47 protein-coding genes and 3 pseudogenes (1 of these 50 only partly in view) are annotated in these 56859 nt (G+C 70.1%); 17 read left to right on the forward strand and 33 right to left on the reverse strand.

All coding sequences use genetic code 11. From position 1 onward, the window contains the following. Nucleotides 1-43 precede the first annotated feature (43 nt). Nucleotides 44-1066 carry an isopenicillin N synthase family dioxygenase gene (locus D7Y13_RS02865; RefSeq protein WP_120531403.1) on the forward strand — a complete coding sequence of 341 codons (1023 nt, stop codon included), beginning with the start codon at nt 44-46 and terminating at the stop codon, nt 1064-1066. 17 nt (nt 1067-1083) lie between these two features. Here the strand turns inward: D7Y13_RS02865 and D7Y13_RS02870 are convergent, their stop codons facing one another. The 6 genes from D7Y13_RS02870 to D7Y13_RS02895 form a co-directional block, all read right to left on the reverse strand. Continuing rightward, nucleotides 1084-2316 carry a methyltransferase domain-containing protein gene (locus D7Y13_RS02870; RefSeq protein WP_120583032.1) on the reverse strand — a complete coding sequence of 411 codons (1233 nt, stop codon included), beginning with the start codon at nt 2314-2316 and terminating at the stop codon, nt 1084-1086. 270 nt (nt 2317-2586) lie between these two features. Continuing rightward, nucleotides 2587-3840, reverse strand: coding sequence for a hydroxymethylglutaryl-CoA synthase family protein (locus D7Y13_RS02875; protein WP_120583033.1), 1254 nt, complete (start codon nt 3838-3840; stop codon nt 2587-2589). Between the two features lie 40 nt (nt 3841-3880). Beyond that, nucleotides 3881-4918, reverse strand: a complete 1038-nt coding sequence (locus D7Y13_RS02880) for a zinc-binding dehydrogenase (protein WP_120583034.1) — start codon at nt 4916-4918, stop codon at nt 3881-3883. Between the two features lie 42 nt (nt 4919-4960). Beyond that, nucleotides 4961-5707 (reverse strand): CoA-transferase subunit beta, encoded by a 747-nt coding sequence (locus D7Y13_RS02885; RefSeq protein WP_120531406.1) that lies wholly within the window; start codon nt 5705-5707, stop codon nt 4961-4963. After that, on the reverse strand, nt 5704-6504 hold the full coding sequence (locus D7Y13_RS02890; RefSeq protein WP_120531407.1) for a CoA transferase subunit A: 801 nt from the start codon (nt 6502-6504) through the stop codon (nt 5704-5706). The genes D7Y13_RS02885 and D7Y13_RS02890 overlap by 4 nt, the downstream gene beginning before the upstream one ends. Beyond that, complete coding sequence (locus D7Y13_RS02895; RefSeq protein WP_120531408.1) at nt 6501-7178, reverse strand: TetR/AcrR family transcriptional regulator; 678 nt, start codon at nt 7176-7178, stop codon at nt 6501-6503. The genes D7Y13_RS02890 and D7Y13_RS02895 overlap by 4 nt, the downstream gene beginning before the upstream one ends. Before the next feature lie 200 nt (nt 7179-7378). Between D7Y13_RS02895 and D7Y13_RS02900 the strand changes: the two genes are divergently transcribed. The 3 genes from D7Y13_RS02900 to D7Y13_RS46835 are packed head-to-tail and all read left to right on the forward strand — an operon-like array spanning nt 7379 to nt 11439. Next, nucleotides 7379-9511: a two-component system sensor histidine kinase NtrB gene (locus tag D7Y13_RS02900; protein WP_120531409.1), complete on the forward strand. Its 2133-nt coding sequence runs from the start codon at nt 7379-7381 to the stop codon at nt 9509-9511. Further along, complete coding sequence (locus D7Y13_RS02905; RefSeq protein ID WP_120583035.1) at nt 9489-10874, forward strand: sigma-54-dependent transcriptional regulator; 1386 nt, start codon at nt 9489-9491, stop codon at nt 10872-10874. Before D7Y13_RS02900 ends, D7Y13_RS02905 begins: the two co-directional genes overlap by 23 nt. Before the next feature lie 19 nt (nt 10875-10893). Next, complete coding sequence (locus D7Y13_RS46835) at nt 10894-11439, forward strand: hypothetical protein (RefSeq protein ID WP_167508722.1); 546 nt, start codon at nt 10894-10896, stop codon at nt 11437-11439. On the opposite strand, the gene D7Y13_RS49470 is transcribed toward D7Y13_RS46835, so the two are convergent. Further along, nucleotides 11371-11691, reverse strand: coding sequence for a transposase (locus D7Y13_RS49470; RefSeq protein WP_120583036.1), 321 nt, complete (start codon nt 11689-11691; stop codon nt 11371-11373). The two genes, D7Y13_RS46835 and D7Y13_RS49470, sit on opposite strands and share 69 nt — an antisense overlap. Here D7Y13_RS49470 and D7Y13_RS02915 point away from each other — a divergent pair. Both D7Y13_RS02915 and D7Y13_RS02920 read left to right on the forward strand, forming a co-directional pair. Then, on the forward strand, nt 11644-11997 hold the full coding sequence (locus D7Y13_RS02915; protein ID WP_233595414.1) for a DUF3293 domain-containing protein: 354 nt from the start codon (nt 11644-11646) through the stop codon (nt 11995-11997). The genes D7Y13_RS49470 and D7Y13_RS02915 overlap by 48 nt on opposite strands. Nucleotides 11998-12127: 130 nt before the next feature. Continuing rightward, nucleotides 12128-14032, forward strand: coding sequence for a bifunctional metallophosphatase/5'-nucleotidase (locus D7Y13_RS02920; RefSeq protein ID WP_120531412.1), 1905 nt, complete (start codon nt 12128-12130; stop codon nt 14030-14032). Between the two features lie 18 nt (nt 14033-14050). Here the strand turns inward: D7Y13_RS02920 and D7Y13_RS02925 are convergent. Further along, nucleotides 14051-14461, reverse strand: a pseudogene (locus D7Y13_RS02925) (transposase); the annotation flags it as partial. On the opposite strand from D7Y13_RS02925, the gene D7Y13_RS02930 reads away from it, so the two are divergent. Beyond that, nucleotides 14451-14978 (forward strand): HEAT repeat domain-containing protein, encoded by a 528-nt coding sequence (locus D7Y13_RS02930; protein ID WP_233595459.1) that lies wholly within the window; start codon nt 14451-14453, stop codon nt 14976-14978. The pseudogene D7Y13_RS02925 and the gene D7Y13_RS02930 sit on opposite strands and share 11 nt — an antisense overlap. Nucleotides 14979-15017: 39 nt before the next feature. Here D7Y13_RS02930 and D7Y13_RS02935 read toward each other — a convergent pair whose 3' ends face one another. Beyond that, nucleotides 15018-16817 carry an SLC13 family permease gene (locus tag D7Y13_RS02935; protein WP_120531414.1) on the reverse strand — a complete coding sequence of 600 codons (1800 nt, stop codon included), beginning with the start codon at nt 16815-16817 and terminating at the stop codon, nt 15018-15020. A 19-nt stretch (nt 16818-16836) separates the two neighbouring features. Continuing rightward, on the reverse strand, nt 16837-17790 hold the full coding sequence (locus D7Y13_RS02940; protein WP_158620339.1) for a M48 family metallopeptidase: 954 nt from the start codon (nt 17788-17790) through the stop codon (nt 16837-16839). A gap of 188 nt (nt 17791-17978) precedes the next feature. Here D7Y13_RS02940 and D7Y13_RS02945 point away from each other — a divergent pair, with 188 nt between their 5' ends. The 3 genes from D7Y13_RS02945 (at nt 17979) to D7Y13_RS02955 (ending at nt 20386) form a co-directional block, all read left to right on the forward strand. Continuing rightward, on the forward strand, nt 17979-19370 hold the full coding sequence (locus D7Y13_RS02945) for a sensor histidine kinase (protein WP_120583196.1): 1392 nt from the start codon (nt 17979-17981) through the stop codon (nt 19368-19370). A 142-nt stretch (nt 19371-19512) separates the two neighbouring features. Next, the gene (locus D7Y13_RS02950; RefSeq protein WP_120531417.1) at nt 19513-19878 is read left to right on the forward strand and encodes a DNA-binding response regulator; all 366 of its coding nucleotides are present in this window, start codon (nt 19513-19515) and stop codon (nt 19876-19878) included. After that, nucleotides 19871-20386, forward strand: coding sequence for a DUF6232 family protein (locus tag D7Y13_RS02955; RefSeq protein ID WP_147444268.1), 516 nt, complete (start codon nt 19871-19873; stop codon nt 20384-20386). The genes D7Y13_RS02950 and D7Y13_RS02955 overlap by 8 nt, the downstream gene beginning before the upstream one ends. Here D7Y13_RS02955 and D7Y13_RS02960 read toward each other — a convergent pair. The 12 genes from D7Y13_RS02960 to D7Y13_RS03015 form a co-directional block, all read right to left on the reverse strand. Continuing rightward, nucleotides 20337-21371, reverse strand: coding sequence for an LLM class flavin-dependent oxidoreductase (locus D7Y13_RS02960; RefSeq protein ID WP_120531419.1), 1035 nt, complete (start codon nt 21369-21371; stop codon nt 20337-20339). The genes D7Y13_RS02955 and D7Y13_RS02960 overlap by 50 nt on opposite strands. Nucleotides 21372-21486: 115 nt before the next feature. Then, nucleotides 21487-22107 (reverse strand): hypothetical protein, encoded by a 621-nt coding sequence (locus tag D7Y13_RS02965; protein WP_120583198.1) that lies wholly within the window; start codon nt 22105-22107, stop codon nt 21487-21489. A gap of 164 nt (nt 22108-22271) precedes the next feature. Continuing rightward, a complete protein-coding gene (locus D7Y13_RS02970) occupies nt 22272-24068 on the reverse strand; it encodes a GGDEF domain-containing response regulator (RefSeq protein WP_120583199.1) in 1797 nt (598 codons plus the stop codon). A 132-nt stretch (nt 24069-24200) separates the two neighbouring features. After that, the gene (locus D7Y13_RS02975) at nt 24201-25655 is read right to left on the reverse strand and encodes a CHASE2 domain-containing protein (protein ID WP_120583200.1); all 1455 of its coding nucleotides are present in this window, start codon (nt 25653-25655) and stop codon (nt 24201-24203) included. 1 nt (nt 25656) lies between these two features. After that, a complete protein-coding gene (locus D7Y13_RS02980; protein ID WP_233595461.1) occupies nt 25657-26835 on the reverse strand; it encodes a FecR family protein in 1179 nt (392 codons plus the stop codon). Continuing rightward, nucleotides 26832-28622 (reverse strand): OmpA family protein, encoded by a 1791-nt coding sequence (locus D7Y13_RS02985; RefSeq protein WP_120583209.1) that lies wholly within the window; start codon nt 28620-28622, stop codon nt 26832-26834. The genes D7Y13_RS02980 and D7Y13_RS02985 overlap by 4 nt, the downstream gene beginning before the upstream one ends. A 142-nt stretch (nt 28623-28764) precedes the next feature. Further along, nucleotides 28765-29151: a response regulator gene (locus D7Y13_RS02990; RefSeq protein WP_120531424.1), complete on the reverse strand. Its 387-nt coding sequence runs from the start codon at nt 29149-29151 to the stop codon at nt 28765-28767. A 149-nt stretch (nt 29152-29300) separates the two neighbouring features. Then, nucleotides 29301-29714: a response regulator transcription factor gene (locus D7Y13_RS02995; RefSeq protein WP_120531425.1), complete on the reverse strand. Its 414-nt coding sequence runs from the start codon at nt 29712-29714 to the stop codon at nt 29301-29303. 163 nt (nt 29715-29877) lie between these two features. After that, complete coding sequence (locus tag D7Y13_RS03000; protein ID WP_120531426.1) at nt 29878-31218, reverse strand: sigma-54-dependent transcriptional regulator; 1341 nt, start codon at nt 31216-31218, stop codon at nt 29878-29880. Further along, entirely contained in the window at nt 31215-33341 is a 2127-nt protein-coding gene (locus D7Y13_RS03005; RefSeq protein WP_120583202.1) for a PAS domain-containing sensor histidine kinase, read from the reverse strand. Before D7Y13_RS03005 ends, D7Y13_RS03000 begins: the two co-directional genes overlap by 4 nt. Before the next feature lie 83 nt (nt 33342-33424). Beyond that, nucleotides 33425-33673, reverse strand: a complete 249-nt coding sequence (locus tag D7Y13_RS03010) for a hypothetical protein (protein WP_120531447.1) — start codon at nt 33671-33673, stop codon at nt 33425-33427. An 87-nt stretch (nt 33674-33760) separates the two neighbouring features. After that, a complete protein-coding gene (locus D7Y13_RS03015) occupies nt 33761-34300 on the reverse strand; it encodes an OsmC family protein (protein WP_233595463.1) in 540 nt (179 codons plus the stop codon). A 474-nt stretch (nt 34301-34774) separates the two neighbouring features. Here D7Y13_RS03015 and D7Y13_RS03020 point away from each other — a divergent pair, with 474 nt between their 5' ends. Continuing rightward, the gene (locus D7Y13_RS03020) at nt 34775-35281 is read left to right on the forward strand and encodes an SRPBCC family protein (protein ID WP_120531428.1); all 507 of its coding nucleotides are present in this window, start codon (nt 34775-34777) and stop codon (nt 35279-35281) included. A gap of 4 nt (nt 35282-35285) precedes the next feature. On the opposite strand, the gene D7Y13_RS03025 is transcribed toward D7Y13_RS03020, so the two are convergent. The 7 genes from D7Y13_RS03025 to D7Y13_RS03060 all read right to left on the reverse strand — a co-directional run bounded on the left by D7Y13_RS03025 (nt 35286) and on the right by D7Y13_RS03060 (nt 48028). Further along, the gene (locus D7Y13_RS03025) at nt 35286-36719 is read right to left on the reverse strand and encodes a cytochrome-c peroxidase (RefSeq protein WP_120583203.1); all 1434 of its coding nucleotides are present in this window, start codon (nt 36717-36719) and stop codon (nt 35286-35288) included. Nucleotides 36720-36857: 138 nt separating this feature from the next. Beyond that, nucleotides 36858-38201, reverse strand: a complete 1344-nt coding sequence (locus D7Y13_RS03030; protein WP_233595465.1) for a Kelch repeat-containing protein — start codon at nt 38199-38201, stop codon at nt 36858-36860. Then, nucleotides 38198-39049, reverse strand: coding sequence for a hypothetical protein (locus D7Y13_RS03035; protein ID WP_233595467.1), 852 nt, complete (start codon nt 39047-39049; stop codon nt 38198-38200). Before D7Y13_RS03035 ends, D7Y13_RS03030 begins: the two co-directional genes overlap by 4 nt. A 67-nt stretch (nt 39050-39116) precedes the next feature. Next, the gene (locus tag D7Y13_RS03040) at nt 39117-39935 is read right to left on the reverse strand and encodes a hypothetical protein (RefSeq protein WP_233595468.1); all 819 of its coding nucleotides are present in this window, start codon (nt 39933-39935) and stop codon (nt 39117-39119) included. A 175-nt stretch (nt 39936-40110) separates the two neighbouring features. Further along, nucleotides 40111-41004 (reverse strand): RNA polymerase subunit sigma-70, encoded by an 894-nt coding sequence (locus tag D7Y13_RS03045; protein ID WP_120583206.1) that lies wholly within the window; start codon nt 41002-41004, stop codon nt 40111-40113. After that, complete coding sequence (locus D7Y13_RS03050) at nt 41001-44144, reverse strand: serine/threonine-protein kinase (RefSeq protein ID WP_120531433.1); 3144 nt, start codon at nt 44142-44144, stop codon at nt 41001-41003. The genes D7Y13_RS03045 and D7Y13_RS03050 overlap by 4 nt, the downstream gene beginning before the upstream one ends. A 707-nt stretch (nt 44145-44851) precedes the next feature. Next, nucleotides 44852-48028, reverse strand: a complete 3177-nt coding sequence (locus D7Y13_RS03060; RefSeq protein WP_439329225.1) for a protein kinase domain-containing protein — start codon at nt 48026-48028, stop codon at nt 44852-44854. Between the two features lie 424 nt (nt 48029-48452). On the opposite strand from D7Y13_RS03060, the pseudogene tnpA reads away from it, so the two are divergent. The 3 genes and pseudogenes from tnpA to D7Y13_RS47690 all read left to right on the forward strand — a co-directional run. Continuing rightward, a pseudogene (tnpA, locus tag D7Y13_RS49475) lies at nt 48453-48635 on the forward strand (IS66 family insertion sequence element accessory protein TnpA); the annotation flags it as partial. Between the two features lie 52 nt (nt 48636-48687). Further along, nucleotides 48688-48983, forward strand: a pseudogene (locus tag D7Y13_RS03070) (integrase core domain-containing protein); the annotation flags it as partial. 493 nt (nt 48984-49476) lie between these two features. Continuing rightward, nucleotides 49477-51063, forward strand: coding sequence for a hypothetical protein (locus D7Y13_RS47690; RefSeq protein ID WP_233595469.1), 1587 nt, complete (start codon nt 49477-49479; stop codon nt 51061-51063). 297 nt (nt 51064-51360) lie between these two features. Here D7Y13_RS47690 and D7Y13_RS49480 read toward each other — a convergent pair whose 3' ends face one another. Together D7Y13_RS49480 and D7Y13_RS03090 are read right to left on the reverse strand one after the other, a co-directional pair. Next, nucleotides 51361-52590, reverse strand: coding sequence for an integrase core domain-containing protein (locus D7Y13_RS49480; RefSeq protein WP_370450705.1), 1230 nt, complete (start codon nt 52588-52590; stop codon nt 51361-51363). Next, entirely contained in the window at nt 52563-53123 is a 561-nt protein-coding gene (locus D7Y13_RS03090; RefSeq protein ID WP_120583207.1) for a transposase, read from the reverse strand. Before D7Y13_RS03090 ends, D7Y13_RS49480 begins: the two co-directional genes overlap by 28 nt. A gap of 149 nt (nt 53124-53272) precedes the next feature. Here D7Y13_RS03090 and D7Y13_RS45630 point away from each other — a divergent pair, with 149 nt between their 5' ends. The 3 genes from D7Y13_RS45630 (at nt 53273) to D7Y13_RS03100 (ending at nt 55644) form a co-directional block, all read left to right on the forward strand. After that, nucleotides 53273-53434 (forward strand): hypothetical protein, encoded by a 162-nt coding sequence (locus D7Y13_RS45630; RefSeq protein ID WP_158620341.1) that lies wholly within the window; start codon nt 53273-53275, stop codon nt 53432-53434. Between the two features lie 194 nt (nt 53435-53628). Then, nucleotides 53629-54456, forward strand: coding sequence for a polyphosphate kinase 2 family protein (locus D7Y13_RS03095; RefSeq protein WP_120531440.1), 828 nt, complete (start codon nt 53629-53631; stop codon nt 54454-54456). Between the two features lie 186 nt (nt 54457-54642). Continuing rightward, the gene (locus D7Y13_RS03100) at nt 54643-55644 is read left to right on the forward strand and encodes a fatty acid desaturase family protein (RefSeq protein ID WP_120531441.1); all 1002 of its coding nucleotides are present in this window, start codon (nt 54643-54645) and stop codon (nt 55642-55644) included. 4 nt (nt 55645-55648) lie between these two features. Here the strand turns inward: D7Y13_RS03100 and aac(3) are convergent, their stop codons facing one another. Continuing rightward, nucleotides 55649-56458 carry an aminoglycoside 3-N-acetyltransferase gene (aac(3), locus tag D7Y13_RS03105; protein WP_120531442.1) on the reverse strand — a complete coding sequence of 270 codons (810 nt, stop codon included), beginning with the start codon at nt 56456-56458 and terminating at the stop codon, nt 55649-55651. A 19-nt stretch (nt 56459-56477) separates the two neighbouring features. Continuing rightward, nucleotides 56478-56859, reverse strand: partial view of a hypothetical protein gene (locus D7Y13_RS03110; protein ID WP_120583208.1) — the end only. Its footprint extends 584 nt past the window's final position; the window shows 382 of its 966 coding nt (coding positions 585-966); its start codon lies beyond the right edge, outside the window — the gene reads right to left on this strand; the stop codon is at nt 56478-56480.

Below are 56859 nucleotides of genomic sequence, written 5' to 3' on the forward strand. Positions count from 1 at the left end.
AGAGTCGGCGGCGTCGTCCGCCCCCCGGAGGAGCAAGCCCCCCATGGACACCGTGCCCGTCATCGACGTCCGAGCCCTCGTCGACGCCACGTCGAGCCTCGCGGCCCGCCGCGAAGTCGCCGCGAGGATGGGCGTCGCGTGTCGGCACAACGGGTTCTTCTACGTCACCGGGCACGGCGTGGACGTGGGGCTCCAGGCGCGGCTGGAGTCCCTGGCGCGGGAGTTCTTCGCGCGGTCGGAGGCGGAGAAACAGTCCGTGCGCATGGCCTTGGGAGGCCGGGCGTGGCGGGGCTTCTTCCCGGTGGGCGGCGAGCTCACGTCGGGCCGTCCCGACCGCAAGGAGGGCTTGTACTTCGGCACGGAGCTGTCGCCGGAGGATCCGCGAGTCCTCGCCGGCACGCCGCTGCACGGCCCGAACCTGTTCCCCCGGGAGCCGGCGGGCCTGGGCGGCGCGGTGCTTGAGTACATGGAGGCGCTGACGTCGCTGGGGCACGCGCTGATGTCTGGCATCGCGCTCAGCCTGGAGCTGGAGGAGGACTTCTTCGCCGCGCGTTACATGAAGGACCCCACGGTGCTGTTCCGCATCTTCAACTACCCGCCGGGCCCGGAGGTGGACGGGGAGGGGCTGCCGGTGTGGGGCGTGGGCGAACACACCGATTACGGCGTGCTCACCATCCTGAAGCAGGACGACGCGGGCGGGCTCCAGGTGAAGTCGCGCAAGGACGGGCAGGTGCGGTGGATGGACGCGCCGCCGGTGGAGGGCACGTTCGTTTGCAACATCGGGGACATGCTCGACCGGATGACCCGGGGCGTGTATCGCTCCACGCCGCACCGGGTGCTCAACCGCGCGGGCCGCGACCGTCTGTCATTGCCATTCTTCTTCGACCCCGGCTGGACGGCGGAGATCCACGCCATCGACTCACCGGTGCTGCGCGACGGCGGCGCGGATGACCACGCGGAGCGGTGGGACCGCCAGAGTGTGCATGCGTTCCGGGGCACGTATGGGGACTACCTGCTCGGAAAGGTGGGCAAGGTGTTCCCGGACCTGCGCGCGGAGGTGTTGTAGTCCCGTGCCTTCCCGGCTCACTCGCGTCGCCGCGCCCGGATGACCAGTGACGGGCTGTCCAGCGAGAAGGGGTGGCCCTCCAGGTCTCCCCAGAGGCCGTCCTCCCGCAGGCCCGCCTGTTCGAGCAGGCCGAGCAGCTCATGCGCGGAGAACAGGCGGTAGTGGATGCGCTGCTCGTAGGCCTTGCCCGTCCGTGGGTCCCGTCCCTTGTAGTGGCGGTGGTTGCGGCTGGTGCGCGGCTCGAAGCGGTTCTCCTCCCACCAGAGCAGGGTTTCGGACTCTCCCCACTGGCGCGGAGGCTGGCGGAGGGCGTGGTCGCGGTTGTCGACCTCGATGAGGAGCTGGCCGCCGGGGACCAGCGTCTCCCGGATGGAGCGCAGCGCCTCCAACTGGGCCGCGTCGTTCTCCAGGAAGCTGAAGGACGTGTAGAGCAGGATGGCGGCGTCCTGGCCCCGGCTGGGGATGGTCCGCATGTCCGCCTGCACCCAGGTGATGTCCACGCCGGCCCGCTGGGCGCGCTCGCGGGCCATGCCCAGACGTTCGGAGGACAGGTCCAGGCCGGTGACGCTCAGGCCACGCCGGGCCAGCTCAATCGCATGGCGTCCGTGTCCACAGCACACGTCGAGGATGTTCGCGCCGGGCTTCAACTCCAGCAGGCGCAAGGCCTGCTCCACCTCCGTGGCCGCGGTGGCGTCGAGCGGCAGATACCAGACGTCATCGGTGATGGAGAAGGCGTCGTGGTACCAGGGTGGAGCGTCGGGACGCGGCTGGAGTTGCTGCCGGATGTGGGGCAGCAGTGCCGGGCCCAATGCGTCGCGCTGGCCCGCGGTGAGGTAGCGGGCGCCGCGCACCCATCCGACGCAGGTGGCCGCGCCGCATCCGCAGGGGAAGGGTGCCGCCAGGTTCCACTCGGAGGTCAGGTAGTTGAAGGTGACTTCCTGCCCGGCCGCCAACGCCGTGCGCGCCGTGAACCGGGGCGACTCCGTGTCCGAGCCGGGGTGGAACAGGGCCGTCGGTTCGCACGCGTGGTTGATGAAGCGCCAGGGGGCATCCGGCGTCGCCAGGTGCTGGTCCACGCCCACCTGGAGCGTGTCCCGGCCGGGAGCGCGGACCCGGCTGCCTTCGATGACGAGCAGCACCTCGCCCGCCGCCACCGCCCGCGTCGTCACCATGCAGGTGCCGAAGGGGCCGGACGAACGGGCGAGCAGCGCAGGCGTGGGGGAGTTCGAGGAGGCAGGGGGCGTGGACATGGATGGACGTACCTGGCGGCTTCTTCCCACTATTCCAGGATGGATTCTCCATGCAAAATGAAGGTTGCCCGCACCTGGAAACTCAGGCCCGGAGTTCCTGTTCGAGTGTAGCGAGCAGGGCCCGGGCGGAGGATGCCGTCGGGCTCTGGGATGGACTGAACGGGAGGTGAGCACCGTCTTCGTCCGGGTTCAAGCCGCGGGGAATGCAAGATGGGCGATGCACGCTCTCCGCGCGCATCGCCCGTCAAAGACAATCCAATCTGTCGCGAACTACGCGCCCGCGTACTTGCGGCGGTGCTCGACAATCTCCGCCAGCCGGAACGTGCCCGGCTCCGGCGCGATGGCTTCCGGCGCGTCGTACGGCAGGTTCATCAGCCGCTCGTACTCCTCCACCGACACGCGCTCACGCTTGGCCAGCACCGTGTCCAGGTCCGCGCGCGCCATCCGCTCCGCCGCCTTCTCACCCACCACGCCGGAGTAGAACTCCGCGCAGCAGCCGCTGCCGTAGGAGAGCAGGCCCACGCGCTGGTTCGCCAGCGCCGCGCCCTCCGCGTGCAACTGGCCCGCGAGCGCCAGGTACAGCGACGCCGTGTAGACGTTGCCCACGCGCGCGTTCAGGCCCAGCGACTTCGCCACCTGCGCGTCGTAGCTCGCCTGCGACTTCGCGGACTCATCGCGCGCCTCGGGCGTGGCCGGGCCGGGGCCCACCGCGTCCTCCAGGTCGCACAGCCGCACCTGCGCGTGCGCCTTGCGCGCCATCTTGCAGAAGGGCACGTGGTACAGGATGCGCGCCAGCTGCTCACTGGGCAGCTTGGAATCCCAGCGCACCAATCCCTGCTCCATCGCGCGCTGGCGCCAGCCCCGGTAGGCACCCGCCATCGCGTCCAGGTAGCAGGTGATGGAGTAGTGCCCGTCCACCAGCGCCTCCCGGCGACCCACCGGGCGCCAGAAGTCATACACGTCCGACGTGCACACGCCGTTGAGCCCCACGTCCAGCGCCAGCAGGTCCGGCGTCTCCGACACCAGCAGCGCCACCGCGCCGCCACCCTGGGTGGGCTCGCCCGCCGTCTTCAGGCCGTAGCGCGCGATGTCCGTGCACACCACCAGCGCCGTGCGTCCCGCGCCCGCGCCGGAGGCGATCCACTCCACCGCCGCCATCAGGCCCGCCGTGCCGCCGTAGCAGGCGTGCTGCGAGTCGAACGTGCGCATGGAGCGCGGCAGCTTGAGCAGGCCGTGCACGTGCGACGCGATGGGCTTCGAGTGGTCCACGCCCGTCTCGGTGCCCACCACCAGCATGCCGATCTTCGACGTGTCCACCGACTGCTGCTGGATGAGCCGAGCGGCCGCCGTGGCCGCCAGCGACACCGAGTCCTCACCCGGGTCGTTGATCGCCATCTCCTTCGCGCCCAGGCCGGCGGTGAACTTCGCGGGGTCCACGCCGCGCGCGCGCGCCAGGTCCTCGATGTCCACGTACCGCCGGGGCACCGCCACGGCCAGCGCTTCGATTCCAACCCGCTTCATCATGGGGAACTCCTCAAGTCCAGTTGCTGCGAATCCGAATGACTCACGCCTCGGGCGGCACCAGCACCAGCCGGCCCGCCACCTCGCGGTTCTCCAACCGGAAGTGCGCGCGTCCCGCATCCGCCAGCGCCACCTCCTCCGACACGAAGGGACGCACCTGCCCGGCCGCCGTCAGCCGCAGCGATTCGTCCAGCTCCTCGCGCGTCGTCGCGTATGCACCAAGAATCTCCAGCTCCTTCACGATGACCAGGCCCGGGTTCAGGTTCACCACCCCCGACTCCAGGTTGCCCACCACCACCACGCGGCCACCCGGCGCCATCGACTTGAGCGTCTGGTCGAAGGTCGCGCTGCCCACGATCTCCACCGCCACGTCCACGCCGTTGCCGAACGTGCGCTTGCGCGCCTCCGAACCGAAGTCCAGCCCGCGCGAGACGATCACCTCGTCCGCGCCGGCCTCCTTCAGCGCCGCCACCTTCGCCTCGCCGGAGGTGATGGCGATGACGCGCGCCCCGTCCACCTTCGCCAGCTGCACGGCCGCGAGTCCCACGCCGCCGCTCGCGCCTGTAATCAAGACCGTCTCACCGGCCCGCACCTTGGCCCGCGTGCGCAGGGTGTGCACCGCCGTCCCCAGCGTGCAGCACACCGTCGCGGCCACCGCCCAGGGCAGGCTTGCCGGCACGCGGCCCAGGCCTCGCACGGGCGCGACCATGAACTGCGCGTAGCCGCCCTGGAGTTCCTCACCGAAGAAGCGGTTGTCCGTCTTGCACAGGCTGTTGCGGCCCGCGAGGCACAGGGCGCACTCGCCGCAGGACATGCGCTGGAGGGTGGCCGCGCGGTCGCCGACCTTCCATCCCGGCGTGTCCGGACCCACCTCCACCACCTCGCCCGCGGCCTCGTGGCCCAGGATGGCGGGGACGTGCGTGCGGGGCAGGTTGCCGCGGCGGTTGATGACGTCGTGGTAGCAGACGCCGCACGCGTGCACGCGCAGCAACACCTCGCCCTTGCCCGGCCGGGGCACCGGCACGGTCTCCAGACGCAGGTTCTCGGCATTCCCGAACTGGCGAAGAACGACAGCCTCCATGCGGTGCCTCTTTCCGTGTTGCGACAAAGGGTGTGAAGGACTTCAGCTCCCGACGAGTGCGTCGCGGAGGTTGCGGGGATCCAACGCGCGGATGGCGCTCACCGTGCGCGCGTCGGGAAGGGAGGTGACAGGCAGGGCATCCGGCACCGCGAACTCGAAGCCGGTGCGCTCGGTGATGCCGTCCACCGACGCCCAGGGGTGACGCGACAGCAGGCGGGCGCCACGCGGACCGCCCAGCTCGAACGTCCCCAGGTCGGAGATGAGGCGCACCGGACGGCTGGGGTCTCGCGTCGTGGCCACCTGGACCTGTGGCACCAGGTTGCGGCGCGACTGACGCGGCACCAGCAGCACCGGGTTCTTCACCCACTGGCGCAGCGTGGCCGCGCCCGCGACCCCGGGGAACTTGGCGCGGGGCTTCTCCAGGCTGCCCGACGCCGTCATGTTGGTGCGGCCCGCCGGGTCCACCTCCGCCGCGCCGAAGAACACCGTGTCCACCCGGCCGCGCCGCGCGTGGTCGAACAGGTCCGCGATGCTGACCTCCGCCGACCGACCCTCCAGGTAGCGCAAATCCTCCGACGACGGGTACAGCTCCGGCAGGTCCGGATCCAACGAGCCCACGCACGCCAGATACGTCAGCCCCGGCGCATGCGTGGCCCGGGCTACCGCGATCGCCAGGATGACCAGCGGGGACGCCACGCCGGTGGCCACCACCGCGCCGTCTTCAATCTCCCGCGCGAGCAGGGACACCACCGTCTCCGCGGGCGTCGCGTCCATCGTCGTCGCCGTCATGCCGCGCTCCGCGTCGCGCGCAGCGACATGAGGAAGTCCCGCGCTTGCCCTGCCTCGGCCGCGGCCAGGTAGGCGGCCAGCATCGCGTCGTCGTGCGGGTACTTGCCCAGGCAGCCCGTGGGCAGCGCGCCGCCAGGGGCGAGCACCACGCGCTCCACCTGGAAGCCGGGGATGGTGACCCGCGACAGCTTCGGCACGCGCTCCTCCACCGTGGCCACCACGCGCTTCGCCGCGTTCGCGACGAGCAGGTCCGTGGTGGGGTCCTCGATGTAGAGGTTGCCCTTGTCGTCCGCCGCCTGAGCATGGATGACCGCCACGTCCGGGTAGAACGCGGGCTCCACCGGCACGCGGCGGCCGGTGAAGGGATCCTCCACCGTGCGGGGGGCGTCCACCTCCGCCAGCTCCGACACGTCCGCGTCCGGAGCGGGGATGAACGGCAGCCCCATGCCGGCCGCGCGCAGCCGCTGCACCACGCGATAGCCGTCGTGCTCACGCCAGGCGATGTCGCCCGCCTCGATGGCCCGCTTCAGGCAGGGCAGGGGACGCACCCGGTTCTCCAGCACCAGCGCGCCAAAGGGGAACTCCACCCGCTTGAGGCAGCCCCCCGCCACCAGGAACTCCGCCGGCAGCGGGTTGGGCAGCGAGATGAGCTGCAGGTCCCGCTTCTCCTGCGCGACCAGCTCCAGCACCAGCGCCATGGGCGCCCGGCCCAGCATGAACCCTCCGGCCGCGACCCACGCGCCATTGGGAATGGAGGCCACGGCCTCCGTCAGGGAACACCAACGGGCGCGGTTCACTGGGGCTCCTCCCCGGAAGCGGCGCGCGGCACCATGCGCAGCGGCGCCGAAGCATTCGCATCCGTCGTGGACGCGGCGGGCGTGGAGAGGCCGGGGAGGATCATCGCCACCATGCCGTCGGCGATCTGTTCCTCCGTCAGGCGGCCGTCCGGCTTGAACCACTTGTAGACCCAGAGGACCATGCCCAGGAACGAGAAGGCCGCGACCGTGGGGTCCACGCCGGGCAGCAGGCCCTGGCGGCTCGCATCCGCGAACGCGTCCTCCAGGAAGCGCACGTAGCGCTTCTTGCGCCGGTCGATGAACTCTCGTGGCTCACCGGTGAGCGTGGCGTGCTCGTGGAGGATGATGATGACCTCCTTGCTGCGGCCGCTCGTCACCAGGTGGATGTTGTGGCGCATGCACTGGCGCAGGCGCTCGACGGGGTCCACCACGTCCTGCACGGGCGCGAGGACCTGCTCCTCGAACACGTCCATGCCGTAGTTCATGATGGCGAAGAGCAGCTGCTCCTTGTTCTGGATGTGGTGGTAGAGCCCCGCCTTCGTCATGCGGCACGCGGCGGCGATCTCCTGCATCGACGTACCCTCGTAACCCCGCTCGCAGATGAGCCGGGCCGCCGTCTCCAGGATGGTCCGGTACCGCTCGCCCTCGTCCGGTTTGCGCCCCGTGGGTGTCACGCGTGCTCTCCTTGCCGGCATCCAACGCCTTCGCCGGGCTCGACGACCTACCGACCGGTAGGTCACCACTGCCTACCGACCGGTAGGTAGCACTGGCCGACGCGCGTCGTCAACGGGCAAGTACTGGAGGGCAGGTGGGATAAAAGGCCCTGTAAACAAGGACTTGGGACGACTTGTCAGGTTAGGTTGCGGGGCGTTCCATGCGCTCCACGCTCCTGCCCATCCTGCTGTTGTGCGCCGCGCTGGCCAGCGTGGGGGTGGGGGTCTGGACGCTGGTGAAGCGCAGCCGGACCACCCTGGTGGAGCAGTTCGCGGGGGACCGGCAGAAGCAATTGGACGAGGCCGTGGGGGGCGTCACCGACTCGCTGGAGGAGGTGGGCAAGAACCTGCGGTTCGCCGGGGAGCTGATGTCCCAGCCGGGGAGCCTCGCGGAGCACCGGCGGGAGCTGCGCGCGCTGCTGGAGGCGGTGGGCCAGTACAAGGCCATCGCGGCCTATGACGGCGACGGGGTGGAGCGGCTGCTGCTGTTGGACCGGCGCACGGACTCGAAGGTGCCGCGCGAGGGGCTGGTGCCGGAGATGGGAGAGACGGCGCGCCGCGCGCTGCTCAGGCCTCCCGGGGACCTCACCACGTCGCCCATCCTGGACGCGGCCAACGGCGGCTGGTTGCGCATCCTCGCCACGGCGCTGCCCGCGACGGACGGCAAGCCCGAGGGCGCGGTGGCGGTGCTGGTGGACACCGAGTCCTTCTTCGCGCCGCTGCGCATCGTCACGTCGGACCTGGAGGCGCGGCTGCTGCTCGTGGGCACGCATGGGCAGCCCACGCCCGCGAGCGACGCGGGGCTCGCGGAGTGGTTCGGCCGCGCGGCGCAGAAGGACGCGGGCGTGCCCGGGTTCGCGTTCCTCGTCTCGCGCTTGAAGGCCGGGGCCCGCGGCATGCTGCCCTTGTCCGAACAGGAGGCGGAGCGGCTGGGGCTGGGGCGCGCGGAGGTGGTGGCCGTCTACACGCCCATCCGCATGCGCGGTGGCAGCCATTGGGCGGTGGCGACGCTGGTGTCCACCGCGGCGCTGCGCTCGCATGAGCAGTCGCTGGTGGTGCGGCTGCTGGGCGCGGGCGGGCTGGTGGCGTTCTTCCTGGTGGCCTTCGCGGTGTACGTGGTGCTGGCGCGGCGGCGCGCGGTGGCGCTGCGGGAGAGCCGGCGGCACGCGGCCCAGCTCGCCGCGCTGCATGATCAGACGCGGAAGATCCTGGATCACATCCCCACGGGAGTCCTGGCGCTGACGGCGGATGGGCGGATCCGCGCCGTCAACCAGGCGCTGCGCTCGCGCGTGCCCGGCAACGTCACCGGGTCGCCGCTGGCGTCCGCGTTCCCCGGGGCTCCGGAGCCGGTGCTGGAGCGGCTCTCCGCGCTGGTGGCCTCCGCGCTCAAGGAGGACCGGCCGCTGAGCCTGCTGGGCGAACCGCTGGCGCTCTTCGGGGAGGAGGGCACGTACAACCTGCACGCGGTGCCCCTGTCGGCGGGGGATCCGGAGGAAGAGGTCCGGGCGCTGCTGGTGGTGGAGGACCTGAGCGACGTGCGCGCGCTGGAGACGAAGCTGCTGCGCGCGGAGAAGCTGGCCACGGTGGGCGTGCTCGCCGCAGGCATCGCGCATGAGATTGGCACGCCGCTGGGCGTGGTGCGTGGCCGGGCGGAGTACGTGCAGGGGAAGCTGGGCCCGTCGCATCCGCAGGGGCCGGGCGTGGGCGTCATCATCGAGCAGATTGATCGCGTGAGCCGCACGCTGCGCCAGCTGCTGGACTTCTCGCGCCTCCAGCCCGCGATGGTGCGGCCGGTGGCGCTGGAGCCGCTCGCGCGCAGCGTGCATGAGTTGCTGCGCGTGGAGGCGGAGCGGCGGCAGGTGTCGCTGACGCTGGATGTGCCGGAGTCGGTGCCGGCGCTCGCGGCGGACGCGGATCAGCTCCAGCAGGTGCTGCTCAACCTCACCCTCAACGCGTGCGATGCGTGCAGCGAGGGCGGCAAGGTGGAGGTGTCCGCCTCCGCGCTGGTGGGCCCGGAGGAGGGCGCCTGGGGGCTGGTGGCGCTCACCGTGCGCGATGATGGGTGCGGGATTCCGAAGGAGCGCCTGAACCAGGTGTTCGATCCGTTCTTCACGACGAAGAAGCGCGGCCAGGGCACGGGGTTGGGGTTGACGATGGTGGCCCACGTGGTGCGCAACCACGGCGGCCGGGTGGAGCTGGAGAGCACGCCGGGGCAGGGGACGCGCGTCACCGTGCTGTGGCCGGTGGCCCGTGCCGTGCCCGAGGAGCGACATGTCGAACGACAAGCCGGCTGACGCACGCATCCTGGTCGTCGACGACCATGTGGAGATGGGGCGCATGCTCCAGGAGCCGCTGGCCGACGCGGGCTGGACGGTGGACCTGGCCACGGGCGGCCAGGAGGCGCTGACGCTCATCCGCTCGCGCGTGTACGACGCGGTGCTGACCGATTTGCGCATGGAGAAGGTGGACGGCCTGGACGTGCTGGCCGCCGCGCGCGCGGTGGACCCGGAGCTGCCGGTGTTGCTGATGACGGCCTTCGGCGGGGTGGAGAGCGCGGTGGAGGCGATGCGCAGGGGCGCGTACCACTACTTCACCAAGCCCTTCCGCCTGGATGAGGTGCGCCTCTACCTGGGCCGCGCGCTGGAGGACCGCCGGCTGCGCGCGGAGCACCGGGCGCTGAAGCAGGCGTCGCAGGAGCGTTCCGGGCTGGGCGCGATGGTAGGGCGGAGCGCTCCCATGCGCGGGATGTATGAACTCATCGACCGGGTGGCGCACGCGGCGGCCCCGGTGCTGCTGCGCGGTGAGAGTGGCAGCGGCAAGGAGCTGGTGGCCCGCGCGCTGCACTTCGAGGGGCCTCGTGCGCCCGGTCCCTTTGTGGCCGTCAACTGCACCGCGCTGCCGGGGCCGCTCCTGGAGAGCGAGCTGTTCGGCCACGTGAAGGGCGCCTTCACCGGGGCCACGTCGGTGCGGCGCGGCCTGTTCGTGGAGGCGCACGGGGGCACGCTGTTCCTGGATGAGATTGGCGACATGCCCACGGAGCTCCAGGCGCGGCTGCTGCGGGTGCTGGAGGACGGCGAGGTGCGCGCGGTGGGCTCGGACGCGCACCGCACCGTGGACGTGCGCGTGGTGGCGGCGACGCATCAGGACCTGGAGGCTCGGGTGCGGGAAGGGCGCTTCCGCGCGGACCTGTTCTACCGGCTCAACGTCGTCACGCTGCAGGTGCCTTCGCTGAAGGAGCGGCGAGAGGACATCCCGCAGTTGGTGGAGCACTTCACCGCGCGCTCCCGGGCTCGCAATCCGCGCTCGCGCGTGACGGCGCTGTCACCGGAGGTGGTGGCCGCGTTGGGTGCCATGCCCTGGCCGGGCAACGTGCGCGAGCTGGAGAACCTGGTGGAGCGGCTGGTGGTGCTGGTGCCCCGGGAGACGGTGGAGCTGGACGACCTGCGTCCCCATGCGCCCATTCCGGAGCCGGAAGCCAACCCGCTCGCGCTGGCGCAGGAGGGCGTGTGGACCCTGCGCCGGTTGGAGGGCGAATACATCCACTGGATGGTGCAGCACTGCGGCGGCAACAAGACCCGCGCCGCGGAGCTGCTGGGCATCGACGTGTCCACCATCCACCGCCGCGAGCGGGAGAAATTGTCAGGCCTTGTTTTGTGAGGCTGAAGAGCGTGAGAAGGTGCTGCCACCACCGCTTCAGAAGACATCGCCCAAGACTTGGTCAAGGCATGGATGGCAAGATTTGCGCTGGGGTATGGGGCCAGGGGATGTCGCTGATGCTCTAGAGGGACGATATTCATCTTCATATGTCATGCCCCCATTGGGGAATCGCAAAGACCCGAGCCATCATGTTGTTCTTGCTGAAACAATATTTGGATTTCAGGTGAGGGCTGGTTTTTACTTTGACGGTGGTCGGCTTGATCAGCTCTCGCTTGGTCAGATTGTTGAAGGAAAAGATCCGTCAGGACTCGAAGGTGTCCTTTGGTTTGGGTCGCTCAAGCCTGCACTAGAGGCGAAGTATGGGAAGCCCTCTTGCTTGCCGACGACTGATGAGAACCCCCAGTGTGACTGGGATAGGAAAGATGGGCGGATCAGTCTCAGTGTGCGAAGTGGAAAGGGCTGGGTAACCTATTTTGCGCCGATATCTGCTGAGAAGTTAAAGCAGATGGAAATGGAACGGCAGCAGAAGAAGAGAGAGTATGTGCGTGAGATGAACAAGCTTTGAGGGGAAAGTGCGATGTGAAGTGCTGGTGGTTTCTGTGTGGCGTTGTGGATTCTGTTGTGCGCGGCCCGCGCGCGACTGCGGACGTGAGCGAAGGCGCTGCTGGAGCCGCTCATCGTCACCCATCGTGACGCTGCGCCCCTTGCCGGATGCGGCCTGGGTACAACTGGGGCGCAGCTTGCACGGCCCGCAGGCTTCCGGGTCGAAGTGCACGACGGCGCCGGGCTCGAAGGGCTCCACCTCGCCCGCGGACATCGCGAGTGGGCCTTCCTGACCGCGTGGAACCCGGGCTCACGGCCTCGCGGCAAGGAAGAGAATCAGCGGGAGCAGGAGCGGCTGACGTCCCAGCTCGTCGCGGGCGGCTGGGTGGTGGCGCCCGCCATTGGCGAGGCCGAGGACTGCAGTTGGTCCGAGCAGAGCCTCTTCATCCCGGGACTGCCCCGCGCGGAGGCGGAGCGCTTCGGTCGCGCGCACGGTCAGGTGGCCGTCCTGGTGGGTCGCACCGGAGGTCCCGCGGAGTTGCTGCTGTGTGGCAACGAAGCGCCGCCATCCGCACCATGAATACGGGCGACAGCCGCAGACCCGTGTCGAGACGAAGTCGGGGCGCGAGCTTCACCGTGCCGCCATGAAGTCGCGCCATCGTCCACGAACCAGAGTAGGTTCCCCCTCCCTGTTCGTTGGAGTTCCGTCGATGCCACAAGCCACACCGCGCTCGTCACTTCCGGGAGCGCGTCCCAGCGTCTTCCTGCTCGCCGGAGCGTTCGTCACCGGCATGTTCCTCTTCGCCCATGGCGGCTGCGGAGGTGACGAGTGCCAGGACGCCGCCGACTGCCGTGAAGACAAGGGACTGCCGGCTTCGAACACGGAGTGGGTCTGCGAGGACAAGCGCTGTGAGCAGCATTCCGTCCAGGTGCCGCCCCCGGATTCCGGCACGGACGCGGGGACGCCCGACGCGGGGACGCCCGACTCGGGGACTCCCGACTCGGGTCCCACCACGGTGAGCGTGCAGGTGCTCGCGTTCAATGACTTCCACGGGCAGCTCGAGGAGCCCGCGGGCCAGATTCTGACGGGCGTGGCCCCCGACGGTGGACCGGTGCGGGTGAACGCGGGCGGCGTGACGTACTTCGCCCGGCACATCGCGGCCCTGCGGGCCACCAATCCGAACACGGTGGTGGTAGCGGCGGGAGACCTCATCGGCGCCTCCCCGCTGCTGTCGGGGCTCTTCCACGACGAGCCCACCGTCGAGGCGATGAACCTGATTGGCCTGGACCTGGTCGCGGTGGGCAACCACGAGTTCGACGAGGGCAGCACGGAGCTGTTGCGCATGCAGTCGGGCGGCTGCCACCCGGTGGATGGCTGCCTGGACGGGGATGGCTTCCCGGGCGCGAAGTTCAAGTTCCTGGCGGCCAACGTGGCCACGGGCGTGGACCGCACGCTGTTCCCCCGCTACGACGTGCGCGAGTTCGAGGGCGTGAAGGTGGCCTTCATCGGCATGACGTTGGAGAACACGCCGGAAAGCGTCATACCCACGGGCGTGGCGGGGCTCACCTTCAAGGACGAAGTGCAGACGGTGAACGCGCTGGTGCCGGAGCTGCGGCGGCAGGGCGTCGAAGCCATCATCGTGGTGGTGCACCAGGGCGGAATTCCGACCTCGGGCTCGCTGGTGAACGAATGCAAGGGCGCGGGTGCGGACGGCCTCATCTCAGGTGCCATCGTGGGCATGGCCAAGGGCCTCAACGACGCGGTGGATGTCATCGTCAGCGGCCACACGCATCAGGCCTACAACTGCGTCATCGATGGCAAGGTCGTCACGAGCGCCTCGTCGATGGGGCAGCTCGTCACGGACATCGACCTGACGTTGAGCAAGGCGACGGGCGACGTCGTGGAGGCGCGAGCGAACAACGTCATCGTCACTCGCGACGTGCAGGAGGTCGGCGCGGTGAAGGAGCTGGTGACGAAGTACCAGGAGCTCGTCACGCCGAGGGCCAACCGGGTCATCGGATGGGTGTCGCAGACGCTCAGGACACAGACGGACTCCGCGGGCCAGTCCACCCTGGGCTTCGTCATCGCGGACTCGCATCTGGAGGCGACGAAGCCCGCGAACCTGGGTGGGGCGCAGGTGGCCTTCATGAACCCGGGCGGCATGCGCGCGGGCATCGCCCAGGGCGAGGTCACCTACGGCGAGGCCTTCACCACGCAGCCGTTCGGCAACAGCCTGGTCACCCTGACGCTGACGGGCGCGCAAATCGAGCAACTGCTGGAGCGGCAGTGGCGGCCGTCGGGAGCCACCCTCATGCTGCTTCCGTCGGCGGGCTTCACCTATGCGTTCAGCGCGTCGGCGCCCATCGGAAGCCGCGTCGACCCGGCGTCCATCCGGATCAACGGCGAGCCAGTGAGCCTGACGGCGGAGTACCGCGTCACCGCGAACAACTACCTCGCGAGTGGGAGTGATGGCTTCCCGGTGTTCGCCGAGGGGACGAACCGGCTGGGTGGCGCCGTGGACAGCGACGCGCTGGAGGCATACCTGAAGGCGCACAGCAGCATGGCGAGCCCCTTGCCCGCCCCCGCGCTCAATCGCATCACCATGCTGCCCTAGAGCGCCGAACAGGTCAGGTCACGACGCGCGAAGGTAACGCGCGGCGACTTCGAGGTTTTGGACGACCGCGAGTCGCCTGATGTCAAAGAGGTTGCGGCGCGTGCCTCGGTAACGGGCCTTCGGGCCCTGGCGGTTGGCGAGATGTGCAAGGCGATGTTCGACGCCGACACGCTCGCGGAGTTGTGCGCGGCCCGCGCGCGACTGCAGACGTGAGCGAAGGCGCTTCTGGAGCCGCTCATCGTCACCCATCGTGACGCTGCGCCCCTTGCCAGACGCGGCCTGGGTACAACTTGAGCGCAGCTTGCACGGCCCGCAGGCTTCCGGGTCGAATTGCACGACGGCGCCGGGCTCGAAGGGCCCCACCTCGCCAGCAGGGCACGTGAGGGTGCCGTCGCGGATGTTCACTTTGAAGTCGCGCTTGCCGAACAGTCTCGTTGGTGCAGATCCCGACGTCATCATTCAGGCGGCCAAGGCCCTCTCCTCCGACCGCTCGACCACGGCGACGCTGTTAGGACTGCTCCAGTCGGAGCGCCGTGTGGAGACGCGGCAGGGCCTGCTCTACGCGCTCTGCTGGCATGGCGATCTCGGGACGTGGGACGTCATGGTCCACATCCTCGCGGACCCGCGAGAGGCTCCCCAGGTGCGGGGGCAAGCCGCAGAGGGACTGTCCTACCTGTTCATGTCGGTGAGGACGGATTCGCCGGAGTTCGACGGGGCGGTCCATGCGCTGCGCGAGGCCCTGAACGATCCCTCGCCCGAGGTCCGCTACTGCGCCGTCAACGCCCTGGGCTCGACAGGGCATCCGCCGCTCATCCCGGTGCTCCAGGAGATGCGCGGGGACCGGACCCCGATTCCTGGCTGGGTGGGGACCGTGAGCGAGGAAGCCTCCAGGGCCATCGAGGCGCTCGAAGGGCTGCACCGGATGCGCCTCAAGAACGGACGTTGAGGTCCCCGGGACGCACGGCCCTCCGTCGTCGCCGGCGCTTCAACCGCGCGTGAACGGCCACACGAGCGGCACCGCGAACGTGAGCAACACGAGCATCAACACCGTGAGGGGCGTTCCCACCCGGAGGAAGTCGACGAAGCGGTAGCGCCCGGGGCCGTACACGAGCGCGGCGGAGGGCTCCAGGGGCGTGAGGAACGAGCACGACGCCGCCAGACACGTCCCCAGCGCGAACGCCCGTGGGTCGAGCCCCATGTCCATCGCGGAATGGATGGCCACGGGCAGCATGACCAGCGCCGCGGCCTGATTGCTCATCGGGATGGAGAGCAGGACGGTGGCGCTCATGATCACGCAGAGCACCCCGCGCGGTCCCACGACACCCGCCAGGGGCAGCACCGCGCGCGCCATGAACTCGCCCGCGCCGCTCTTCTCCACCGCCAGCCCCAGGGCCAGCAGCGCGCCAATCATGATGATGACCCGCCAGTCCACGCGGAAGACCGTGCGTGTGTCGACGCAGCCTGTCGCCACCATGAGCAACAGCCCGGCCAGTCCCGCGATGGCGGGGGAGGTGACGCGCAGCCCCGCGACCGCGACCGTGGTCGCGAAGATGAGCACGGCGAGCAGGGCGCGCCGGTAGCGCGGTCGCTGGTAGTCCACGCCGCCGAGCACGGTCAGCTCCTCTTCCCGCGCGAGCTCTCGGACCCGCTGCTCCGGTCCGCCGACCAGCAGCAGGTCACCCACCGACAACGGGATGTTCTTCAAGGCGTCCCCACCGGCCAGGCTCCCCATCAGGTTCAGGTGCTGGTGGGAGCCCTGCAACGTGGGGTGGCGGTGGATGGCCAGCGCCACGAGCCCGTAGCGCTGCGCGAAGCGGATGTCCCCCAGGGACCTGCCCGCCAGCGCCGACGTGGGCGGCACCGACACCTCCGTGAGGGCATGCGCTTGACGGGAGTCCTCGGGAATCCGCAGGTCGGCGCTGAGCCCGATGCTGCGCAGGTCCTTCACCCGCAGGATGTCGTCCAGGCTGCCGGCGATGATGAGGTGCTCCTGGGGCTCCATCAGCTCCTGGGGGGCGGGAGGGCGCATGATCCCCTCGCGCACGACGCCCCGCACCGGGACCCCCAGCCCCTCCGTGAGCTGGCGCAGCGGCTTGCCCACGAGCCGGGAGCCGGGCGTGAGCACCGCCTCCGTCACGTATTCCCGCAGGGGCGGCGCTCCCGCGACCGGGTCGCCTTCGCGCGGGGGCAAGAGCCACCGCATGAGCAGCAGCGTCACGCTGATCCCGATGATGGCGAGCGGAAGCCCCACCGGCGTGAGCTCGGTGAAGCCAATGCGTCCCAACCCCCGCTGCTCCAGCGCCGAGCTGACGACGAGGTTGGTGGACGTGCCGAACAGGAAGATGGTTCCCCCCAACATGGAGGTGAACGCCAGGGGCATCAGCAACCTGCGCGAGGCCACCTTCGCCTGCGCGGAGGAAGCCGTCGCGACGGGGAGGAACGCCGCCGTCACCGCCGTGTTCGAGGCGACGGAGGAGAAGGCGCAGACGGCCGCCAGCAGCATGACGATGAAGGCCCGCGTGCTGAACCGCGCGAAGAAGAGCAGCCGCCGGCCCACGAGCTGCATCACCCCCGTCGCGCTGAGCCCCTGGGTCAGCGCCAGGAGCGCGAAGATGAAGACGACGGTCTCGTTCGAGAACCCGGAGAGGGCCTCGCGAGGCGTCAGCAGCCCGCTCAGCACCAGCAGCACGACGATGGCGAGCGAGCTCACCTCCGTGGGAATGCGGTCGATGGAGAGCAGGACGATGGCGATCACCACCACGACCAGCGCGATTGTCACCGTCATGACTGGAACGTGGGGGGAGTCAGGCCCGGCCGGGAGTGGCCGGAGGGCCGCCGGGCCGGGCAGGAGGGCGAGTGCCTCCGGGACTGCTCGGAGGCAGCCGGGTCCCCGAGCGCGAGCCGCCATCCAGGCGGGTGAGCCGCTTGCCTCTCAACGGATGGACCCGCGTCCTCCTGCCGGGGGCCTCCACGCGAGGGTGGAAGCGGGAGCCGCGGCGGAGGAAGCGACGGAGGATGGGCTTCGCGCGCCGCGCGTGCTGAGCGGCCGCCACCCGCTGGAGCCGATGGATGCGCTCGTCGAGGACCCTTCCGGCGTCCTCTTCTCCGGCGGGCGCCGTGAAGGGGAGGCCCGCGTCGGTCAGCACGTCGGGCCCGCTCCATGAGGCATGGGCCTTCAGCCGGCGCAGCAGGGCCGCGAGGTCCTGGGCTTCCGGCAGGAGCCCGGCGGCGACCCGGTCCGCGACGAAGTCCCGCGCGGGCGGCATCCCGAGCCGCCTCAGCCTCCGGGTAAGCCGGGTGAGAAGGCCCGGCGTGCCCCCACGCCACCCGGCGCGCGTCGCGCAGCGCACCGTCATCGCGACCAGCGCGGCGACGAGCGTGGCCCGGCGCGTGTGGCCCTGGGCGATGTGCGCGAGCTCGTGCGCGACCAGGGCGCACAGCTCCGCCTCATCGAGTTCGTCGAGCGCGGCGCTCGTCAGGACGAGGTGGGCGGCCCGGGGGCCCGCGCCGAGGGAGAAGGCGTTGGGCTGCTCGCGCCGCACCACGTAGAGGCGGGGAGCAGGAAGCCGCGCGGCGATGCTGAGGTGGGCCAGCAACGTGTACAGCCGGGGTGCCTCCTCGAAGTGGAGCCGGCGCGCGCCATGGCAGCGAAGCACGAAGGGGCCCATGCGCGTGGAGAGCCAGCGGCCGAACCCGGCCAGGAGCATCCCGCACAGCAACCAGGCCGTGAATGAAGCGATGGCTGAGGAAATCCACATGGGCATGCTCCTTCCTGGCGGTGGGGACCGATGGCGACATTCCAGGGACAACACCCGTCGCGCCGCGCCTCATCCCAGCCAGGCGGGCGCAGGGCTGCTTCGGGAAGCGGAAGGCCGGATGGCTTGACGTGCGCGCCGGGCGGTCCCATCGGATGAAGATGCCCTCTTCTCAGCCACGCAGGACCGACGTGTCCTGGAAGATGCTCCTCCTCGCCTTCACCGCCGTCGTGGGGAGCTTCTTCGCGACGAGCCTCGTCGTGCAGCGCTCCTCCTCCGCGGTGGGCAGGCTGTCCGAGGACATCATCTACAACTCGGCGCCGAGCATCGAACACCTGGCGCTCGTTCGCAGGTCGGTCCTGGAGGTGGAGCTGCTGCTCGCGCGGTTCATCAATGAGCCCCAGCGTCGGACCGACTTGGGACGGGACCTGGACGAGGCCCTGTCACATGCCCGGCGGGGCCTCAGCGGGTACATGGCGCTGACGGCCTTCCCTGGGGAAAACGCGGTGCGGATGGACATCCAGGAGTCCTGGATGCGCTTCGACAACGCCGTCACTCGCGCTCGCGCCGTCGCGGAGTCGAACCCGGACGCCGGAAGGGGACCGCTGTTCGACCAGCAGGTGGACCCACCGGGTCAGCGCCTCCTGGAGGATGTCACCCGCGCCATCGAATACAACGCGGTCCGCGGCCGGGAGCTGGCGGAGCGCATCCGGGAGACCCGACGGCAGACCCTGGTCCTCGCGACGGGCCTCAACGCGGTCTGCGGCCTCCTGGCCGGGGTCGTGGCGTGGCTGCTCCATCGTGAGCTCCAGGCCCGGCGCGCGCTCGCGGACGCGCACACGAGGTTCCTCGAAACGCGCGCCGAGGAGCTGGAGCAGTTCGCGGGCCGCGTCGCGCACGACATCCGCAATCCGCTGTCCTCGGCCCGGCTGTCCGCCGAGCTCGCGGTGCGCAAGAGCCCGGATGAAGCGTCCCGCGCGCCCCTCCAGCGCATCATCCGGAGCCTGTCCCGCGCGGACGCCATCACGGGTGCGCTCCTCGACTTCGCGCGCTCCGGCGCGAGGCCGGACCCGGGGGCGCGGACCGAACCCAGGGCTGTCATCTCGGATCTGCTGGTCGGCTTCGAGGCGGAGGCGGAGCAGGCCGGCATCGAGCTTCATTGCGAGCCGGTTCCCCCGATCCTGGTCGCGTGCAGCACCGGCGTCTACCTGAGCCTGCTCGGCAACCTGGTCCGCAACGCCATCAAGTACATGGGCGATTCGTCCACCCGCCGCATCACCCTCCGGGTGGTGGAGGAGGGCGCCATGATTCGCACGGACATCCACGACACGGGCCCGGGGATCGCCCCGGAGAACCTGCCCTCGCTGTTCGAACCGTACTTCCGCGCGCAAGGAGGCGTCGCCGAGGGGCTCGGGTTGGGGCTCGCGACCGTCAAGAAGCTCGCGGAAGGGCACGGGGGCCACGTCGGCGTCATGTCCGAGCGGGGGACAGGGAGCACGTTCTGGTTCGAGCTTCCGCGCGCGGGTTCGTCCTGGGACACGGCCCTGACACACCCCGCCCCAGCGTCCATTCATCGACACTAGGGCGCACCCACCCACGGGGCGGTGGCAGGCCGGTCTGGCAATCCGCCACGCCCTGCTGGCGGATTGCCACGGTCGGGAGGTGATCACTCGTTGGCCCCCGGGGACGGTGGTCCCGGCACGGACGTTGCTGTGGTCTGGGGTCGTGGCGTCCCTGCGCACAACCCGGGCCTTGCTGCTCGGTGCGGATGAGTCCCTGGCATCGTTGCTGGCGGACGTGCTGGGCGACCTGGGCATCGCCCTGTTCCTCGACGCGGCGGACGCGGCGCGGCCGGACCTGGTGCTGGCGCACGTGGAGCGCGGCGAGGCCATCCTCCCGGTGCTGATGCGCGCCCGGGCCTGCGCCGCCGCCGTGCCCATCCTCGTCCTGCTGCCCTTCGCGGATGAGCGCCTGGTGTCCCGCGCCCTGTGTCAGGGGGCCCGGGCATGTTTCGCGCTGGGCCGCCCGCTCGATGAGCTGCGCGCCCTCCTGCGCACACAATTTCCCTCGTTGGAGACCACCCATGGGTGAACCAATGGCCGTCGTCACCGTGCTGCACCCCGTCGTCCCCGTCCGTGAACGTGAAGTCGAGCAGCGCCGGCCGGTGGCTCCTCCGGAAGCGGTGGACGCAGGAGAGCCGTCGCTCTTCCAGGCGGGGCAGGTCCGCGTCACCCGCGAGCGGCTGGTCGTGGGCGGCAGGGCCTGGGCGCTGCGCGACGTGCGGCAGGTGGACACGGTGCGACGCACGCCGAAGCTGTGGCCGTACCTGCTCGCGGTGGGACTGGGCGGGGCGGTGGGGCTGCCCCTGTTGTCCTGGCTGTCCGTCACCGTCGCGGCGATGCGGGGTGCCTACGAGGTGGGGCTCGTCCTCACCGCGGTGGGCCTCTTCTCCTCCATCGCCGCGCTGCTGCTGGTGGAGGAGACGCACTACCTGGTGCTGGGCCTGCCGGGCGGGGCGCGGCGCGTGTTCGGCAGCCGCGACGCGCAGCTCATCGCGCGGCTTGCGGGGACGGTCCGGCAGGCGCGTTCGCACGCGTGAGGCTGTCGCGCACCTGCGAGACAATCTCGAAGGAGCGCAGCCGCGCGGCGTGGTCGTGGATCTGCGCGGTCACCATCAGCTCGTCCGCGCCCGTCTGCGCGATGAGGTCCTGGAGGCCCTCGCGCACGCTGGCGGGGGAGCCCACCACGGTGCACGCCAGCATGTGTTCGATCTCCGCGAGCTCCATCTCGTTGAGCTGACCGTCCATGCTGTCCACCGGCGGCAGCAGCGGGCCCGGGCGGCCCCGGCGCAGGTTGATGAACGCCTGGAGCAGCGACGTGAAGAGGCGCTGGCCCTCCGCGTCCGTGTCCGCCGCGAAGACGTTGACGCCAATCATCGCGTACGGCTTCTTCAGCACGTCCGACGGGCGGAACTGGGTGCGGTACAGGTGCAGCGCGCTCATCATCTGCGCGGGCGCGAAGTGCGACGCGAACGCGAAGGGCAGGCCCATGGCGGCGGCCAGCTGCGCGCTGAAGGTGCTGGAGCCCAACAGCCACAGGGGCACATGCAGGCCCGCGCCCGGCACCGCGCGCACGGCCTGGCCCGGCGTGGGGTCCTTGAAGTAGCCCTGCAGCTCCACCACGTCCTGCGGGAAGGTGTCCGCGGAGCCCATCAGGCTGCGGCGCAGCGCGTGCGACGTGCGTTGATCCGTGCCGGGCGCGCGGCCCAGCCCCAGGTCGATGCGGCCGGGATAGAGCGTCTCCAGGGTGCCGAACTGCTCGGCGATGACGAGCGGCGCGTGGTTGGGCAGCATGATGCCGCCCGCGCCCACACGAATCTTGGAAGTGCCTCCCGCGACGTGGCCGATGACCACCGACGTGGCCGCGCTCGCGATGCCCGTCATGTTGTGGTGCTCCGCCAGCCAGAAGCGCTGGTAGCCCCAGTCTTCCGCGTGGCGGGCCAGGTCCAGGGTGCAGCGGAGGGCGAGTCCGGCGTCGCCCCCCGAGATGACGGGCGACAGGTCGAGTACGGAGAAGGGAATCATCGTCGGGGTCCCGGTGGCGGAATAGAAGACCTTCGATAGCCGGGGCCTTCGTGACTTTCACGCCATTGACGCATCCGACGCCCCCCAGGCGTGCTGGCGGGGGCTGCCCCTCCGATTAGAAGAGCTTGACGAAGATCAGCGTGGCAGAGCCCTGGGCGCTCATCAGGCCCGAGGGTGAGGCACAGCCCGCGGCCAGGTCGGCGGTGACATACGTCACCGTCCGGACCACATTCGCGCCGGAGAACTTCCCCGAGGAGACGAAGCCGCTGAAGGTCTGCACGGTGCGCGGCCCCTGGGCTTCGACCTTCGGCGCGCTCAGGGTCAGGGTGGAGGTCTCGTTCGGCCCCCACGTCAGCGTCGTCTGGGGAGGGGCCGGGTCCAGGGCTTGGGGACAGGCGCCACCGGAAAGGGTCGCCGTCGCGGTCAGCGTCGGGGTGCCGACCGGCCCTCCCAGCAGCAGGGTGCAGTCGAAGGTTCCGGTCGTGGAGACGGTGACGGGCCGGGGCGTGCGGGTGAGCCCCGGCGTGTACGTCGTCTGGGTGTTGCCCCCGGTGGGAGTGCCTTCAAGGCAGACCACCACCGTGGGGCCCGGGGGCCTGGCCGCCGGCGGAGGCGCCCCGGTGCGTTCCGGGGGCTCCGCGCCCGCTTCGAGCGCGACTCCCACGACGAAGCCCGCGACCGCGCTCACCAGCAACCTCGACAGGAACGACGGACGGCGCTTCAGGCGCTTCTTCATGGGCTCCCCGCTGTCGGGCTTCGTCGGAATCCTCTCCGAGGAAGCAGGGAGTGCAGGTTCGTCAGCGCGGCCCCACGGGACAAGCCGTGACGGGGGGACGACGCACTGGCGCGCGGGGAACAGACCTTCAACCGCGCACATGCGCCGCGCGGGCGCGTGAGACCTCAGTCGCGGCCGGGGTCCTGGGTCCGGTCCGGCTTCGCGCGGGCGAGCGCGGCGTGGGCGCGGGACAGCGTGCCGTGCGGATCCTCCTCGCCCTGCACCGTCACGGCGACGGACACGCGTCCGGGCACGCCGGGCACGTCGTGGAACAGCTGGCGCACCGCCTCCGCGCCCACCGCGTCCGCTCCGGGCAGCGCGAGCAGGAAGGTGTCGCCGGTCCATCTCACCGCGAACCCCGGCGGAGGACACAGACCGTCCGCGCGCCGGGCCAGCTCCCTCAACGCGACATCGCCAGCGTCGAAGCCGCGCGTGCGGTTCAGCACGCCCAGCTCCACCAGGTCCACCAGCACCAGGCTGAAGGGCAGCCCTTCACGGCGGCAGCGGCCAATCTCCTTGGACAGCCGCTCCTCGCCCACGCGCCGGGTGTCCAGGCCCGTGAGCGCGTCCTGGCGCAGGAGTCCCTCGCGCTCCCCCTTCACGTCGGAGCCGACGCGCAGGTCCATCAGCGACAGCAGCTGCGCGACGCCACCGGGCACCACGAAGGGCCGGGCCACCCACCGCACCACGCGCGGCCGGGGCCGCTCCAGCGTGAGCGTCAGGTGCAGTCCCCGCGAGGCCTCCGCCGCGAGGTCCAGTTGCCGCAGCGTGCCGCCCGGATCCGCGCTCAGGTTCGCGACGTGCTGGCACAGTGAATCGAAGGACATGCCCGACAGCCGCTCCTCGGGCAGCCCCATCAGCTCCGCCAGCGCCGCGTTGGCGGCGTAGGGCTTGCGGCCCGGCGCCACCACCAGCACCGGCACGTCCAGGGCGCGCACGGCTTCGCGCACGAGGGCCAGGGCGCTCGCCTCCGTGAGCACCGGCTCCGACTGGCCCCCCGCGCGCGGCGGCGAGCGGATCCGGCTGCTGGCCTGCGTGTGCTCCAGGCTCTGCGCCACGCGGCCCGCCAGCTCGCGCAGGGCCGCGAGGTCCTCCGGGCCCAGCATCAACGGCCGCGTGTCGATGACGCACAGCGAGCCCAGCACGTCGCCGCTGGCGGTGATGAGCGGTGCGCCGGCGTAGCTGCCGACGATGCCGTCGCGCACCAGGGGGTTGTCGCGGAACACCGGGTGGCGCGTTGCGTCCGGCACCACCATGGCCTCGCGCCCCTGCACCACGTGGTGGCAGAAGGCCCAGTCGCGCGGCGTGCCCCGGTCCCGGGCCAGCGAGCCCGTGAGGCCCACGTGGGCCTTGAACCACTGGCGGTCGCCCAGCACCAGCGTGAGGAGCGCGACGGGCACGCCGAACGCCTGGGCCACCTCGGAGACCAGCTCCTGCAACTGCGCGTCGGGAGGGCCGGGATCCACCAGCTTCAGCTCGTCGATGCGCGCCAGGCGCTGCTTCTCCTCCTCGGCGGTGGACTCCAGCAGGCCGCCCCCCGCGAGCTGCCCGGCGAGCGCGCGTCGCACGCCATCGCGCATCGCCTCCGGGCCCGCGCGCCGGCTCAGGAGCGCGTGGATGCCCAGCGCGTCCTTGAGCTGCCACGCGCGCACGCGCAGTTCGTCGAAGGCCGTCACCACCACCACCGCCATGCCGCCCGCGTCCGAGCGTCCCCGCAGCCACGCCAGCAGCGCGAACCCGTCCACCCTGGGCAGCGCCAGATCCGTCACCAGCAGCGTCGGGGCCCCGCGCTGGCGCACCCACTCCTGGGCCTCCGCGCCGTCGCGCGCGACCACGCCCTCCAGCCCTTCCTGGGTCGCGAGCGCGAGCAGCGCCGTGGCGCGGTGGGAGTCGGGTTCAGCGATGAGTGCGTAGCGCGGCATGGTTCACGGCAATGGTGCCATGCCTGCCCCCCGCGCGTATCAGGGCACCTCCGCCCGGGCAGGCCGGGCCGGGCAGCCGACAGGTGGGACGGGCACCGGGCGACGACCTGGCGGCGTCGCGGCCAGGACGCACTACCTCTGCGAATCCCCCGGCGCGGAGCGCGAGGACTCGTCGCCCTCGGCGGTCTTCTGTCCACCCGGAGGCGGTACGGCGGCCTCGCTCGGGAAGCGTCCGAAGAGGCGCTTGAGCGCGCCGCGCTGCCGTTGCAGGTCCTCGGTGCGCGCCACCGCCTCCGCGAGCGTCACCAGCGCGAGCCCGACGACCCCAGGCAGCAGGGGCACCACCCAGCCGATGTCCGCCAGCAGCCAGCCCACGAAGACCGTGTGCGCGACGAGGAGCAGCGCCGCCTGCCCCACCACCGCGCCCATGGTGCGCGCGCGTCCCCGGCGCCAGAGCAGCAGCGCCAGCACCACCGCCGTCTCCACCACCCCCGTGAGCGCCGCCCGTCCCGTGGAGCGCAGCACCCGGCCGGAGCGCAGGTTGTCCATCGCGAACGCGTGGATCTCCACGCCCGGCACGGCGAGCTGGCCGGGCAGGGTGCTCTGGCCATGCAGCCCGGTGGCGGTGACGCCCACGAAGACGGCCTTGTCCCGAAGCGCCAGGTCCAACCCCACCGACGACGGCCCCGCGAGCAGCACGTCCGCAAGGCTCACGCGCGGCAACCAGTCCGGAGAGGGCAGTCGCATCAGGGGGGCCCCGTCGTCGGTGGCCGCCACGCGCAGCAGCGCTTCGGACCGCTCCGGCCACAGGCGCAGCGCGGTCGCCAGCGCGAGCGAGGGCCACGCGCGCCCGCCCACCTCCACCGCGTAGGGATAGCGCCGGATGACGCCGTCCGCGTCCACCAGCACGTTCAGCGTCCCACTGCTCCAGGCCGTCATCCTCAGCGGGGCCAGGTTCGTGGTCAGCCCCTTCGCCTTCAGTCGCAGGCCTTCGGCGGGCAGGGCCACCGGGGCCAGGGTGTCCCCCTCGCCGGGAACCGCACCGCCCTCGTCCGTCAGCGCCATGCTGCCCAGGACGACCTTGCCCAGCCCGGAGAAGGTCTCCGCGAGCCGCGCATCCCCGTCCTGCGCATGCAGCCGCGCCTCCAACTCGGAGACCAGCTTCGAGCCCTCGGGCAGCTGCGCCAGCCCCGACGCGTGCAGGCCCTCCAGCACGTCCTCGCCCAGGTCCAGCGCGTCGCGCGACTCGGGCTGGTCGAAGAGGATGTCCACCACCACGGCGGACGGACGCTGCGCCGCCAGCGCCTGGAAGGCCCGGGCCCAGGTGGCGCGCGACAGCGGCCAGCGCTCCCCCAGCGCCGCGATCGCGCGGTCGTCCACCTCCACCAGCACCAGGTCCGCGGTGGTGGGCAGCGGGGGCAACAGGCGGCTCACCGCGAAGTCATACAGGGTGCGCTCGCCCAGGCCCGGCGCGCCGCCCATCACCGCGGAGCCCACCGCGAGCAGCAGGCCCACGCCAGCGCCCAGCCCCCGCAGCACCGCGGGCGAGGACAGCAGGGGCAGGGGAGCGCGGTCGGGTGGGCTCATCTCATCCAGGGATGTCGAAGCTGAAGATCTTCGAGGGGTAGCCTACGAAGCCGTCCGCGTCCACCGCCAGCACCCGCCAGAACCATTTGCCCGGGCCCGGCGCCGCCCCCGACAGCGTCGGCGTGGCCGACTCCTGGACCTTCACGTCGCCCGCGAAGTCCGCCGAGGACGCCACCTCCACCCGGTACACCTTCGCCCCGGGCACCGCCTTCCAGACGAGCGCGGGCACCGTCGGGTACACGCCCCCGCGAGGCTGCTCCAGTACCGGGGCCGCCAGCAGGGCCCGGGGCGCTTCCGGCGCCTGGGCCGGCTTCGCCCGCGAACCGTAGCCCGCGCCCACATCCACCGAAGCCGCGTCCACGCCCAGGGCCACCTTGCCCTCCAGCGTCTCCACGCGGCTGGTGCCGTCCTCCTGCTGCACCACGCGGAAGCGCGTGCCCCGCACGCCGGCCACCGCGCCGCGCGTGCGCACCTCGAAGATGGAGCCCGTGCCGCCGGGCGCCGCCTCCGTCTCCACCGTGCCGCGCACCAGGTCCAGCAGCACCTTGCGCTGGCGCTCCGCCGTCAGCTCCAGCGTGCCCAGCCGCACCGCGCTCTCCGGCGACAGGAACACGCCGCTTCCGTCCGCCAGCGACAGCTCCGCCCGGCCGTTCTTCCCCGTCGCCACCAGCTCGCCCGCGTACAGCGAATCCCCCGCGAGGCGCGAGCGCATCGCCGCCTCGCCAGAGCCCGAGGACACCGGCCCGCTGGCGGTGCGCACCCGCGCCACCGCCGGCTGGGTGGGCCGCTCCACGTACGCGAGCTGCAACTGCCCCGGCGCGTCGGGGATGCCCGGGGGCGCCACGAAGGACACCCGCGTGCGCGCAATCCCCGCCGTCACCAGCACCTCCGCGGCCGCCTTCGCCGCCGCGAGCCCCTGGCCGTCCAGCCGCTGCGCGTCCGGCAGCTTCGCGGCCACGGTGAGGCCCCGGATGGAGGGACGGGCCTTCACGGCCTCCGCCACCTCGCGCAGGCACGCCTCGGTCTGGGCGCCCCGAGGCTCCAGGAGGCGGCCCGTCATCAGCCTCCCGTTGTCGAACGTCAGTCCCCCGCAGGGGCCGTCCGCCTCCGCGGAGACTCCGACGACGGGCGACGCCAGCAGCGTCAGGGTCAGCATCAGCGACGGGGTGCTTGCCCTCACGGTGTCACTCCTTCCGCCGTGTCGGCGGTCTTCACGATGTTGAACTCCACGCGCCGGTTGTTCTCCCGGCCGAGCGGCGTGTCGTTGGTGTCCACCGGCTTCGACTCACCGAAGCCCACCGCCTCCAGGCGCATCCCAGAGATGCCGCCCTTCATCAGCCAGTCGCGCACGTTGTTCGCGCGCCGCTGGGACAGGTCGAGGTTCTTCGCGTCGTCGCCCTGGCTGTCGGTGTGGCCTTCCACGCGCACCCGCTCCAGCTCCGGATGCGTCCGGAGGATGGACACCACCTGCTGCAGGAGGCCGAAGGACTTCGGCAGGATGACGTCCTTGCCGGTGGCGAAATACACCTTGTCCAGGATGACGATGCGCGAGCCCTCCAGACGCACCTTGGACTCGCCCTTGTCCGGGCAGCCGTCGTCGTCCTTCACGCCGTTGATGACCTCCGCCTCCAGCGGGCACTGGTCCTTCGCGTCCGGGATGCCGTCGCGGTCGTTGTCCGGCTCCGGGCAGCCGTCCTCGTCCTCGAAGCCATCCACGTCCTCCGGCGCCGTCGCGCAGCGGTCCTCCGTGTCGGGGATGCCATCGCCGTCCATGTCCGCAGGAGCGGGCGGCAGGCTGAGCGCGGGCGTGGGCGCGGCGCCTTCACCCGTGGGCTTTGTCTCCAGCACCGAGTCCGGGCAGCCGTCGTCGTCGCGGTAGCCGTTCACCGTCTCCGGCTCCGTGGGGCAGATGTCGTTCACGTCGGGGATGCTGTCGTTGTCGTCGTCGGCATCCAGGCAGCCGTCGTCGTCCTGGAAGCCGTCGAAGTCCTCCGGGCCCAGCGCGCAGGTGGGCGCGGGCTTCGGGCCTCCGGGCGTGAAGGTCAGGCCCGCGAGGATGCGGAAGGCGGGCGTGCCGTAGCCGCGCGTCAGGCCGGGGCCGGCGCCCACGTGCGCGGCGAGGCCGTTGGCGAAGCGGTACTTCACCGCGCCCAGGAGCTCCAGGGGGACCTCCTCCGTGTTGGACTCCTTCAGCCCCACCGCGCCCGCGAACGTGGCCTGGGCGGACAGCGCCTGCGTCACCGGCACCTCCGCGCCCACGCCGAACGCGAACTCATTGCCCACGCGCAGGTTGCGCAGTTGTTCCGTCTGTCGAAGGTTGACGCCCACGTTGGCGAGCAGCCTCAGATGCGGCGTGGCCCACTCACCGGCCACGCGCGGCTGGAAGGTGGGCCCGTCCGAGCCCAGGAAGTTCGAGCCGCCCGCGGTGGGCAGCGTGAAGGGCGCCAGCACCGCGAGGTTCAGCGAGCCCCCCGACAGCAGCGCCAGCTTGGGCACCACGCGAAGGTCGCCCAGGCCCGTCTTGCCCACGCCGTTGGCGAATGACTCCGCCACCGCGCCCGCGGGCTCCGAACCGGTGGTCGTCACCGGCAGCACCACGCCGATCTCCAACCGGTCGAAGAGGGACACCGCGCCCATCAGGTCCAGCGAGAGTTGGCGCTCCACGATGTGGTAGACGAACGCGTCCTCGCGCGGGTCGTAGAAGTTGAGCGGCTGGTGCGCGTAGTTGAGTGACGCGCCCACGTTCCACGTCCGGTGCGGCGCGACGCGGGCGCTGTTCAGCCCCAGCACGTCGTAGGCGCCCGGCCCCGGCTTGTACTGCTGCACGTCGATGGCCTGCGACACCGTGGGCTGCGCGTCCGCCCGTGACGCCGCGCCCAGCGTCAGGCCCACCGCCACCATCAGCGAAAGCCCCCGCGCCGGGAAGCGCCCCGCCCTGTGCCGGCCGGTCTTGATGGGCTGGGTCATGCCGTCGTGGTCCACGTTCTTCCTTGTCGTCCGGGAGGTGGTCATTGTCGCTGTCGGCGTCATGCGCGTCGATGAAACCGTCGTCGGCCGTGTCCACCCGCTCGTCCGGCAGGCCCGCTGCCGTCGGAATCCGGCCCGCGGCTCACTGCGGGGACAGCAACTGCGAGACGTGCTCGGCCAGGGCCGGCAGCGGCTGGGGCTTGCTGAGCACCAGATCCACCCCCAGCTCCCGGGCCCGGCGCCCCAGGTCCGGAGTGGCGAACGCCGTCAGCAGGACCATGCGCGTGGCGGGGGAGGAGGCCCGCACCCGCTCCGCGATGACCAGCCCTTCCTCGGACAGCGTCCCACTCAGGCGCAAATCGCTGATGACCAGGTCGTAATGCCCGTGCGTCACCCGCTCCAACGCCCCGTCCAGGTCCGTGGCGGAGTCCACCGCGTACCCCGCGCTGACGAAGAAGCGGCCGAGCACCCAGCACAGCACGGCTTCGTCATCGATGATCAACAGGTTCCGGGGCACACAGGAGGGCATGAGCAAGGCCAGGGCCAGCTTCGGGACAGCAGGGGGACTGAGTACTTCCAGGGGCTTGCACGGCACGGCGGCGCGGGCCGGACGGCTGCGTCCAGCTTGCGGAATCCATTTTCCAGAATCCGGATTCGCTCCCCGCGCGTCGCTGCGTGTCACTCGCGCATGGGGATGGGGTGCAGCTCATCCTCGTTGTCCGCGTGCGGAATGAGCGCGGACAGGTGGAGGATCAGCACCGGCATCAGCTGCGGCTTGGGCAGCAGCTTGGTGATGCCGCTGGCCCACGCGAGCTGCCGCACCTCCTCCAGGGGCAGGGCCGTCATCAGCAGGATGGGGACGATGGCGTCCTGCTCCCGCAGCTCCCGCGCGAACGTCAGCCCTTCATCCATCCCGGGACGGCCGAACGGATGGTCGATGAGGACCGCGTCGAACAGGTTGGCGTCCAACTGGCTTCGCGCCTGTGCACCCGTGCGCGCCGTGAGGACGGTGAAGCCCGCGGCCGTCAGGTGACGCGCCGTCGCCCCACGAACCGGGGGCTTCGAATCGAGGAGGAGGATTTTCCCGTGCATGCCCCAGGACAGTGCAGCGGGTGTGCCATGCACAGCCAGGTGAGCCAATCCCAGTCAATGCGCGGGATTGGCGGGGAAGGGTGGGGCCGGAGCCACGGAGGATTCCAGGTTCTGGAATGTCCTCCGGAATCCGGACTCCGTTGGGGCTCCAGGGGATGTGGCCTCAGGGGCCCCGGTGCTGCCAGCCCTTGAGCTTCGCGTAGAGCGAGCTGCGGGAGATGCCCAGCTTCGTCGCCGCGCGCTCCACGTGGCCGCCCTCGCGGGCCATCACCCGTTCGATGTGGCGGCGCTCCAGCTCCTCCAGTGTGAGGTCCTCGCCCAGGGGCTCCTCGTGGGGAATGGACTCGAAGCGCAGGTCGCCCCGGGACAGGCGGCTTGCGCCGGACAGGAGCACGGCGCGCTCCAGCACGTTGCGCAGCTCGCGGATGTTGCCCGGCCAGCCGTAGGTCATCAGGGCCTTCTCCGCGTCGGGCTCCAGCTCCACCTGGCCCCGGCCGCGCGCGCCGCCCATCTCCGCGAGGAAGTGGCGGGCGAGCACCGGCACGTCCTCGGCGCGCTCGCGCAGCGCGGGCACGTGGAGGATGAGGGTGCTGATGCGGAAGTACAGGTCGCTGCGGAAGCGCTTCTCTCGCGAGGCCAGCGACAGGTCCTGGTGCGTGGCGGCCACGAGCCGCACATCCACGCGCCGGTCCTTCACGTCGCCCAGGCGGCGGAAGCGCTTCTCCTCCAGCACCTTGAGCAGCTTGGGCTGGACGGCCACGTCCATGTCGCCAATCTCATCCAGGAACAGGGTGCCCCGGTCCGCCACCTCCAGCAGGCCCTGCTTGGCGGCCACCGCGCTGGTGAAGGCGCCCTTCTCATGGCCGAACAGCTCCGAGTCCAGCAGGTCCTTGGACAGCGCGGCGCAGTTCAGGTCCACGAAGGGCGCGTCCTTGCGCGAGCCACCCTCATGCAACCAGCGCGCGAGCACGCTTTTGCCGCTGCCCGTCTCCCCGGTGACGAGCACGGGGCTGTCGCTGTCGCGCACGCGCTCCGCCTGATCTCGCAGCGCCCGGATGGCCGCGCTGTCGCCCAGGAAGGGATCCACCCGCGAGCGGGCCGTGCGCGAGCGGTCCGCGGCGTGGCGCTGGCGTTCGCGGCGCTGGGACACGAGCCGCTCCAGCACCACCTTGAGCACCGCCAGCTCCACCGGCTTGGTGAGGAACTGTTCGGCGCCCTCCTTCACGGCCTGGACCGCCAGCTCGATGGAGCCATGGCCGGTGAGCACCACCAGGGGCACCGCCGCGTCGATCTCCTTGAGCCGGGGCAGCAGCTCCAGCGCGGTGCCGTCCGGCAGCCGGTAGTCGATGACGGCGACGTCGGGCCGGTGCGAGCGGAAGCCCTCCTGGGCCTCGGCGACGCTGGTGGCCTCGTCCACGTCGAACCCATGCTGGGTGAGGTAGCCCTTCATGCCCAGGCGGACGCCGGGCTCGTCGTCCACGAGCAGGATGCGGGTGCGGGTCATGAGGCTTGCGACTGCGGGGAAGGGCCGGAGTTGGCGGCCGGGGGGCTGACGGGCAGCAGGATGGTCACCTCGGCGCCTCCCGCCGGATGGTTGGACAGACGGATGCGGCCCTGGTGCTCCTCCAGGATGCGCTGGACGATGGACAATCCCAGGCCGGTGCCGCCCCGGCGCTTGCTGAAGAAGGGCTCGAAGACGTGGGGCAGGTCCTCCGCCTTGAAGCCGGGCCCGCCGTCGTGGACGGTGCAGCGCACCCAGGGGCGGCCCGCTTCCTCCACGGCCTCCACGGCCAGGTGCACGGTGGTCCCTTGCGGCGAATGCTGCACGGCGTTCTCCACCACGTTGCGGAAGACATGGAACAGGCGGCGCGAGTCCATGCGCACCGGGGGCAGCCCTTCCGACAACTGGCGGGTGAGCTTCACCGCCGCCTTCTCCCCGGCGAGCTCGCACGAGGACAGGGCCTCCGACACCACGGACGTCACCGCGCCGTCGGTCCACTCACCCCGGGCGGGCCGGCCGTATTCGAAGAGCTCCTGGGTGAGGTGCGTGAGCCGGCGCACCTCGCCGCGCAGCACGTCCAGGTAGGGCTGAAGCTCGGGACGCGTGCCGAAGGTGGCCTCCACCGCGTCCACCACGGCGGAGATGGAGAACAGCGGGTTGCGCACCTCGTGGGCCACGCCCGCGACGATGGCGCCCATCGCGGCCATCGTCTCGCTGCGGCGCACGTGCGCCTGAAGCTCCAGGAGCCGGGTGATTTCGGTGGCCACCAGGATGATGCGCGGGTCCTCGCTGCCGGCCTCATCCACCCACGCGGCGGCCAGCTCCCAGGTGCGGCCGGACGTGGCGTCGTGCACCTGGCGGTTCGCGGTGCCGTGCGTCTGGTGCAGCTCCTCCACCAGGGGGCCCGCGCTGGACCAGGGGGGCGCGCCCACGGTGGAGGCCAGCGGCTGGCCCGTGGGGTCGGCCTGCTGGAAGAGCGCGGCAGCGGCGCCGTTGAGGCGGTGGATGATGCCGTCGGTGCTCAGCACCAACAGGGGCGAGGACACGGCGTCGAAGGTGCGGCGCCATTCCGTGGCGGAGCGGCGGAAGCTGTCATGCAGGCGCTGACGCAAGTCATCCGCGAGCCGCCGGTCCGTGATGTCCGTGACGACGCAGCCCAGGTGCACGGCGTCCTGCGCGTCCAGGCCGGAGGCGGCGGCGCGGCTTCGCACCCAGCGCACGCGGCCGTCGGCGCAGATGATCCGGTGCTCCACCTCCGCCTCCGTGCCGGGGGACAGTCCCTCGATGCACTCGCGGTAGCGGGCCCGGTCCTCCGGGTGGATCATCTCCGCCCACAGCGGCGCGGGCGTGCCCTCCGGCCCGGTGCTGGTGAAGGCGTTCGCGGGATAGCCCGTGGTGCGCTCGATGACGGGCGTGCAGTAGAAGTCCCGCAGCACGCCGCCGCGCAGCTTGCCGCCCCACAGGTAGTCGGGCAGCGACCGGGTGAGCACGTCCAGGCGCCCCTCGTGTTCCTGCAGGGACTGCTCGGCGCGCAGCCGCTCGGTGACCTCCGACAGGGAGGCGATGACACCCAGCACCTCGCCACCGGAGCCGCGCACGCGCGAGTAGCCGCCAAACCAGAAGCGCGCCTCGCCCGGGGCGGCGGGCGTCTCCACCTGGAGGCTGACGTCCTGCAGGGGCGTGTCGGTCTCCAGCGCGCGGGCGAGCCGGGGCGCCAGCACGGTGCCCAGCGCGGGCAGCACCTCCGTGACGTGGCGGCCCAGGTGCGCGCTCGCGGGCAGGCCGTTCATCGCTGCGAGCGCGGCGTTGACGTGGACGTACTTCAGGTCGCGATCGAAGAAGGCGAAGCCCACCGGCGTGATGTCCATCACCGCGTCGCGCAGGGCCCGCGCATCATCCGCCCGCTTCAGGGCCCGGGAGCATTCCTCCCGCGTCCTGGCCAGCGCGCGCAGGGCCAGGAAGGCGCCCGCGGCCGCGAGCAGTAGCGCGCCTCCCACCAGGACGGCGATGCGGGACCCGGGAGCCCAGGCTCCGGTCCCCGCGCCCAGCGCGCCCATGAGCACACCGCAGGCGAGGACGAACGAGACGGCTCGGGGCAGGGACGGCGACGGAGGCGGAGTGGACATGACGCGCGGGGAGCGCGCTGGACTCTACGATCCCTCGCATCCACTTGCATCGCCGCCCGGGACCTCCTCCCGGGCGCTCCTGCTCAGACCGCCGGACCCGCGATGATGTCGGGCGGTCCGGGGCGGTTCGGATCATGGGCCGGCGGCTCCTGGATGCCCGGTTGGATTTCAGGATCCTGCTGGGGCGGCGGAGGCTCCCGGCGCTGGGGCTCCCGCTGCGGCGGATCCTTCTCCGGCACCTGGGGCCGGGGCGGCTCGATTTCAGGCGTGGGCTTCGGGTCCGGCTCCTTCACGGGCTTCGTCGGCGGATTCGTCTGTGGATTCGTCGGCATGTGCTCCCACACTGTGCATGCCCTGCCTGCGGGACACCGGGCTGCGTCACCCGGTGTCCGCCGGTGACCGCTTTTCAACGGCCCGGGTCATCCGCCCGGGGCGGGCGCGAAGCCATCCGCGTCCGGGGATACGCTGGCGGTGCGAAGTGCTCCACCCCCGTTTGAAGGCCGCGTCACGGCCCACACCTCCACCACCGCTTCGATGCGCGGGGTGAGCTGGAGCATGGAGCTGGGAAAGCAGCGCGTGGGCAGGGCCGCGAAGAGCTGCCGTGCCAGCTCGGCCTCCGTCGTGCTGCCCACGGCGACGTGGGGGCGCACGATGAGGTCGGTGAAGCAGGCGACCTGCTCCCGTCCGCCGCTCACCAGCCGGGCCATCGCGGTGCTCTGGTAGAAGAGCACGCGCACGCCTGCCTCCCTGGCGTCATCCAGGAAGGCCTGCAGGGTCCGGCCCTCCACCGCGCCCACCAGCAGGGCCTCCGGGGCCCATCTCCCATCGGAGCACTCCTCCGCCGCGTTCAGGGGCAGGCCAATCGGGACAGGGGGCGCCTGGTCGCTTGTCAGCACCGCCCCTCTCTCTCCCTGCCAATACAGGCGAGTTTCGTACTCGGTGATGGAAACGGAAGTCATCGGGCGTCTCCTCGGCAAGGACAGTCGCGGTGCGCTTTCAACACGCATGCCACGACAATGCTTCGCAGACCGCGAGGCATTGCCCTGGAGTACGAGTCCTCTCAGGTAGGCCACTGATCGCGGGGCCACACGCGCCCTGGCCCGCGATGCGGACGGCCACGAACGGCCCTTCCGGACAGTATCGCGCCCGCGAGCTTTGCCTCACATCCAGCGCCACTTTGAGCTGACACGAGGAGCTGCATGCGCATGGATCGATGGGGCGGGGTGGGCGGACTGTTGGCGGTATGGCTTTGCGCGGGAGGTGCGACCGCCCGCGGTCCTGCCCGGGGTGGAGCCTGTGGTGCCTCGGACATGTCAGCCGTCTGAGCGTCCGCGCACGAGTGACGTCCCGTGCGTCTGGACGGCTGCCCGCCGGAGGGTGGGCACCCCAAGGCCGCATGGTCACCGTCACCGCGCGTCCCCTTCTTGTGATTCATGAACGACGAGAGGCACCCCATGTTCGAGGCCTACGCGAGTCAACTGATCCAGGCACCCGTGGATGTCGTTTGGGACCGGGTGGGAGGCTTTGACAGCCTTCCTCGCTGGCATCCGGGCATCCTCTCCAGCGAACGGGTGGCCCACCCCGGGCCGGGGGCGGGGCCGTTGCGCCGGCTCACCACGCGGGATGGCGCGGTGTTCCTGGAAGCGAGGCTGGAGCACGACGCGCACGCGCGCAGCTATGTGTACACGATGCTGGAGGGGCCGCTGCCGGTGCGCGACTACCAGGCGAAGCTGCGGGTGACGCCGGTGACGGCGACCGGGCAGACCTTCGTGGAGTGGTCCGCGAAATTCACCCCGAAGCCCGGACACGCGGACGAGGCGGAGGCGCTGGCCCGGAGGATCCGCGACGAGCTCCTCGCACCGGGACTCACGGGCCTTGCCCACACCTTCCTTCCGCCCTCCGCGAAGGCCCCCGCGCCGGACCGGCCGTGGCGGCGCTGAAGGCTCACAGCCGCTGGAGGAAGCGCACCAGGTCCTGCTTCTGCGTGGGGGTGAGCGTTTCCGGAGGTCCGCCCGGGAACTCGGGCGGGTGCACCGGCAGCACGAGCCCGGTGAAGCCGGTGCCGGGCAGGATGAAGCGGCTGTAGGTGTCCACCGCGTCCGCGAGCGTGGCGTGGCTGTTGTCGTGGAAGTACGGCGCGGACCGGCCGATGCCGCGCAGGGAAGGCACGTCGAAGGCCTCGAACTCCGCAGGGTCACCGCTGATCAACGCGCGGCCGGGGTCCGTCGAATACCACTGGGCCGCGAGCGCCGGGCCGGTGATGGGCGCGCCGTGTTCATCCAGCGCGGGGACGATGTCGTTCGGGTCTCCGCTCGCGGTGACGGGGATGGGCGGCAGGTCGGTGACGGGATGCTGCCGGGTGGCGTCCGTGTAGAAGCGGAAGCGGTACTGGGGGAAGGGCACGGAGTCGTTGAAGAGAGGAACGACGCCGCGCTGCCCCAGGTACGTCATGTACGCGAAGCCGATGTTGAGGAACTCGCTGTGCGGGTGGGGCACGCTGGCGGGTTTCGGTGGCTGTCCGGGCGTGACGTTGAATTGGATGTTGCCATTGGGTTTGAAGGAATAGAAGAGCGCGTCGTGGACGTCGCGCCGCACGATGCGGTTCTTGGTGCGGTCTCCGTGACACGCCTCGCAGGCCAGCGCGTAGACGTCCCGGCCGCGGCGTTCGCCCGCATCGAGCACGAGGAGCGCGTCGGGATCCGGGATGTCGCTCAAGGGTAAGCCCAACTGGAGCAGGTCCGACACGAAGCGGGCGCGGGGGGAGCTGAACACGCTGCGCTCGAACGCGGCGATGCGCTGGCGCACCGGGCCGGGCACCGTGCCGCCTTCGCTGTGGTTCGTGACGGCGCTCTGCACCTGGTCGGTGAGGCTCGTTTCGCGGCCATCGAACTGGAAGGGGCCGGGGAAGCCGGTGTCGGCGATGCTGGGCACACCGCGCCAGACGGAGATCCTCCGGTCCGGTGACGTGATGACGTTCCCCTGCACGTCGATGACATCCATGTTCGGGGGAAGGGGGAGCACCACGCGCACCAGGCCCTTCTTGAGGTGCGCATAGGTCGGCACGGGGGCGGTGGGGTCATCCGCGTCGATGCGATTGAACAGCGGGTCCCCGGGGTTCTTCGCCCAGACGGCCTCCACGTGCGCGGGCATGAGGGCGGTGTCGTCGGAGAGGACGTGGCACGTCGCGCAGGAGCGGCCATTGGTGCCGGGCAGCGCCTCCTGGAAGTGCTGCTTCCCGGCGAGCGCCAGGGCCGGAGACACCAGCTCCGCCTGGGACGTCACGGGTTCGGGACTGGCTTCGACGAAGGCTCCTGTCTCGGTACAGCCCGCGAGCACGAAGACACCCACCGTGCACGCGATGAATCGACGTCCTGCCATGTGCTTCCCTCCCGGATGATGCGGCGGAGGAGGGAACACCGGAGGGCTCCGGAACTGTCACCCGCGCCTGGGACACGAGGCGCAGAACCCCTTTCAGTGCGCATTTGAAGAGAACACGAGACGCCTGGCGCGGTGGCGTCATGGGACGTACCGCTCGGCGGTGTTGAGCACCACGCCGCCGTCAGAGCCTCCAATCATGAGCACACTCCCCGATTCCAGCCACGTCGCGGTGTGCGAGACGCGCGCCGATGCCATGGGGGCGATAAGCTCCCAGCCGCCATCTCGCCGGAATATCTCCGCGGAGGCACGCGGCTTCGCGTAGGGGCTGGAATACCCGCCGGCAATCAGCACCTCGCCCGAGGGTAGAGCGGTCGCCGTGTGCAGGAAGCGGGCTTCCCTCATGTCTGCCTGGGGCGTCCAGGAATCGCTGCTCGGGTCGAAGAGCTCCACCGTCTTGAGGACCGTTCCAGGTGAGCCTTCGAGGGAGCCGGTCACCAGGATTCCTCCCAGGGGCAGCAGCGTCGAGGCGTGCCCGTTGCGTCCATCCTCCATCCGCTCCCCAAGGAGTCGCCAGCCTGCATCTGGCTGCTTCGCGTCGTAGACCTCGGCGGTCGTCTCCGCTCCATAGCGATTGAAGCCTCCGATGGCCAACACCACCCCCCCGTCCAGCAGGGTGAGTGTCAGCACATTGCGTTCAACTTTCATGTTCCCAGCATTCGTCCAGGAGTCGTCGTTCGGGTCATAGATCGCGGCGGTGTCCAGCCCATCGAGCTCCGAGTTCCCGCCACCCGCCACCAGCACCTTCCGTGAGGGCAGCAAGATGGCGGCATGGTTGGCGCGTGCTCCAAGTGGGATGGGACTGGCAGGAGTCCATTGATTCGCATCCACGTTGTAGATTTCAGCACTGCTCAGCGCTTCGCCTGCGGGACCCCGCCCCCCGACCACCAATACGTTGCCATTCTCCAACAGGGTGGCGGTGTGGGCCACGCGAGCCGTCCCGAGGTTCGGCCCGGGACGCCAACTGTTGGCTGAGGCGGTGTAGAGCTCCGTGGTGTTCGTCGGGCTGTCCCCTGGGTTGTTACCCGTGCTGCTTCCGCCAACGACGAGCACCCGGCCGTCTTGCAGCTCCGTGGCCGTATGACCTGTGCGCCGTGTCTGCATCGATGTCACGGATTTCCACCCCGGCGGTTCGCGCCCGCCATCCGGAAGCCCTGCGTCCGCGCCGCCGTCCCGGCCGCTCTCACCGTCCAGTCCACCGTCCCCGCCATCCAGTCCACCATCCTCGCCGCCCGGCACACCTCCAGCGTCACCTCCATCCAGGATGCCATTGCCGTCAGGGCCCCCATCCGGCGCCTCAACCGGGCAGGCGCCAGGTCTACCGCGACAGAATCGGTCCACCGCGTCGTCGACGTCGAGGCACGCAGCGACATGGACGCCGAGCACCAGCACTCCAAGGCTTGTCAAACGAAGCAGGGCCTTCATGGCCACCTCCCAGACACGAACACGGACGTCCCATCCAGCCCGAATCGCAGGGGCGCCGGCTCCTTCGGCTCTCCCCCCAGCAGGTACATTCCCGTGGCGGTGCCCAGCCCCACCAGGCCTCCCACCAGCATCCCCACGGAGACTGTCTGCATCCGGCGCACGCTGTTGGCCACGTTCCTGGCATCGGCCCCCGAGGGGATGTCCGACGCCATGTCAGCCAGCCTCGACTTCTTCCCCTCCGCCAATCCCCAGACGACGCCCGCCGCGGCGACGAGGGCCCCGCCCGTCACGGCGGGGATGATTGCTCGGTCTCGCAATGATGCGTGCGAGCCGGACACCTCCGACACCGGAGAGGATGAAGACTCCGGGGTTCCCGGGACCACCGCGAGGAGCGGCTGAGCCGGCGGTGTCCCTGAGGGGAGCTCCAGCCTCAGGGGCTCACGGTCTCCTCGCGCGGCCAGCTCGCTCAGGACCCCCTGGCGCACCGCTTCGAAGTGCTGCTTCACCTTGGGTGAGACAGTCATCGGCAACTTCGCGTCGGGATTCAAGAAGAGGGCGTCCTTGAAGGCGACTTCGGCGCCGCTCAACCTTCCGCTCAACTCCGCCAGGATGACGCCCTCATAGAGCGACAGCACCACCTGATCCTCGGGCCCCTTCGACAGACTCCTTCCGTGGACGACCTGCTCGAGTGCACGCTCGTACTCGAGGTCTTCGAACAACTGGTGGACGAACACCACGCAGCGGTGCACATCGGGGGAGACGTCGCCTCGGGCTCCCAGGGGGAGGAGGGTGAGCCCGAGGACCAGGACCCAGACACAGGTGTCATGTCGCGACAGGACGCTCGACAAAACCGCTCTTGCATTGCCGTAGATAGAAGGAGTCATCACGCCCTCTCGCGCATGCGCCTGACTGTGTCTACGGCTCCGACGTCACCGGCGATGGGGAGCTGCCATCCAGCATGGGCGGGACGGGGTTGCCGCGGGCGACGTCGGGAGGCACCACCCCTGTGTTGGTTCCCTGCTGCTGGTGGATCCAGGTGTCGGCGGACGGGTCCGTGGACGTCTGCCCGAAGGGTCCAGGGGAGAGGTCCTTCGTGTACTTCGCGTCGACGGGAATCCCAGGCGCTTCGCCCGTCCCGGCCGTCTGGATGACTTCCTGCGGCGGCGGGGGCGTCAAGCCCAGCAGCTTCTCCAGCTTTGCCTTTCGACTCGTGCCCTCGAAGGCCGAGTCGAGCTCGTTCTTCGTCGGCTTCACCTTGTCGATGTCCTTCTGGCTGTAGGGCGGCGTCTTGCTTTCCGCGACGGCCGCCGCGTTCGCCTTGAGCATGGCCTCCTCGGCGCCCTTCGCGGCCAGGGCGGCCTTCTCCTCCGCGTTCTGGAGTTTTTGCGCCGCGGCCCGGGACGCATCGGTGGCTTCCTTGAGTTTCTTCTCCGCGTCGGCGAGGGCTTCCTTCGACTTCTTCGCCTCCGCGGGTGTCTGACCCGGCCGCTCCGCGGCCTTGCGTGCGTCGGTGACGGCCTTCTCCGCCGAGGACTTCTGCCGGCGCGCGCCATCCGCGTCGCGCTTGGCCTGCGTCAGGTTGTCGCGGGCCTCGGTCGCCGCCTTGCGCCGGGCCTCGGCGGCGAGCCGCGCCGCCTCCGCCTTCTGCCGGGCCGCCTCCGCGCGGCGCTGTGCCTCGGCGGGATCGACTTTCGGAGCACCACCAGAACCACCGACCGCATTCACTGAGCCCATGGGACCTCTCCTCTTGATGGGAGTTTTGTGATTGGAGGGTCGGGCCTGAAGCAGGCCCGACCCTCCAATCGAGGAGAAAGAGGGCGTGGGCCCACCGGCGTCCCAAAAAATCTCGGGAGGCATGCCCGCACGGGCGGCTCGACCGCTCACGGATGGAAGACGGGTGCGAGGGGCTTCAGCCCAGCAATCCAATGAGACTGATATCCAGTCGGCTGTTGACCAGTCCCAGGAGGCTCTCCAGTGTGAGCTGGTCCTGCTTCAGCCGGGGCGTGAGCTCCATGCGAACGCGCTCGAGCAGTTGCTCGCGGGCATCGGCGAGCCTGCGAGCGACGCCGGAGCGTGAGCCTCCATACATGAGCGTCAGCCGGTCCATAGTGAACCCATGGAAATGGTGCAAGCGCAGCAGGGTTCGTTCCTGCTCGGAGATCATCGCCACTGCTTTTCGGAGCGACTCGACGAGGAGCTGGCGCGCGTCTTCGCGCAGCAGCGCGTACTCGGGGTCGCTCGGGGCCAGCAGCCGCGCGAGTTCCTCGGGAGGCTCCGCGACGAGCTGATGGCGCTCGTCCCGGCCCACCAGTTCCCCGGCGATGCGCGCGGCGATGATGCCCACCCACGTGAGGAGGGGCCCTCGGCCTCCATAGGTCGCAATCCTCGGTGGCGCGCTGGCGCTGCCCACCAGCAGCCGCTCGCGCAGCACCTGCAGCACTTCGTCCACCATGCTGGGTGACACCCTCCCGAGCCGGGAGGGGATGTGCCGGAGGATGTCCTGCTCGAAGGCGCGGAGGGCCGCGGGCGCTCCGGTGGCGCAGGCGCACGCGAGGTACAGGTCGGCACCGTTGAGGATGCGAAGCGCCTCCGAGACCTTGCCCGCGGGCAGGTGCCGGGCCAGGTGTCGCACGAAGGTCTCTGCCGGGAGTTGCAACGTAGGCCACCCGGTCCGGGCCGCCTCGACGTGCTCGTGCAGCAGCACCTCCAGTCGCTCCACGGCCTCCAGCTCCGCGCGCTGCTCCCGTGGCAGGTGCTCCCGCAGCAGCGCCGCCAGTGCGTCTGTCTTCCGTTCCTCGCTCATTGCTTCCCCTCGCTCCGCTGCCAGGCCAGCACCGTCTGGAGCTCCTGTCGGCCTCGGACTCCCACGGGCTCCAGCCGCTTCCGGGCCTCCTCGGCCATCGCGAGCGCCCGCGCCCGGTCCTGGGCGGCGCGCGTTTCCAGGAGCGCCCGGGCCAACAGGAAGGCGGTCTTGCCGGCGACCTTCGGGTCCTTGGCCTCGCCCCAACGGGTCTGGATGCGCCGGGCGCGCTCGAGCAGGGGGACGGCTTCCGCCACCGCGCCCAGCGCCAGATGTGCCTCCCCAGCACAGGCCAGGGCGCTGGCACCGTCCTCGGACTCCTCGCCATCGGCCGTCTCCGCGACCTTCCGCGCACGCTCGCAGTACGCGAGCGCCTCCTTCGGGGTGTGGGTCGCCAGGGCCAGCTCGGCCAGGGGCAGCAGCACGGGCACCGTCTTTCCTCCCTCCGGGCCATCGTCCTTCTCCAGCCGCGTCAGCGCGTCCATCAGGTCGCGCCGTGCCTCGGGGTAGCGGCCCGCCTTCAGGTGCACCTGGCCTCGGACGGTCAGCGGTAGGGCGGCGCGCGGCGTGTCCGGGCCCAGTGAGCGCTGGACGCGCTCCAGGGCCTCGGTGGCGAAGGCCAGCGCCTCGGCCCCCTGGCCCGCTTCGCGGGCGAGGACCGCCTGCTCCGAGAGCGCGAAGATGACGGTGATGTGGTCGGGGCCCCGGGCCCGCTCGAAGATGGCGCGTGCCCGCTCGACCTGGGACCGCGCCTCCTCCAGCCGGCCGTCGACGCGCGAGACCCCGGCCAGGTTCAGCAGCACCCTCCCCAGAGGGGTGGTCTCCGGGCTGGAGGACGCCTCCTGGAGGGCCAGGGCCCTGCGCCAGGCGCTGAGGGCCTCGGCGTGCCGTCCCATCTTCAGCGACGCAGTGGCGACCCGGTTGTAGGACGTCACGAGGGCCGGGTTGTCGGGGCCCAGCAGGCGCTCATGCAGTTCCAGGGCCTGGCGATGGAGCTTCAGCGAATCCTCATAGCGGCCCTGGCCGTAGCGGATGCGTCCCAACTGGTGGAGGAAGTTGGGCATGCGGAGGCTGTCCGGGCCATTCCTCCTGCGCGAGAACTCCAGACCCTGGAGCGCCTCCTGCTCGGCCTCGGCGAGCTGGCCGTGCGACTCTCGCAGTGAAGACAGCCGCATGTGGAGGTCCGTCGTAATGTCCGGGAAGCGCTCCCGCCCCAGCCGCTCGATGGCGGCCCGGGCGTGCCGGATGAGCTTCTCCGCTTCGTCGGGGCGGGACTGCTCTTCGCCCACCGCCCGGATGAGCTCCAGCCAGGCCCGTGCCACCGTCTCGTCGTCACGCGCGGCCTCGCCCGCCCACAGGGCCTGGTAGAGGAACGCCTCCGCTTCCTTCGGTTTGTTGAGGCCCCCGAGGAACACGCCGTGGGCCAGGAACACCTCCGCCTCCAGCGGCTTGTAGTCGAGCCCCTTCAGCTCCTCGATGAGGGCTGACGTCACCGCGAGGCCGTCGGTGAACCGGTGCGACAGGCGGTGGGCGCGGGCCTGCGCCAGCTTGTGCCGTGCCGCATCCACCTGGGCGCGGAGGCTTTCGGGCGGCTGCGGTCGGGCGGAGAGGCCGGGCGCGTCCCGGCAGCTGGCGAGCCCTTCGAGAGAGGTGGTCAGCGGGTGCGCGTTCTGCACCGTCTGCACATCCGCTTTTTCCAGCACCTCGGTCACGGCGGCGAGCTGCCAGAGCCGCGCGTCGAGGCACGCGGCCGTCTGCCAGGCGCCGTCCGCGGTGTCACTGCCCGCGGCCATGCAGGCCTCGGTGCGAAGCGTCCGCCACTGGGCGGCGTAGGCGTCCAGCACCGACGCGAGCTGCTCCCAGGCCTGGGAGGCGTAGGGCGCGCCCGTGGAGAGGAAGGCCGTGCGGATCCGCTCGCGTCGCGCGGGGCTCCAGGCCGCCGCGAGTTTCTCCACTTCCTGCTCGCAGTGACTGCCCTCCCGATTCGCCGCTCCGTAGGCCACCAGGGTGCCCAGGATTCCGGCCACGGCGGCGGTGGCCATCATCCGCGCAAGCCACCGGATGGGCCGAGGGGTGAGCTCCGCCAGGAGGGACTCCATGGAGGGAAAGCGCTCCTCGGGGCTGGAACTGAGTCCCCGGAGGAGCGCGCGCCGGACGCGGGCTGGAAGCTTCACCTCGTACTTCGGGGGGCTGATGCTGCCTTGCCGCGCGGCCTGGGCCAGTTGCTTCAGCGTCTCGCCCTGGAAGGGGCGCACGCCGAAGAGGGCCTCGTGGAGCGCGACGCAGAAGCTGAACGCGTCGGAGCGAGCGTCCGCGTGCTGGCCGCGCATGAGCTCCGGGGCCATGTAGGCGGGCGTGCCCAGAAGCTGGCCCGTCCGGGTGAGGTGTCTCACGGAGGCGACGGGGGCCGTGTCGTGCTCTTGGAGGGGAGCGCCCTCGTTCGGGTGGAGGGGCCCAGCGATGCCGAAGTCCGTCACGAAGACGCGGCCGTGCTTGCCCAGGAGGGTGTTGGCGGGCTTGAAGTCGCGGTGCACGAGGCCTTCGGCGTGAGCGGCGGCGAGGCCCTTGCCGGCTTCGAGGAAGACGCGGAGCACCTCCTTCCAGGAACGAGGCTGCTTCATCCACTCCGCCAGGGTGGTGCCCTCCACCAGCTCCATGGCGAGGAAGACCCCGTCTCCATGGGTGCCCACGTCGTAGAGGGTGACGACATTGGGGTGGGAGAGTCGGGCCAGCGCCTGTGCCTCGCGCAGCAGCCGCTGCTGCAGCTCTTCGCGTTGGCGTCCCTCGGGGCGAAGCATCTTGAGGGCCACCCGGCGTCCCAACTCTGGGTCATCCGCCGCGAAGACGACGCCCATCGCACCGGAGCCGAGGGGTTCTCGCACCACGTAGCGGGAGACCCGGGTGCCAGGCCGCAGTGGCTGGGAAGGCGCCGGCACGAGGACCGTTGGAGCGTCGGGCAGGACCTGAGCGCCATCCCCCGCCGCCAGGACCCGCCGACAGTCCGCACAGCTCTCCACATGTGCGAGGACGGAGCCCCGGTCCGTTTCGGAGAGCAGCCCGGCAAGAAAGTCAGTCAGCGTCACTTCCTGGGGGCAGGTCCGCGGGCGTAAGGACTCCGTGACGCGTTCCGGTTCGCCAGACATGGCCGATGTGGGTGCTCCGTCGCCCATGATGCCCCCTCTGGAAAAACTTGGGATGCAGGTTAGACCGTTTCCGCCTTCTCCACGAGTGCATGGGCAGTCAGGCGTTGACTCGCATACGAAGCGGAGGTGCACCCTATTCAATTCCTGATTTCCAAGAGAGGTGCGCGACGTTCCGAGAGGCCTGTGTGTCGGTATCTTCCACCCACTCGGGTGGTGCTTGTCCATCCAGGAATGCCATCGGTGATTTCAGGGCTGGGGGAAGTGTGGTCCAAGCTCTTGAGGCCGCGCTCGACAAGCGACTCCGAGACGAGCGCGGAGTGAAGCCGATTGCCCCGCGCCGCCGAGGCCGCAAGCGCAAGGCCCGCAGGAAGGGCACGAGTTGCGGCGCCACAAGCGGCGCTGGAAGGTGGAACGCTTCTTCGCCTGGCTCCACTTCCTCCGCCGTGTTGCCCGCTACGCGGTGAAAGCCGAGAACTTCCTTGGGATTCTCCACCTTCATTGATTTGCATACATGTCAATGAAAGGGATGGCTGTTGTCCGGCGCAGCCCGGAACGCGCCGTAGGTCGTCTCCACCTGGCTGATGGCTGCATTCCGTTTCTTTTTGGTCGGAGTGGGCTTTCCCGCCACTGTCTCAATCCCAGCGTGTTGGTCGAGTGGCGCCCACTCCCACCGCAGCGCAGCGGCGTGCTTGTCGTTGGTACTTCCCTCATCGTTGCCCCATGCGTCGCTGCCAGGCCAGTATCTTCTGAAGTTCAGGCTTACCGCGGGCTCCCGCTGACTCCATTCCCGCTCGCGCTTCTTCGGCCAGCGTGAGCGCGCGCGCCCGGTCAGGGGAGGTGTGTGTGTCAACAAGCGCTCGGGCCAGCAAAAATGAGGTCTTCGCGGCTTTCTCGGGGAACATGGCGTCAGGTTGCTGGCGCTGGAGGTTCCGGGCGCGCTCAAGCATCGGCACCGCTTTGCTGGCTCCACCCAGGGCGAGGTGGGCTTCTCCGGCGCAGGCCAAGGCGCTTGCGACGTCCACGGATTGCGAGGCCTGCACCTCACCGAGGAGATTGCGCGCACGCTCGCAATACGCAAGAGCCTCTTTGGGAGCTTGGGTGACCAGGGCCAGCTCCGCCAGGGGAATGAGTATCGCTGCGGTGCCGCCGTTTTTGGGGCCCAACTCTCTCTCCAGCCGACTCAAGGCCTCCTGCAGGTCGCGTCGAGCCGCGACATGTCGGCCCGCGCGCAGGTGTACCCGGGCGCGGACCTTCAGCGGCCACGCGGCATAACTGGTGGCGGGACCGAATGCCCGCTGGGCATGCTCCACGGCCTGTGTGGAAAGACGGAGTGCCTCGTCGTTCCGGCCGGCCTCCAGGGAAATGGCTGCTTGCTCTCGAAGTACCATGACGATGTTGAGGTTGTCGGGCCCCAGAGCACTCTCGAAGATCACGCGCGACCGCTCGAGCATGGACAACGCTTCCTCCCACTGGTCGTCGAAACGGAGCGGGATGGCGAGGTGCTGGAGCATGCGTGCGAGCTCAGGGGTCTCCGGGGTGTCCGCCGCATCGATGATGGCTAGGGCCCGATGCCAAGCGTCGATGGCATCGGCCCTCCGCCCCAGGCTCATGTATGTCGAGGCGAGGCTGTCGTAGGAACGAACGAGGAGGGGGTGGTCGGAGCCCAGCAGACGCTTGCGCTGCTCGAGGGCCTGGCGATGGAGCTCCATCGCCTCCGCGAGACGCCCCTGATTTAATCGAATCCATCCGAGTCGATGGAGGAGGGTGGCGATGCGCAGGCCTTCCGGCCCCTGATTCTTGCGCACGAAATTCAAGCCTTGAATGATGTCAGCCTCCGCCTGGGCATCCTTCAGCTGAATCATCCGCGCCGACCCCACGCGGAGGTACAGGTCCGCCGTGATGTCCGGGAAGCGCCCTCGCCCCAGTCGCTCCACGGCTGCTTGGGCGTGGCGGATAAGCTTCTCCACTTCCTCGTTACGGCGCGGATGGGCATCGGCCACCTCTGAGACGAGGAGAAGCAATGCACGAGCCGCCGACTCGTCGTCACGTCCGGCCTCGGCGGCCCAGAGTGCCTGGTAGAGGAATGTCTCTGCTTCCTTCCCTCTTTCGAGCAGTTGGTGGAGCTCGCCATGAACCACGAGCACCTCTGCCTCCAGTGGCCGGTAATCAAGGCCTCGGAGTTCCTGAATGAGGGCTTCTGTCACGCCAAGCCCCTGGTGCAACCGGCGCGCGGCGAGGTCTGCTTGGGCCTGGGCCAACTTGCGCCGGACTTCGTCCACGCGGGGGCGGAGGATTTCCGGTGGCTGCGGACGGCTCGAGAGCCCGGGCGTGTCCCGGCAGCCGGTGAGCCCTTCAAGGGAGGCCGTCAATTGGTGCGCGTTCTTGACTGTCTCCGCATCTGCCTTTTCCAGCACCTCGGTGACGGCAGCGAGTTGCCAGAGCCGCGCGTCGAGGCACGCGGCCGTCTGCCAGGCTTTATCTCCGGTGTCACTGCCCGCGGCCAAGCAGGCCTCGGTGCGAAGCGTCCGCCACTGAGTCGCATGGGTGTCCAGCACCGACGCGAGCTGCTCCCAGGCGGGCGCGGCGTAGGACGCGCCCGTGGACAGGAAGGCCGCGCGGATCCGTTCGCGTCGCGCGGGGCTCCAGGCCGCCGCGAGTTTCTCCACTTCCTGCTCGCAGTGGCTCCCCTCCTGGTGCGTCGCTCCGTAGGCCGCGAGGGTGCCCAGGACTCCAGCCACGGTTGCGGTGGCCATCATCCGCGCAAGCCACCGGATGGGCCGGGGGGTTAGCGCTGCCAGGAGGGATTCCATGGAGGGGAAGCGCTCCTCGGGGCTGGAGCGGAGCCCCCGGAGGAGCGCGCGCTGGACATGGGCTGGAATCTTCACCTCGTACTTCGGGGGGCTGATGCTGCCTTGCCGCGCGGCCTGAGCCAGGTCCTTCAGCGTCTCGCCCTGGAAGGGGCGCGCGCCAAAGAGGGCCTCGTGGAGTGCCACACAGAAGCTGAACGCGTCGGAGCGGGCATCCGCGCGCTGGCCCCGAATGAGCTCCGGAGCCATGTAGGCGGGCGTGCCCAGAAGCTGGCCCGTCCGGGTGAGGTGTCTCATGGAGGCGACCGGGGCCTTGTCGTGCTCCTGGAGCGGAGCGCCCTCCTCCTGGTGGAGCGGCCCGGCGATGCCGAAGTCCGTCACGAAGACGCGGCCGTGCTTGCCCAGGAGGGTGTTGGCGGGCTTGAAGTCGCGGTGCACCAGCCCCGCGGCGTGCGCGGCGGCCAGGCCCTTGCCGGCTTCGAGGAAGACGCGGAGCACGTCCTTCCAGGGGCGCGGCTGCTTCATCCACTCCGCCAGGGTGGTGCCCTCCACCAGCTCCATGGCGAGGAAGACACCATCTCCGTGGGTGCCCACGTCGTAGAGGGTGACGACATTGGGGTGGGAGAGTCGGGCGAGCGCCTGTGCCTCGCGCAGCAGTCGCTGCCGCAGCTCCTCGCGTTGGCGTCCCTCGGGACGCAGCATCTTGAGGGCCACCCGGCGGCCGAGCTCCAGGTCATCCGCCGCGTAGACGACGCCCATGGCTCCGGAGCCAAGGCGCTCTCGCACCACATAGCGGGAGACCCTGGCGCCAGGCACTAGCAGCAGGGGCAAAGGCTCCTTCGCAACGACCTCCGAAGCACTGGACAGGGCCTCGGCGCCCGCTCCCGCCACCAGGACCCACCGACAGTCCGCACAGCTTTCCAGGTGTGCCAGGACGGAGCCCCGAGTCTCTTCGGAGAGCAGCCCGGCAAGAAAATCCGTCAGCGTCGCTTCCTGGGGACATGACGGCATGCGTGAGGACTCTGCGCCGCGTTCCGGTTCGCCGGACATGGCGGATGCGGGTATTCGTTCGCTCATGAGGCCCCCTCAGGAAAATCTTGGGATGCAGGTTAGGCTACTCCCTCTTTCATCACGGGTGCATGGGCAGTCATGCGTTGACTCGCATTCGGAGCGGAGGTGTACCCCACTGCTTTCTTGACTCCCAAGATTCGCACTCGATGTTCCGTGAGTCCTGGGTGGGCGAATTCCTGCCTTGTTGCCGCACGGTTCACCGTGTCCTGCGAAAGACAATCAAAACCGTGGCCCGGGCCTCCCCCTCGTCGGGGTGGCGCCTCGAACCATTCAACGCTGGAGGAAGCCAGCCACCGCGCAGGACGGGCGGTGCGGTCCACGCACTCGACCCGCCAACCGCCTGTCCGAGGTGGAGAAGCGCGTAACCGTCCGGCCAACGACGTGCTGCGGGCGGTTGCCGACGCAGTGAGGGCGGCGGACGCTAGCGAGCATGTCGAAGCAGGTGGAGAAGCCGGATTGGGTGCGGGTCGCGGATGAGTTCGAGGCCAGCGGCCAGACGCAGCAGGAGTTCGCGCTTCAGCGAGGCGTGAGACTGAGCACGTTGCAGTCGTGGGTGTACCGGAGTCGGCGGGCCAAGGCGGCGCGAGGTAAGCCCGTGCGCCTGTTGGCAGTGCAAGTTGCGAGGGCGCCCGCCGCGGAGGAGCCGGTGTTGGAGGTGGTGAGCGCAAGCGGAGCGGGTGCGCTTCGCGGTAGAGTGGCTGTCCGACAACGGCCCCGTCTACACCGCCAGGGACACCCGCGACTTCGGTCTCAGCCTCGGCCTGCGAGTGTGCACCACGCCCTCCTACTCGCCCCAGCGCAATGGCATGGCCGAGTCCTTTACCTCAACGAACTGCCCTCGGCCGCTCACGTCCTCGCCCAGTTGCCCTCCTGGTTCGGCGACTACAACCGCTGCCACCCGCATCGCGGGCTGAAGATGAAGTCACCCCGCGAGTTCCGTACTGCTAACTCTCAACCCTGAGCTGTCCGATTTGACGGGGGCAGCTCCAGAGCTCGCACCCTGCTGAAGCAGGACCCGCTCGTACTGGAGGGCCTCATGGGACTGGTCAGCAGCCGACTGGACATCAGCCTCCTGGGATTGCTGGACTGAAGTCCTTGACGCCCAGCGTCCATCGGGTGCCCGCCAGTCGGCATTCCTGACGTGCCGACTTCCTGCCTCCATTCCAGGGCGACGACGTCGCCATCGGTGCCTACGTCGTAGAGCATGACGGTCTTGGGGTAAGAGCGCTGAGCCAGCGTCTCCACTGGATCAGCCAGCGTCGTCTCCCGAGATTTTTTGGGACGTCGGTTGGACTCCTCCCTCTTTCTCCTCGATTGCAGGGGCAGACACGCATCGACTCGCGCAGGACGTACCCCACCTCGGGCCTGTCTTATGCCCGCCCCCTCAATCACATGCATGGCGTCTGTTTCAATGCTGACAAGGGGCTCCCCCCCACGTCAAGAGGAGATATCCCATGGGTGCAGTGAAGGCGGTTGGAAGCTCCGGAGCGGCAAAAGTAGACCCTACCGAAGCAAAGCGCCGCGCAGAGGCGGCCCAGCAGGAGGCAGCGCGGCTCGCGGCCGAGGCCAAGCGCAAGGCGGCGGCTCGGGACAACATGCCGCAGACCAAGCGCGCCGCGGAGGCCCGGGACGCCTACGCGGACGCACCGAAGAAGTCGCCGGTCGAGCTCAACCCGGGCGCCAGGAACACCGTCACGGCCCGCGGCGCCGTGCAGGGCAGCGGAGCCCCGTCCTCGCTCGGTGGCGCCCAGGCGAAGCAGAAGCAGACCCAGGACCTGGCGAAGCAGGGCCGGCTCGGCGAGGCCCTGGACGTGGCCCTCAACTCCGAGGGCGACAGCGTGAAGCTCAAGCTGAGCGCCAACGGCAAGGTCAAGGCGGGCCCCGTGAAGGTCGGTGGCGAGCTTGGCAGTGAGGTCGAGGTGAAGCGGGGGCCCAACGGTACCTACGAAGTCACCGCTCTCGACGAGGGGAAGCTCACCGCCGCGCCGAGCACGAAGGTCCCCATCGTGGATGGCTCCGCGGAACTCGGGGCCGGCGTCTCGCCGAAGTACGAGTTCAAGTCCAAGGAGGACGCCCTGCGCGGACTGGGCATCATCGCGACCGCCAGCAACGAGCCCGCGCTGCGCGCCAAGGTCGGCGACAAGGTCTCCGGCTTCCTGGCGGGCGCCGCCAAGGCGGTGGGCGCTGACGGCCTCGGCAAGTTCTTCGACAAGGCGGGTGACGCCAACCGGAAGCTGGACTCGTACGTCACGGACGAGCAGAAGTTCCTCGGCGACCACCTGAAGGGCTTCTCGGTGAAGGGCACCCTGGCCGGGAAGCTCGCGGGGGAACTGCCGCTGCCCAACGTCCCGCTCGAGCTCGAGTTGAAGGGACAGCTCGAGGCGAAGGTCGACATCGTGTTCGGCAAGAACGGCCAGAAGCCCACCATCACCGTGGAGCAGTCCGGGCAGTTCGAGGAGAAGGGCCTCGTCGGCAGCGGCACCGTCTTCACGAAGGAAGGCGAGGGCAAGGGCTCCATCAAGCTCGCCCTGCAGAGCAAGTTCGAGGTCGAAGGGAAGCTGGACCTGGAGGCGGCGCTGCAGGGCCGCCCCTCCAAGTTCAAGGGCACCCTCGTGGACTCCACGCTCTCCGCCGAGGTGGGCGTCTCCAGCAAGAGCCGCGTGGGCCTGGCCACGCCGGGAGGCACGCAGACGGAGGCCAGCCTCAAGGGCGACACCGGCCTGGCCGGCAAGCTGAAGCTCACGGCGAAGACGGCGGACGTCACCGCCGCGCTGGGGGAGGACCACAAGGCGTTCGAGGCCCTGGCCAAGGGTGACTTCGGGTCGCTGGCGAAGAACCTGGTGGCGAAGGTGCCCGTCACCGTGGAGGGCGAGCTCGCGGCGACGGCCGGCTTCACCGGGGAGCTGTCGCTGGACGCGGGGCTCGCCAGCGGCGGTGTCTCCATTGAGGGCTCCCTGAGCGACGTGTTCCTCAAGGAGAAGCAGGACCTGAAGCGGGGCGGCGAGCTCCCCGCCTGGCTCCAGAAGCAGCTCCACGCCTGAGCATCCGTCCCCGCAACGTCAACCCCTTGTGCCTGCCCAAAATTCGCTCGCTGCGTCATGAGCGCGTTGAGGTGAGCAAGCGAGGCGCGCGTGGGCCGGCGAGTTCCTGTAACAGTGAAAGTGGGGTCGGAATCATCGTGACACCACATGTCGACTCTCCGGTAACTCATCCGCGCGCGCCCCTCCGCCGCACACCGCCCCGAAGAAGAAGCAACCCATGCACTGCAGGAAGACATGGCCCACCAGGACCTCTATCCTGTACCGCACCGGATTGATGAGACACCAGGTTGGTCGTAATCAGGCCGCGTGCTTGTGCATCAGTTCCCGCCGGGCCTGACTCGGCGAAAGGAAATGGTGACGCTCCAGCAACCAGTGCTCGTTGTACCGGTGAGCCCACTCCAGCAGGGCCAGCCGGAACTCCTCCACGGTTGCGAAGGTGCGCACCCAGAGCAGCTGCTCCTTGAGGGTGCGGATGAAGCGCTCGGCACAGCCATTGCCCTCGGGACTGCGGACGAAGGACGGGCTGGACTCGGCGCCCAGGAAGCTCAGCTCGTTCTGGAAGGCATCGGAGGTGTACTGGCTGCCGTTGTCATTGCGGATGGACAGCCCCGCCGCCACGCCTCGGCCGTACGCACCGAAGCGGGCTTTGACGCCCTGGCGAATGGGCTCGAGGGCCTCGAAGCGGGCGCCCGCGTCCTGGCGGCCTTCCACAGCCCGTTCGACTTTCCTCACCTCGCGCACCCGCTTCTTCAATTCCTTCTTCGCATGCCGGTCGACCTCGTACAGGGGACGGGCCGCCTCACGCAGGTAGTGGAAGTGGCACAGTTGGTGGGGCACCTGGGGCAGTGCGTGGGCCAGGGCGTTGCGGATGCTCCGCTGCCCATCGGACACCACGCCGACAATGGGCACCCGCCCCAGCGCGCGCCGCACCTCCTCCAGAAGCGGTACCAGGTTCTGCTCGCTCCCGGACAGCAGCGGACGGGCCAGCAGCACCTGGCCCGAGAGGCATTCGCGCACCACCCAAAGCACCTCGTGCCCTACGTCCGGGGCAAGCCCATCAATGGCAAGCACGGCCCGCCCTTGCTGTTTGAGCGCCGCCTGCAGCCGCCCGGAGTCGAGCAGCTGGAGGCTGACGAACTCGTCGTAACGGTCGAGCAGGTTGGTGCAGGTGCGCTCGGAAATGGCGACGCCCCTGGCACGCAACAGGGCGTGGATTTCCGGCACGCTGCGGTGCTCCTGGTAGCGCTGCGCACCGATGAAGGCCAGCACGTCCAGGCCGAACTCGTGCTCGGGCAGCGCCCAGCGGCCCTCCTCCTCGGCCCTCAGCGGCACGCCCTTGAGCAGGCATCCCTCCTGGTGGCACACCCGGACTTGCACTGACAATCCGACGCACCCCGTGAGCGTTGTCACGCACCGCCGCGAGCGCCAGTCCGCCCGCGTCCTCGTGCCGCACGCCTCGCAGCCCCTGCGCTCGCTGTCGAGCCTCACCTCACGGGTGGCTACAGGGCGAGCCGTCGTCCGAGCCATGGTGTTGTGCCTCCTCTCAGAGGGACAACACCGGCGGGCACAGGCCATATTTGCTGGCGTAGTATTTTTTCGAGCACCAGCAGCGCCGCCGTCTCCGCCAGCGCCCCCTCCTTGCGGTGCAACTCCCGCTCCAGCTCCTTCACTCGCTTCTCGGCCGCCGCCAGCCGCCTGCGCTCCTTGGCCGGCAGGGCTTCCGTGGCTGCACCCGCGAGGGCCTGCTGCCACTCCTTCAGCTTCTCCTCGTGCAGCCCCTCACGGCGCAGCAGCGCCCCCAACTCCCCACCTGCGAGGCCCTGGGCCGCCACCAGTACGCGCAGCTTCTCCTCGGGCGTCCACTTCTTCGATCCAGACGGCGCAGCGGGTTTCTCCTCGGGCGGGGGCGTCATCGCCGCCAACTTATTCGCCTCCTGCAACCACTGCGACAACGTCGGCTGCGACACGCCCACCTGGCGGGCCAACGCGGCGGCACTCACCGCGCCCGGGCCCACCATCCGCTTCACCATCTCTGACTTGAATCCGTCCGTGTACGGCACTGCATCCTGCCTGCTCTCGCCCCCAGGGCGTGGTCATCCCGGCTGTTCAGCCGAGGCGACAACTTCCCTGACACAGGGGGCGGCTGGCCCTGGGGCTTCGGGCCATTGCCGAGAGCAGCCGCCTCCAGCCCGAGCGCGAGGAGGTGGAGGTGCTGTTCGACAGCCTCGCGGAGCGTATGGGGATGGGCCGTGCGGCGCTGGGACGCCTGCTCCAATCCGACAAGACCCTGGGCCGGAAGTTCGACACCCTGGCGATGCACATGGCGGTCGTCAGCCATGTCCTGTCGGAGGCCACCGTCGCGCAGGAGTGACGGTGGCGTCCGCGGTGCGCGTCCCGTGTATCGGGCGCTCGGAGTCGCGGCGTGCCCCCGCCCGCTACCGCCAAGCTCGGGCAGATGCCCTGAAAGGTCCAGATCCGGTGAATCGACCCGGGTCCCCTTGCTCGGGGGTGTGAATCCCCCGGACTCCCGGGCAGCATCCCTCCACACCGGGAGGGCAGGGGACCATGAACACCATCAGCAATGACAAGCAGGCGGTGAAGGTGAAGCTGGATCGCATCTCCGCGGCTCCGCCGAAGAAGGCGGACCGGGACGAGGCGAAGACGGAGTTCGACGCGCTGGGCGAGGAGCTGTTCGACCTCCAGGACCTGCTGTGGGGCGCGAAGATGAACTCCGTGCTCATCGTCCTGCAGGGGCGGGACACCGCCGGCAAGGACGGCACCATCAAGCACGTGGTGGGCAGCCTCAACCCGCGCGGCGTGAGCGTCACCTCCTTCGGCGTGCCCAGCACCGAGGAGCGCGAGCACGACTTCCTCTGGCGTGTCCACCGCGAGGCCCCGCGCAAGGGCGAGTTCTCCATCTTCAACCGCTCCCACTACGAGGACGTGCTCGTGGCGCGGGTGAACTCGCTGGTGCCCAAGGCGCTGTGGAAGCTGCGCTACCAGCACATCCGCGACTTCGAATCCCTGCTCAACGAGCACGGCACCATCATCCTCAAGTTCTTCCTCCACATCAGCCAGGAGGAACAGGAGCAGCGCCTGCTCGCGCGCGAAGCCGAGCCGCGCAAGGCGTGGAAGATCAGCGCCGGGGACTGGGAGGACCGCAAGCACTGGGGCGACTACACGCGCGCGTATGAGGAGGTCTTCGCCCGGACGTCCACCGAGCAGGCGCCGTGGCACCTGGTCCCCTCGGACGCCAAGTGGTACCGCAACCTCGTGGTGGCCCGCACGGTGGCGGAAGCCCTGCGTCCCTACCGCAAGCGCTGGCAGGAGCGCCTGGACGAGGTCGGCGTGGAGAAGAAGGGCGAGCTCAAGGCGTGGCGCAAGAAGCGCTGAAGCACGAGCCCTTCACCGGCACCGGACACCGGCCCGGCGCGTCGGCCCTCCGCGTCATCGATGACGCGGGGACACGCCCTTGCGTCGTGCGGACCGCTGACCCGGCCATGACATGGCGATGCGACAACGATGGCCGTCATCCGCCCCGGTGTCTCGCCGGGCGGTCACCGTCGGAGTCTCCTCGCCATGGAACGAACCGCGTCGCATTCGAGCAAGGACCTCATTGCCCGCACGCGTGCCTTCGCCACGCAGGACGCCGCGCGCTCGGGTTGGGCCCTGGGGTCCACCTATGCCGCGCTGGTGGGCGCGGTGGTGCTGGCGGTGGCCGCGCCCTGGTGGCCCCTGCGCATCGTGGGAGGTCTCATCGAAGCGCTGGTCCTCATCCGCGCGTTCATCCTCTTCCACGACGCGATGCACGGGGCGCTGCTGCCGAAGTCGAAGTGGGCCAAGGCGCTCTTCCAGGTGCAGGGCGTCCTCACGCTCACGCCCGCGCGCATCTGGAATGACACGCACAACCACCACCACGCGAACACGGCGCGCATCGCGGCGGACTCCGCCGGCACCTTCGTCACCTGGACCACGGAGCAGTGGCGCAAGGCCACGGGCTGGAAGCGGCTGGGCTACATGGTGGAGCGCCACCCGGTGACGCTGCTGTTCGGCTACGTCACCGCGTTCCTCATCAGCCTGTGCCTGGTGCCGTTCGTGAAGAACCCGAAGCGCTACTGGACGTCCGGGCTCGCGTTCGGTTTGCACGTGGCGCTGTCGGTGGCCGTCTGGCATTTCTTCGGCCTCGCGGTGTACCTGTGCGCCTTCGTGGGGCCGCTGTTCGTCGCGTACGCGCTGGGCACGTACCTGTTCTATGCGCAGCACAACTTCGACGACGTGGCCATCCTGCCGGACGCGGACTGGACGCACGCGGACGCGGCGCTGGAGGCCAGCAGCTACCTGCGCTGCGGGCCGGTGATGGCGTGGTTCACGGGCAACATCGGCTACCACCACGTGCACCACCTCAACCCGCGCATCCCGTTCTACCGGCTGCCGGAGGCGATGGCCGCCCTGCCGGAATTGCAGGGGCCCCACGTCACCGCGCTGACGCTGAAGGACATCGTCGGTTGTCTGCGATTGAACCTGTGGGATCCGGCGCAGGGGCGGATGGTGCGCTACCGCGACGCGGTCGCCAGCTACTGACGCGTCACTTGAAACGGCTTTCGAGCCAGTGGACGGCGAAGGCCACCATGGGCCGGGCTTCGACCAGCACGGCCGGCGCATCGCCAATCACGCCCCGCCGTCCCTGGCCGGTGGAGAGAAAGGCTTCGACGACTTCCGCGAAGAAGTCGTCCGCGAGCCCCTCCACCACCGGGTCGCTGGTGTCGAACTCCTCGAACTCGCGCCACACCGTCCGGCCATCGACGAGGAGCGGCGCCTCGTAGCGGAGGACGCGCTTGTGGGGGATGTCGGCCAGGTGCTCCGCATGGTGGAGGAGCGTCATGGTGTCGAGCGGTGCGCCGAGCATCAGCGTCTTGCCGCCCGAGGCCACCAGCTTGCCGAAGGGGGACTGGGGTCCATAGCCGTAGTCGAGCGCATGGTCCGCGGTGAACCATTCGGCGCGGCCTCCCAAGGCGGCACAGGAGGCGCCAGGATTCCCGCTGCGCCTGGCACCGGGCGTGGTGCGAAGCAGCTCCGGGAAGGCGCCATTGTCGCGGGTCGAGCGGGAGCGGAGCGGATCAAACGGGGGAATCTGGTCGCGCAGCTCGGGGGCGTCGCGGACCTCGTCCGGGAGCTGCCAGTCGCAATAGCCCAGCAGGGTGCCCTGGGGTCCCAGCACATCGCCGAGCGCGGCGATCAGCGCGTCGGGGCCACCCAAGATCGGGCCGACCGAGCGCAGGGCGGCATGCGCCAGCACCGCGTCACCGGGTTCAAGCCCCAGCATCCTGAGGTGTCCAGCCAGCGCCGCCCGGGTCCACGGAGAGGGCGGATGGGTCGTGTCGTTTCGGGATGACATGGGGGCTCCGAGGCGTGACTCAATCCTCCTTCCACCACTTTCCCCACGTGGTGCTGTAGTTCCACCCGAAGGCGCCACCCAGGGCCCACATCAGGCCCAGGTAGTTGGTGGTCACCCCCGTCGCGGTCTTCCGGGCAGGGAGCAACTGGACCAGCTCCGGCAGCTCGTTGCCCTTGCGCAAGTACTCTTCCAGGTCCTCCCGTCTGGCGTTGTAGACATCCGCGATCGCCGCCGGGCCCACGCCCAGGCCACTCCACTCGGGCGCCATTCCCTTGCCTCGCTTGTCGCCGGTCGCCAGGATGGACGCGACGTCCATGAGATAGCAGTCGAACAGGTTGGTGATCTCCGCCTTCCGGTCGGCGAATTTCGTCTGGCTCAAGGTGTAGGCGATGCTCACGACG

This window comes from Corallococcus praedator (assembly GCF_003612125.1).
GTDB classification, from domain to species: Bacteria; Myxococcota; Myxococcia; order Myxococcales; family Myxococcaceae; genus Corallococcus; species Corallococcus praedator.

What these genes read in the sequence shown, in the direction of transcription:
- D7Y13_RS02865 (WP_120531403.1), top strand. Translation starts at nt 44, where the DNA reads ATGGACACCGTGCCCGTCATCGACGTCCGAGCCCTCGTCGACGCCACG.
- D7Y13_RS02870 (WP_120583032.1), bottom strand. Translation starts at nt 2,316, where the DNA reads ATGTCCACGCCCCCTGCCTCCTCGAACTCCCCCACGCCTGCGCTGCTC.
- D7Y13_RS02875 (WP_120583033.1), bottom strand. Translation starts at nt 3,840, where the DNA reads ATGATGAAGCGGGTTGGAATCGAAGCGCTGGCCGTGGCGGTGCCCCGG.
- D7Y13_RS02880 (WP_120583034.1), bottom strand. Translation starts at nt 4,918, where the DNA reads ATGGAGGCTGTCGTTCTTCGCCAGTTCGGGAATGCCGAGAACCTGCGT.
- D7Y13_RS02885 (WP_120531406.1), bottom strand. Translation starts at nt 5,707, where the DNA reads ATGACGGCGACGACGATGGACGCGACGCCCGCGGAGACGGTGGTGTCC.
- D7Y13_RS02900 (WP_120531409.1), top strand. Translation starts at nt 7,379, where the DNA reads ATGCGCTCCACGCTCCTGCCCATCCTGCTGTTGTGCGCCGCGCTGGCC.
- D7Y13_RS02905 (WP_120583035.1), top strand. Translation starts at nt 9,489, where the DNA reads ATGTCGAACGACAAGCCGGCTGACGCACGCATCCTGGTCGTCGACGAC.
- D7Y13_RS49470 (WP_120583036.1), bottom strand. Translation starts at nt 11,691, where the DNA reads ATGTCCGCGGGCGAGGTGGAGCCCTTCGAGCCCGGCGCCGTCGTGCAC.
- D7Y13_RS02920 (WP_120531412.1), top strand. Translation starts at nt 12,128, where the DNA reads ATGCCACAAGCCACACCGCGCTCGTCACTTCCGGGAGCGCGTCCCAGC.
- D7Y13_RS02935 (WP_120531414.1), bottom strand. Translation starts at nt 16,817, where the DNA reads ATGACGGTGACAATCGCGCTGGTCGTGGTGGTGATCGCCATCGTCCTG.
- D7Y13_RS02940 (WP_158620339.1), bottom strand. Translation starts at nt 17,790, where the DNA reads ATGTGGATTTCCTCAGCCATCGCTTCATTCACGGCCTGGTTGCTGTGC.
- D7Y13_RS02955 (WP_147444268.1), top strand. Translation starts at nt 19,871, where the DNA reads ATGGGTGAACCAATGGCCGTCGTCACCGTGCTGCACCCCGTCGTCCCC.
- D7Y13_RS02960 (WP_120531419.1), bottom strand. Translation starts at nt 21,371, where the DNA reads ATGATTCCCTTCTCCGTACTCGACCTGTCGCCCGTCATCTCGGGGGGC.
- D7Y13_RS02965 (WP_120583198.1), bottom strand. Translation starts at nt 22,107, where the DNA reads ATGAAGAAGCGCCTGAAGCGCCGTCCGTCGTTCCTGTCGAGGTTGCTG.
- D7Y13_RS02970 (WP_120583199.1), bottom strand. Translation starts at nt 24,068, where the DNA reads ATGCCGCGCTACGCACTCATCGCTGAACCCGACTCCCACCGCGCCACG.
- D7Y13_RS02975 (WP_120583200.1), bottom strand. Translation starts at nt 25,655, where the DNA reads ATGAGCCCACCCGACCGCGCTCCCCTGCCCCTGCTGTCCTCGCCCGCG.
- D7Y13_RS02985 (WP_120583209.1), bottom strand. Translation starts at nt 28,622, where the DNA reads ATGACCCAGCCCATCAAGACCGGCCGGCACAGGGCGGGGCGCTTCCCG.
- D7Y13_RS02990 (WP_120531424.1), bottom strand. Translation starts at nt 29,151, where the DNA reads ATGCCCTCCTGTGTGCCCCGGAACCTGTTGATCATCGATGACGAAGCC.
- D7Y13_RS02995 (WP_120531425.1), bottom strand. Translation starts at nt 29,714, where the DNA reads ATGCACGGGAAAATCCTCCTCCTCGATTCGAAGCCCCCGGTTCGTGGG.
- D7Y13_RS03000 (WP_120531426.1), bottom strand. Translation starts at nt 31,218, where the DNA reads ATGACCCGCACCCGCATCCTGCTCGTGGACGACGAGCCCGGCGTCCGC.
- D7Y13_RS03005 (WP_120583202.1), bottom strand. Translation starts at nt 33,341, where the DNA reads ATGTCCACTCCGCCTCCGTCGCCGTCCCTGCCCCGAGCCGTCTCGTTC.
- D7Y13_RS03010 (WP_120531447.1), bottom strand. Translation starts at nt 33,673, where the DNA reads ATGCCGACGAATCCACAGACGAATCCGCCGACGAAGCCCGTGAAGGAG.
- D7Y13_RS03015 (WP_233595463.1), bottom strand. Translation starts at nt 34,300, where the DNA reads ATGACTTCCGTTTCCATCACCGAGTACGAAACTCGCCTGTATTGGCAG.
- D7Y13_RS03020 (WP_120531428.1), top strand. Translation starts at nt 34,775, where the DNA reads ATGAACGACGAGAGGCACCCCATGTTCGAGGCCTACGCGAGTCAACTG.
- D7Y13_RS03025 (WP_120583203.1), bottom strand. Translation starts at nt 36,719, where the DNA reads ATGGCAGGACGTCGATTCATCGCGTGCACGGTGGGTGTCTTCGTGCTC.
- D7Y13_RS03030 (WP_233595465.1), bottom strand. Translation starts at nt 38,201, where the DNA reads ATGAAGGCCCTGCTTCGTTTGACAAGCCTTGGAGTGCTGGTGCTCGGC.
- D7Y13_RS03040 (WP_233595468.1), bottom strand. Translation starts at nt 39,935, where the DNA reads ATGGGCTCAGTGAATGCGGTCGGTGGTTCTGGTGGTGCTCCGAAAGTC.
- D7Y13_RS03045 (WP_120583206.1), bottom strand. Translation starts at nt 41,004, where the DNA reads ATGAGCGAGGAACGGAAGACAGACGCACTGGCGGCGCTGCTGCGGGAG.
- D7Y13_RS03050 (WP_120531433.1), bottom strand. Translation starts at nt 44,144, where the DNA reads ATGTCTGGCGAACCGGAACGCGTCACGGAGTCCTTACGCCCGCGGACC.
- D7Y13_RS03060 (WP_439329225.1), bottom strand. Translation starts at nt 48,028, where the DNA reads ATGAGCGAACGAATACCCGCATCCGCCATGTCCGGCGAACCGGAACGC.
- D7Y13_RS47690 (WP_233595469.1), top strand. Translation starts at nt 49,477, where the DNA reads ATGGGTGCAGTGAAGGCGGTTGGAAGCTCCGGAGCGGCAAAAGTAGAC.
- D7Y13_RS49480 (WP_370450705.1), bottom strand. Translation starts at nt 52,590, where the DNA reads ATGGCTCGGACGACGGCTCGCCCTGTAGCCACCCGTGAGGTGAGGCTC.
- D7Y13_RS03095 (WP_120531440.1), top strand. Translation starts at nt 53,629, where the DNA reads ATGAACACCATCAGCAATGACAAGCAGGCGGTGAAGGTGAAGCTGGAT.
- D7Y13_RS03100 (WP_120531441.1), top strand. Translation starts at nt 54,643, where the DNA reads ATGGAACGAACCGCGTCGCATTCGAGCAAGGACCTCATTGCCCGCACG.